The organism is Parabacteroides faecalis (assembly GCF_022809355.1).
GTDB classification, from domain to species: domain Bacteria; phylum Bacteroidota; class Bacteroidia; order Bacteroidales; family Tannerellaceae; genus Parabacteroides; species Parabacteroides faecalis.
Map to the genome: position 1 here is coordinate 1 of NZ_JAKZMM010000031.1, position 51,181 is coordinate 51,181.

37 protein-coding genes, 1 tRNA gene and 2 pseudogenes are annotated in these 51,181 nt (G+C 41.9%); 15 read left to right on the plus strand and 25 right to left on the minus strand.

Annotated features, from left to right (window positions below):
* The first annotated feature begins 233 nt into the window (after positions 1-233).
* The 5 genes from MUN53_RS12055 (at position 234) to MUN53_RS12075 (ending at position 6,279) form a co-directional block, all read left to right on the plus strand.
* On the plus strand, positions 234-1,046 hold the full coding sequence (locus tag MUN53_RS12055; RefSeq protein WP_243325654.1) for a UDP-2,3-diacylglucosamine diphosphatase: 813 nt from the start codon (positions 234-236) through the stop codon (positions 1,044-1,046).
* On the plus strand, positions 1,043-2,155 hold the full coding sequence (locus tag MUN53_RS12060; protein ID WP_243325657.1) for a glycosyltransferase family protein: 1,113 nt from the start codon (positions 1,043-1,045) through the stop codon (positions 2,153-2,155). Before MUN53_RS12055 ends, MUN53_RS12060 begins: the two co-directional genes overlap by 4 nt.
* Before the next feature lie 207 nt (positions 2,156-2,362).
* Positions 2,363-4,441, plus strand: coding sequence for an RNA degradosome polyphosphate kinase (locus MUN53_RS12065; protein WP_243325659.1), 2,079 nt, complete (start codon positions 2,363-2,365; stop codon positions 4,439-4,441).
* Between the two features lies 1 nt (position 4,442).
* Positions 4,443-5,363 carry a Ppx/GppA phosphatase family protein gene (locus MUN53_RS12070; protein WP_243325661.1) on the plus strand — a complete coding sequence of 307 codons (921 nt, stop codon included), beginning with the start codon at positions 4,443-4,445 and terminating at the stop codon, positions 5,361-5,363.
* Positions 5,364-5,394: 31 nt separating this feature from the next.
* The gene (locus MUN53_RS12075) at positions 5,395-6,279 is read left to right on the plus strand and encodes a hydroxypyruvate isomerase family protein (protein ID WP_243325663.1); all 885 of its coding nucleotides are present in this window, start codon (positions 5,395-5,397) and stop codon (positions 6,277-6,279) included.
* Positions 6,280-6,380: 101 nt separating this feature from the next.
* Here the strand turns inward: MUN53_RS12075 and MUN53_RS12080 are convergent, their stop codons facing one another.
* The 3 genes from MUN53_RS12080 to MUN53_RS12090 all read right to left on the minus strand — a co-directional run bounded on the left by MUN53_RS12080 (position 6,381) and on the right by MUN53_RS12090 (position 9,601).
* Positions 6,381-6,878: a C40 family peptidase gene (locus MUN53_RS12080; protein ID WP_022456550.1), complete on the minus strand. Its 498-nt coding sequence runs from the start codon at positions 6,876-6,878 to the stop codon at positions 6,381-6,383.
* 255 nt (positions 6,879-7,133) lie between these two features.
* Positions 7,134-7,616, minus strand: coding sequence for a porin family protein (locus tag MUN53_RS12085; protein ID WP_243325665.1), 483 nt, complete (start codon positions 7,614-7,616; stop codon positions 7,134-7,136).
* Between the two features lie 173 nt (positions 7,617-7,789).
* Positions 7,790-9,601 (minus strand): AMP-dependent synthetase/ligase, encoded by a 1,812-nt coding sequence (locus MUN53_RS12090; RefSeq protein ID WP_022456548.1) that lies wholly within the window; start codon positions 9,599-9,601, stop codon positions 7,790-7,792.
* A 552-nt stretch (positions 9,602-10,153) separates the two neighbouring features.
* Here MUN53_RS12090 and MUN53_RS12095 point away from each other — a divergent pair.
* Positions 10,154-10,480, plus strand: coding sequence for a PadR family transcriptional regulator (locus tag MUN53_RS12095; protein ID WP_022456547.1), 327 nt, complete (start codon positions 10,154-10,156; stop codon positions 10,478-10,480).
* A 6-nt stretch (positions 10,481-10,486) separates the two neighbouring features.
* Entirely contained in the window at positions 10,487-11,587 is a 1,101-nt protein-coding gene (locus MUN53_RS12100; protein WP_243325667.1) for a PspC domain-containing protein, read from the plus strand.
* 299 nt (positions 11,588-11,886) lie between these two features.
* On the opposite strand, the gene MUN53_RS12105 is transcribed toward MUN53_RS12100, so the two are convergent.
* From MUN53_RS12105 to MUN53_RS12115, 3 genes are all read right to left on the minus strand, one after another.
* Positions 11,887-12,282 carry an HIT family protein gene (locus MUN53_RS12105; RefSeq protein WP_022456545.1) on the minus strand — a complete coding sequence of 132 codons (396 nt, stop codon included), beginning with the start codon at positions 12,280-12,282 and terminating at the stop codon, positions 11,887-11,889.
* Positions 12,283-12,293: 11 nt separating this feature from the next.
* Positions 12,294-12,764, minus strand: a complete 471-nt coding sequence (gene greA / locus MUN53_RS12110; RefSeq protein WP_022456544.1) for a transcription elongation factor GreA — start codon at positions 12,762-12,764, stop codon at positions 12,294-12,296.
* 221 nt (positions 12,765-12,985) lie between these two features.
* Positions 12,986-14,137 (minus strand): TlpA disulfide reductase family protein, encoded by a 1,152-nt coding sequence (locus MUN53_RS12115; protein ID WP_243325669.1) that lies wholly within the window; start codon positions 14,135-14,137, stop codon positions 12,986-12,988.
* 199 nt (positions 14,138-14,336) lie between these two features.
* Here MUN53_RS12115 and pnp point away from each other — a divergent pair, with 199 nt between their 5' ends.
* Together pnp and MUN53_RS12125 are read left to right on the plus strand one after the other, a co-directional pair.
* Complete coding sequence (gene pnp, locus MUN53_RS12120) at positions 14,337-16,562, plus strand: polyribonucleotide nucleotidyltransferase (protein WP_022456542.1); 2,226 nt, start codon at positions 14,337-14,339, stop codon at positions 16,560-16,562.
* Between the two features lie 176 nt (positions 16,563-16,738).
* Entirely contained in the window at positions 16,739-18,949 is a 2,211-nt protein-coding gene (locus MUN53_RS12125) for a trypsin-like peptidase domain-containing protein (protein WP_243325672.1), read from the plus strand.
* A 16-nt stretch (positions 18,950-18,965) separates the two neighbouring features.
* Here MUN53_RS12125 and MUN53_RS12130 read toward each other — a convergent pair whose 3' ends face one another.
* The 6 genes from MUN53_RS12130 to MUN53_RS12155 all read right to left on the minus strand — a co-directional run bounded on the left by MUN53_RS12130 (position 18,966) and on the right by MUN53_RS12155 (position 27,856).
* Positions 18,966-19,910, minus strand: a complete 945-nt coding sequence (locus MUN53_RS12130; RefSeq protein WP_243325674.1) for a DMT family transporter — start codon at positions 19,908-19,910, stop codon at positions 18,966-18,968.
* 68 nt (positions 19,911-19,978) lie between these two features.
* On the minus strand, positions 19,979-21,670 hold the full coding sequence (locus MUN53_RS12135) for a tetratricopeptide repeat protein (RefSeq protein ID WP_022456539.1): 1,692 nt from the start codon (positions 21,668-21,670) through the stop codon (positions 19,979-19,981).
* A gap of 209 nt (positions 21,671-21,879) precedes the next feature.
* Positions 21,880-22,032, minus strand: a complete 153-nt coding sequence (locus tag MUN53_RS12140) for a hypothetical protein (RefSeq protein WP_243325676.1) — start codon at positions 22,030-22,032, stop codon at positions 21,880-21,882.
* Between the two features lie 293 nt (positions 22,033-22,325).
* Complete coding sequence (locus MUN53_RS12145) at positions 22,326-23,612, minus strand: TolC family protein (protein ID WP_243325677.1); 1,287 nt, start codon at positions 23,610-23,612, stop codon at positions 22,326-22,328.
* A gap of 7 nt (positions 23,613-23,619) precedes the next feature.
* Entirely contained in the window at positions 23,620-26,772 is a 3,153-nt protein-coding gene (locus tag MUN53_RS12150) for an efflux RND transporter permease subunit (protein ID WP_243325678.1), read from the minus strand.
* 16 nt (positions 26,773-26,788) lie between these two features.
* Positions 26,789-27,856, minus strand: coding sequence for an efflux RND transporter periplasmic adaptor subunit (locus tag MUN53_RS12155; protein WP_243325679.1), 1,068 nt, complete (start codon positions 27,854-27,856; stop codon positions 26,789-26,791).
* A 157-nt stretch (positions 27,857-28,013) separates the two neighbouring features.
* On the opposite strand from MUN53_RS12155, the gene MUN53_RS12160 reads away from it, so the two are divergent.
* Positions 28,014-28,922 (plus strand): helix-turn-helix domain-containing protein, encoded by a 909-nt coding sequence (locus tag MUN53_RS12160; protein ID WP_243325680.1) that lies wholly within the window; start codon positions 28,014-28,016, stop codon positions 28,920-28,922.
* 73 nt (positions 28,923-28,995) lie between these two features.
* A complete protein-coding gene (locus tag MUN53_RS12165) occupies positions 28,996-29,502 on the plus strand; it encodes a hypothetical protein (protein ID WP_243325681.1) in 507 nt (168 codons plus the stop codon).
* A gap of 76 nt (positions 29,503-29,578) precedes the next feature.
* Here MUN53_RS12165 and MUN53_RS12170 read toward each other — a convergent pair whose 3' ends face one another.
* Together MUN53_RS12170 and MUN53_RS12175 are read right to left on the minus strand one after the other, a co-directional pair.
* A complete protein-coding gene (locus tag MUN53_RS12170; RefSeq protein ID WP_243325682.1) occupies positions 29,579-30,457 on the minus strand; it encodes a beta-propeller domain-containing protein in 879 nt (292 codons plus the stop codon).
* A gap of 2 nt (positions 30,458-30,459) precedes the next feature.
* Positions 30,460-33,792, minus strand: a complete 3,333-nt coding sequence (locus tag MUN53_RS12175) for an SUMF1/EgtB/PvdO family nonheme iron enzyme (protein WP_243325683.1) — start codon at positions 33,790-33,792, stop codon at positions 30,460-30,462.
* Between the two features lie 121 nt (positions 33,793-33,913).
* Here MUN53_RS12175 and MUN53_RS12180 point away from each other — a divergent pair, with 121 nt between their 5' ends.
* The 4 genes and pseudogenes from MUN53_RS12180 (at position 33,914) to MUN53_RS12195 (ending at position 37,817) form a co-directional block, all read left to right on the plus strand.
* Entirely contained in the window at positions 33,914-34,810 is an 897-nt protein-coding gene (locus tag MUN53_RS12180; protein WP_243325684.1) for a helix-turn-helix domain-containing protein, read from the plus strand.
* Positions 34,811-34,875: 65 nt separating this feature from the next.
* Positions 34,876-36,001, plus strand: a protein-coding gene (gene prfB / locus MUN53_RS12185) for a peptide chain release factor 2 (protein ID WP_243325686.1) whose coding sequence is annotated in 2 segments (ribosomal slippage) — positions 34,876-34,938 and positions 34,940-36,001 — 1,125 coding nt in all. Because the reading frame shifts where the segments join, the coding sequence is not laid out codon by codon here.
* Positions 36,002-36,118: 117 nt separating this feature from the next.
* A tRNA-Ile gene (locus MUN53_RS12190) sits at positions 36,119-36,192 on the plus strand.
* A gap of 76 nt (positions 36,193-36,268) precedes the next feature.
* Positions 36,269-37,817: pseudogene (locus MUN53_RS12195) on the plus strand (family 43 glycosylhydrolase).
* 120 nt (positions 37,818-37,937) lie between these two features.
* Here MUN53_RS12195 and MUN53_RS12205 read toward each other — a convergent pair.
* The 11 genes and pseudogenes from MUN53_RS12205 to MUN53_RS12255 all read right to left on the minus strand — a co-directional run.
* Positions 37,938-38,627 (minus strand): 2-C-methyl-D-erythritol 4-phosphate cytidylyltransferase, encoded by a 690-nt coding sequence (locus tag MUN53_RS12205; protein ID WP_243325692.1) that lies wholly within the window; start codon positions 38,625-38,627, stop codon positions 37,938-37,940.
* On the minus strand, positions 38,624-38,824 hold the full coding sequence (xseB, locus tag MUN53_RS12210; protein ID WP_022454863.1) for an exodeoxyribonuclease VII small subunit: 201 nt from the start codon (positions 38,822-38,824) through the stop codon (positions 38,624-38,626). The genes MUN53_RS12205 and xseB overlap by 4 nt, the downstream gene beginning before the upstream one ends.
* Positions 38,825-38,846: 22 nt before the next feature.
* Positions 38,847-40,184, minus strand: coding sequence for an exodeoxyribonuclease VII large subunit (gene xseA, locus MUN53_RS12215; protein WP_243325693.1), 1,338 nt, complete (start codon positions 40,182-40,184; stop codon positions 38,847-38,849).
* Positions 40,165-41,535 carry a S8 family peptidase gene (locus tag MUN53_RS12220; protein WP_243325695.1) on the minus strand — a complete coding sequence of 457 codons (1,371 nt, stop codon included), beginning with the start codon at positions 41,533-41,535 and terminating at the stop codon, positions 40,165-40,167. Before MUN53_RS12220 ends, xseA begins: the two co-directional genes overlap by 20 nt.
* A 130-nt stretch (positions 41,536-41,665) precedes the next feature.
* Complete coding sequence (locus tag MUN53_RS12225) at positions 41,666-42,136, minus strand: Lrp/AsnC family transcriptional regulator (RefSeq protein ID WP_022454866.1); 471 nt, start codon at positions 42,134-42,136, stop codon at positions 41,666-41,668.
* A 199-nt stretch (positions 42,137-42,335) separates the two neighbouring features.
* Positions 42,336-43,034, minus strand: coding sequence for an FKBP-type peptidyl-prolyl cis-trans isomerase (locus MUN53_RS12230; RefSeq protein ID WP_243325697.1), 699 nt, complete (start codon positions 43,032-43,034; stop codon positions 42,336-42,338).
* A 26-nt stretch (positions 43,035-43,060) separates the two neighbouring features.
* On the minus strand, positions 43,061-43,648 hold the full coding sequence (locus MUN53_RS12235) for an FKBP-type peptidyl-prolyl cis-trans isomerase (protein ID WP_022454868.1): 588 nt from the start codon (positions 43,646-43,648) through the stop codon (positions 43,061-43,063).
* A gap of 141 nt (positions 43,649-43,789) precedes the next feature.
* A complete protein-coding gene (locus MUN53_RS12240) occupies positions 43,790-45,262 on the minus strand; it encodes a TolB family protein (RefSeq protein ID WP_243325698.1) in 1,473 nt (490 codons plus the stop codon).
* A gap of 2 nt (positions 45,263-45,264) precedes the next feature.
* Positions 45,265-47,034, minus strand: coding sequence for a DUF6057 family protein (locus MUN53_RS12245; RefSeq protein WP_243325700.1), 1,770 nt, complete (start codon positions 47,032-47,034; stop codon positions 45,265-45,267).
* A 94-nt stretch (positions 47,035-47,128) separates the two neighbouring features.
* A complete protein-coding gene (locus MUN53_RS12250) occupies positions 47,129-48,835 on the minus strand; it encodes a RagB/SusD family nutrient uptake outer membrane protein (RefSeq protein ID WP_243325702.1) in 1,707 nt (568 codons plus the stop codon).
* Positions 48,836-48,851: 16 nt separating this feature from the next.
* A pseudogene (locus MUN53_RS12255) lies at positions 48,852-51,074 on the minus strand (SusC/RagA family TonB-linked outer membrane protein); the annotation flags it as partial.
* Positions 51,075-51,181: the final 107 nt, after the last annotated feature.

The window sequence follows — 51,181 nt, forward strand, 5'->3', positions numbered from 1 at the left end:
TGGCAGGATGGAATTCTGATTTCCTCGTAGAACTACTTGATGCAGACTGGAATCCTCCTTGTAATAAAATAGATTCCAGTAAAAAATGATTGTAATGCGTCAGCCCTGAATGGCTTTTATGCTATGCGGTAATGGGAGAAGCAGGAAAAACCCGTTGTAAAGAGATTGTCACATCAAGCACATAATCCCGTAATATCCTGCCCGTACTTTTGTGTAAATCAATATAAAAACGTATGTATTTACGAAAACATTACCGCACAATCGTCCTTTCGGACATTCATTTGGGAACAACTCACTCGAAAGTAGAGGAAGTTAGCCAATTGCTTCGCTCGGTGAACTGTGATAAACTCATCCTGAACGGAGATATCATTGACGGCTGGCACATGAAGAAGAACGGAACTCGGAAATGGCAGCCGGCACATACACAATTCTTCAAGATTATCATGAAACTGATGGAGAAATGTGGAACGGAGGTGATTTACGTTCGTGGAAATCACGATGACTTTCTGGATAATCTGGCTCCCATTCGCTTTGCGAATATTCAGATCGTAAAAGATTATGTATTGAAGAGTGAAGGGAAATCGTACTTCGTTACACACGGAGATATCTTCGACCGGGTAACGACTCAGATGAAATGGCTGGCACTCTTGGGCGATATGGGTTATACGTTTTTACTTTGGTTTAATGGCTGGTACAACAAATACCGCACGTGGAGGGGAAAACCTTATTTCTCGCTTTCACAGCGGATTAAACAGAAGGTTAAGTCGGCGGTTTCGTATATATCGGATTTCGAGAAAACCTTGTCAGACTTTGCCTTGGCCCGTAAGTATGATGGAATTATCTGCGGACATATCCATCATCCGGACAATACCTATTATGGCAAGATTCATTATTTGAATTCGGGCGACTGGGTAGAAACGATGTCGGCACTGGCAGAAGACGAGAACGGCAACTGGAGCATTCTCTATTATTCAGACGTAGAAATGGAGCCTGCTCTGGCCGAAGAAAACAGAACAACCATCCAATCCATATCATCAGCCTCATGAAATATATCTTTATCGTACAGGGAGAAGGGCGCGGACATCTGACGCAATGTATGGCGCTGGAAGAGATTTTACGCAAGAATGGGCATGAAGTGGTGGAAATCCTGGTTGGAAAAAGTCAGTCCCGTCAATTGCCGGACTTCTTTATGCGAAGCATTCAAGCTCCGATTCGTCGGTTTGAGAGTCCGAATTTCTTACCAACGGCTTCCAACAAGCGGAACAATATCCTGCGGAGCGTAGGGTATAATCTGCTGAAAGTACCGACCTATCTGAAGAGTATGCGCTTTATTAAAGAACGGATTCGGGAAACGCAGGCAGAAGTCGTCGTTAACTTCTATGAACTCCTGACCGGCTTGACTTATGCACTTTATCATATCAAGGTACCACAAATTTGTATTGGACATCAATATCTATTCTTACATAAAAACTTCCATCTTCCGGAGATCAACAAGGCGGAAATTCAACTCTTAAACATTTTTTCCCAACTGACTTGCTTGGGCGCAAGCAAGAAACTGGCTCTTTCATTTACAAAAATGGAAGACGACAACGACCACCGTATTTGCATCGTGCCGCCATTACTCCGGAAGGAAGTTTTTTCTATGCAGGCTACAACCGGCAATTACATACATGGCTATATGGTTAATGCCGGATTTGCAGAGAATGTCATGGCGTGGCATCAACGTTGTCCGGAGACGGAGTTGCGTTTCTTCTGGGACCGGAAAGGAGAAAAGGAAGTAAAAGTAATCGATGAAACCTTGTCTTTTCATCCACTCGACGACAAAGCTTTCTTAAAGCAGATGAGCGGATGCAAGGCTTACGCCAGTACGGCCGGATTTGAATCAGTCTGCGAAGCCATGTATCTGGGGAAACCGATTCTGATGGTTCCGGCTCATATCGAACAAGATTGCAATGCGCAAGATGCAGCCCGTAGCGGAGCCGGCATTGTTTCCGATGATTTCGATCTGGACAGGCTGCTTCGGTTTGCCGGGCAGTATAAACCCAATCCGTCATTCCGGACCTGGGTAAACAGCGCGCCTTATGTCATTCTGCATGCCTTAGAACCCGAGCCGCATGATTTGCCTTATCTTTCCGGTCAGGTACGGATGGCATAGAATTACGGATGATAATGAACAAAAAGTAACAATAAAAATAACGTTTTATCAATATAATTCATAACTTTAGCAAGTTTTCAGTATCTATTTACCATTGATATGCTTCCTATTCGGAAGGATACAATCATAAACAGATCGAAGTCCCACTTTATAAGGCCATAGCTTTATAGGGTGAGACTAAACTTGTTTCTTTATTTAATTATTAATATGAAAGCTGTAATGAAAATAAAGGAGAACAAAAATTATTTGCCAAGAGACATCAGTTGGATGTATTTTAACCGTCGGATCTTGCAGGAAGCATGTCGAGACAATGTCCCTTTGTTGGAGCGTTTGTCTTTCTTGGGAATTTATTCGAATAACTTGGATGAATTCTTCCGGGTGCGTGTGGCTTCGCAAAGCCGGATTGCCGAATGTGAAGACAAGGCAGCCCAGAAAAACAGACGGGAAGCCTTATCCATCTTGAAAGAAATCAATAAGCTGAATGCCGAATATTCCAAAGAATATGAATATGCTACCCGAGAAGTAACCAAGAAATTGAAGGAAGAAAACATCTATCTCTTGCGCGATGATGAGGTTGATGACGAACAGCTGGCTTTTATCCGGAACTTCTATATGCAACATCTGAACGGTGCGGTTATTCCGGTATGGTTCTCTGCCATCAAACAGTTGGATGTTGAGAACGACGAGAATATATATCTGGCAGTAAGAATGTTCAGGAAGAAGGTAAAGAAACGCACGCCGGAGTATGCATTCCTGGCATTGCCTGTAAATACGTGTGGCCGTTTTATCCGACTGCCGGATGCAGGTGAGAAACGTTATCTGATGTACTTGGACGATGTAATCCGCTGTTGTTTGCCCATGATCTTCTGCGGACAGGAATTTACAGATTATGAGGCGTATTCGTTTAAGTTTACACGCGATGCCGAAATGGAAATCGACAACGACCTGCGGAACGGTATGCTGCAGAAGATTTCTAAAGGAGTCAAGAGTCGTAAACGCGGAGAGCCTTTGCGTGTCGTCTATGATTCGACCATGCCGAAAGGGTTGTTGAAACAGGTTCTTTCTACCTTATGTTTGGATAAATTGGATACAGTCTTGGCCGGAGGCCGATATCATAACCATAAAGATCTGATGAAGTTCCCTGATTGTGGGCGGAAAGATCTGAAATATCCGGTATGGACACCGATCCTGAAAGAGGAATTGTCCGGAACGGAAAGTATTTTCAAGTTGATTCGGGAGAAAGACCGTTTCATTCATGTGCCCTATCATAGCTTTGACTCGTATGTACGGGTGCTGCAGGAAGCGGCCGTGAGCAAGGAAGTGAAAAGCATCAAGACAACGCTCTATCGTCTGGCTAAAGATTCCAAGGTCGTTAAAGCCTTGATCGGGGCGGCCCGGAATGGTAAAAAGGTGACAGTTGTCATTGAACTGTTGGCCCGTTTCGATGAAGCCTCCAATATTGACTGGTCGAAGAAGATGCAAGATGCCGGTATCCATGTAATCTTTGGGGTGGAAGGATTGAAGGTGCATTCCAAAATCACGCATATAACCATGCGTTCGGGGAATGATATTGCCTGTATCAGTACGGGAAACTTTCACGAAGGAAACGCCCGGTCTTATACCGATTATATGTTGATGACGGCCTACAAACCGATTGTCAGGGATGTCAATGCGGTATTCGATTTTATCGAACGTCCGTATTCGCCGATTCGCTTCAAGGAATTGCTGGTTTCTCCGAATGAAATGAAGCAGAAGTTTGTCCGGCTTATCAACGATGAGATTCGTAATAAGGAAATGGGCAAGCCGGCTTATATCAAGATAAAGATTAATCATATCACGGATATCGTGATGGTTAAGAAACTGTATGAGGCGGCAGAGAAAGGAGTTCCGGTAGATTTACTTGTCCGTGGAAACTGTTCTCTGTTTACGGATTTACCTGAGTTGAATGGTAACTTACGTATTCATGGAATCATTGACCGTTATCTGGAACATTCACGGATTTTTATCTTTGGAGCAGGAGGAACCGAGAAGATGTTTATCGGTTCGGCCGACTGGATGCCGAGAAACTTGGATAACCGAATTGAAGTTGTCACGCCTGTGTATAATCCGGAGATCAAAGCCGACCTGAAACAGGTTGTGGAATTTGGATTGAATGATACACTTCAGGGACGAATTGTGGACGGTACAGGAGAAAATCAGTTCCCTGATGAGGAAGAACAAGGCGTGTTCCGTTCGCAAGAAGCGCTTTACAACTATTATTTATCGAAAGAAAATTCACACGAATAATATGAAAACGAAAAGTTATGGTGCGATCGATATTGGTTCCAATGCAGTTCGATTGCTGATTAAGAAAGTATCACGAAAGGAAAGTACCGGAGAAGACAAGTTCTCGAAGATATTATTGTTGCGCGTTCCGTTGCGTTTGGGTTTCGATGTGTTCGAGAAAGGCGAAATCAGTCCGGTAAAAGAAGAACGGATGCGTCGCCTGATGAAAGCCTATCGTCACTTGATGAAGATTTATGAGGTAGAATCTTTTCGGGCATGTGCTACTTCGGCCATGCGTGATGCCAAGAATGGAAAAGCGATTATCAAGAAGATACGGAAAACAACCGGTATTAATATTGAGATCATTGATGGTCAGGAGGAAGCTCAGATGATTTATAATAATCATGTGGAGTGCAGGGAAGACCAGAATGGCAATTATATGTATGTCGATGTTGGTGGTGGTAGTACGGAAATCAATCTCTTGATAGAAGGAAAGCTTGTTTATTCCAAGTCATTCAATATCGGTACGGTTCGTATTCTGACAGGTGGTGTAACCGAAGCAGCCTGGCATCAGATGCGGGATGAGATTGGTCGAGTAACGAAGAATCATGCCGAGATCAATATCATCGGTTCCGGTGGTAATATCAATAAACTGTATCGGTTGATCGAGAAGAAAGACAAGAAGCGGAAACGGATTCCGATTGCTTCTCTGCAGAATATGTACGACAAGTTGAAAGTTCTGACACCCGAAGCGCGCATGGAAACCTTTAATCTGAAGCCAGACCGGGCTGATGTTATTGTTCCTGCTTCTGAGATATTCTTATGTATCGCCGAAGTGATTCATGCGAATTATATCTATGTGCCGGAAATCGGACTTTCGGATGGTATTATAGATAATCTATATGCTGCCGACAAGGCCAAAGAAATGAAGGAAAACAAATAAATCATTGTTTAATCTATATAAAACGAATAGCATGAGAAACATTTCAAGAAGAGATGCGATCAAATCTATTTTGGCTGGTGGAGCCATGGTTTCGGCTACTCCGTTGATTTCGGCAGGAAATCTGCTTGGAAATCCTTCGGCTGCAAGCGAACCGTTGAAAGGAAATATTCATCATTCAGTAAGTAAATGGTGTTTTGGAGATATTCCACTGGATGAGTTCTGTGAGATTTGCAAACGCATCGGTATTGAGTCGGTGGAATTATTGGATCCGGTAGATTGGCCGACGGTAAAGAAACATGGATTGACTGTCGCTATGGCGCAAGGTGCCGGTTTAGGTATCGACCGTGGTTTCAATGATCCGCAGTTGCATGATGAATTGGTGGCCAGTTACGAGAAAGTCATTCCGATGGTTGCCGAAGCCGGATTGACGAATCTGATCTGTTTTGCCGGACGAAGAAATGGAGTGACGGATCTGCAAGGCTGGGAAAATTGCGAGAAAGGCTTGAAACGTCTGCTCCCTATTGCTGAGAAGTATCATGTCGTACTGACCATGGAGTTGCTGAATAGCGTAGGGCATAAAGACTATCTGTGTGATCATACGGTTTGGGGCGTTGAATTATGCCGTCGGTTAGGTTCTCCTAACTTCAAGCTCTTGTATGATATTTATCATATGCAGATTATGGAAGGTAACATTATTGAGAATATCCGTAAGTATCATACTTATTTCTCTCATATTCATACGGGCGGTTCTCCCGGACGGGCAGAGATCGATGAGACACAGGAATTATATTATCCGGCTATTATGCGAGCTTTGGTCGATGTCGGTTATAAAGGTTTTGTCGGTCAGGAATTTGTTCCTAAGCAGAAAGATAAGATTGCCTCTTTAGAGAAATGTATCCGTATTTGTGATGTATAAAACTGAAACGGACAATGGGTAAAAGAAGAAATCCCATTGTCCGTTTTCTTATTCTGTAGTAAGATAAACTTGCAGACTAATTTACAAACGTGTATCAACCTTTAAACTGCCAAAACCCGGCAAGCTCCTACATAGCGCTTTTGATAATAAGCTTCCGTAGAGGAAGAAATACAAACGCCGGAACGGCTGGCATGAATGAATGAGAATGAACCCGTCTGATGATTGACTTCCGTTACAATTCCTACATGTCCAATTTGACTGCTGTTACGGGAACCACTGAAAAATACCAAATCTCCTTTGTGTAATTCCTTGCAATCGCATATTTGTGTGCCTTGCGTAAATTGTGAACGGGAAGAATGTGTAAGCTGTATATTTTCTTTCTTGAAGACATACGACGTAAATCCGGAACAATCGAAACCAACCTTTGGATTCATTCGTCCGCTCCGATACGGAACACCAATATATTTCATGGCCCGTTGTACAATATCGTTGCCGGTTGTTATCTTGGTCGAATCGTTTGAAGTGTTGGCATAGCCTGAAAGGATTACCGGAAATGACAGTAATAACGAAATGAATAATGTATAGAGTCGTCTCTTCATCTTCTCAGAATTTGATAGTTATACATCTTTAAAACGGTATCCAAAGTTACAAGAATGCTTAGTTAATGGCAAATATCTTCATTTCTTTTGGGAAAGTCTAAAGTTTCTTTACGAACTGATATAAAAATGGGTTTGTTAGGAAACAATTCTTCTTATTTCTGAAAAGAAGTGATAAGAAAGGCTAATGGTAATCGATTCGGATATGAATAGAGGCACATCACACAGTGCCTCTATTCTTGTTGGACTTGATTCGTTTTACCGTATCTGGAACTTGTATCCGAAAGATAATCCGAAAATACCAGACATTTCATCCGGAATAACGGTTTGATAGGCATGAATACCGCCAAACCATCGGTTGTATTCCAATCCTATTTCGGCAGAAATACCGAAATCATAGTCATTACCCAGCTGTGCATAAGGCCCCAGATTAAAACGCCAGGTCACTTCTTTCACCGGAAGCCGATAGGAAGCATAAACCGGAATATGTAATAGACTGACATTGTTGCTGGATTGCTGGTGACAACTCAGGAAAGAAATTCCGGGTTGCAGATAAAAATGTTCGGTCAGTGGAATGGAAACCATTGTACCAATATTATACCCGCACATGCAGTTCTCTCCTGATTCATACGGAGCAATCAGATTTATTCCTACTCGCGGCTCTAACTCAACGGCTTTTTCTTGTGCCGAAGCAGCCGTTGCCATGCCTAAGGCAAGGACTGCCATCATCATTTTCTTCATTTCTTTCACTCTCCTTTTATGTGTTATATGATTAACTTATTTGTGTGACTATTTCAAAAACGAAAACCGGCTTCTATTATTGTTTTGAGAATTGTTTAAAAACAAAAAGTTCTCAGTAACGGCTTTCCCGTCTGAGAACTTTCTGGTCTTGTCTGTTTTTTATGCTGACTTATTTATTCGGCATACATGGCTTCGATTTGTTCTGCATAGTGTTCGGATACAACGCGTCGGCGTAACTTCAATGTGTCAGTCAGTTCACCACTTTCCATCGTAAAGGGAGCAGGAAGCAACGTGAAGCGTTTGATCTTTTCGAAAGCAGCCAATTCACTTTGATGCTCTTCGATGTGTGCCTGAATCAATTTATGAATCATTTCATGTTGCAATAATTCTGCCCGTGTTGAATAGGAGATGTGTTGTTCCTTGGCGTAGTCTTCTAGCAAAGCATAGTTCGGTACAACCAAAGCACTGACAAACTTCCGCTGGTCGCCAATCACAGCTACCTGATCTATATACGGATCACTTGTAATACTTAACTCGATGGCCTGCGGAGCGATGTATTTACCGTTCGAAGTCTTATACAAATCTTTAATACGTTCCAGGAAATACAATGTATTGCCTTCTAACCGTCCGGCATCGCCTGTTCGGAAATAGCCGTCTTCGGTAAAGGCCGCCGCATTTTCTTCCGGCCGGTTGTAATATCCTGCCATAACCGTCTTTCCTTTGACTAAGATTTCGTTGTTCGACGGATCAATACGTACTTGTAGATCCGGTTGCAGCACGCCTAACGAACCTATTTCATAATTCTCTTCCGGGAAGAAACAAACCGTAGCCGTTGTTTCACTCAATCCGTAGCCATAGCGGATAGGAATGTTGACTGACAATAAGAATTCCAATACCTTGTCGGATAAAGGAGCACCGGCAACCGGGAAGAAACGTCCGTTTTGAATCCCGACTACCCGCTTCAGCAAGGTGAAGACTGTACGGTTGTAAAACTCAAACTTCAGCTTCAGCGACAAAGGCGGCTTAATGCCTTTCCGGCGATATTCCAGATTATACAAACGTCCGGTCTCAATGGCGTCTTTAAAGATCTTTTGTGCCGAAGGAGAAGAGGTACGGATCTTCTCTTGTACACCAATATAGACTTTTTCCCAAAAACGCGGCACGCTCGACATCGTCGTAGGTGCTACTTCTGGCAGTGTCTTTTGTATCAGTTTCGGATCATGATTAATAGCTACTTTGACACCTTTCATCAGACAAACACAAGTCCATCCTTTCTCAAAGATATGCGTCAAAGGCAAGAAACACATTGAAGTGTCTTTGTCGGTCACTTGCGGGATACGCAGATCATGTGTCCGCATAGCTTCCAGATAATTGGCATGTGTCAATACTACGCCTTTTGAATTGCCTGTTGTACCAGACGTATATATAATAGTAGCCACATCTTCCGGCCGGGCTTGCGAAGTACGGATCTTTACCTGCGATTCGGCATGTGCATTGTTCCCCAGGCGGATGAAGTCATCAAAGTAAACTGAAGTCTTGTCTTCCGGATTCAAACGAACCGACGAATCAAAGACAACAAGCTTACGCAAGATGTTCGGCAATTGTTTCTGCACGATCCATGCATTATTGTATTGTAACTGTTCACCGACAAACAGTGTATGGATATTGGCGTCTTTCACGATATAGGCAACTTGTGCCGGAGAGCTGGTTGCATACATCGGAATATCTACAATCCGGTTTGCATAGGCACCGAAGCTTGTGTATAAACACTGAGGCATGTTTTGTGAATACATACCAATGTTTTCTTGCACACCAATTCCGCTATCGGCCATGGCTTCTGCTGTCAGGCGCACATTCTCTGCAAACTGGATCCATGAAATCTTTGACCATTTGCCTGTAGCGTCATCCCGATATTTCAAAGCTGTACGGTTTCCGTATTTAGCAGCCTGCCGATGAATCAACTCGGCAAAGTGATAGTAAGTCATAATTTGTTTTTTTTAATTCTGCTGCAAATGTAGTTTATTCTTTATTCACAAACCAATATTTCCTAAAAAATTACACACTATTATTGAAAATGTGCAATAATGGAGGCCTATGTCACTGGTTTTTCCTATAAAATATAGGTGGAAGACAGTCTTTTCCTGTTTTTATCTGTTGAGGTTCTGCTTGATTTTTTATCGTTTCACCTTTGTGGAACGATCTCTTCACCCCTGTGGAACGATCATTCCACCCTTGTGAAACGATCGTCCCACAAGGGTGAAATGGTATAATTCCTATAACTATCAGATATGATTCTCGGGAGATCTCCTTATCATTCATATTGGTTGACCGGCTGTTTTACTTATTTATAAATCGGGTTGACAGATTTCCCGATTATTTATTCTGTTGGAATCCGACCAGATTATTGCTTGATCGAAATCAAATGCAACTTAAATATAGTTAAATAATAGTAGTATGTATTGCATAGTACATTATAAATTGATACATTCGCAGTAGTAAATTAAAAAGAAGTTGAAAATCAACATAAACAAAAGGCAATGAATGCGGAGAACGTTAAATCACAGATGAGAAAAGGAACACTTGAGTATTGTATCCTTCTCTTGTTGAAGAAAGAGCCGGCTTATACCTCTGATATTATTCAGAAGTTGCAGGAAGCCCGCTTGATTGTAGTGGAAGGGACTTTATATCCGCTGCTGACCCGCTTGAAAAACAGCGGTCTGCTCAGCTATCAATGGATAGAATCTACGCAAGGACCACCTCGGAAGTACTACCAGCTGACGGAGTCGGGCGAGGAATTCCTTCAGGAACTGGAAGCCTCATGGCAACAGTTGAACGATACGATTAACCATATAAAAAACAATTAACAGTATATGAAAAAGACACTTACTATCAACCTGGGAGGTTCGGTGTTTCACATAGATGAAGATGCTTATCAGCTCCTCGACAAATATTTGAGTAACCTGCGTATCCATTTTAAGAAAGAAGAAGGATCCGACGAAATCATGAACGACTTCGAGTTACGTATCTCTGAACTTTTCTCGGAAAGGACTCGTTTGGGCTATCAGGTAATCAGTATCGAGCAGGTAGAAGAAGTTATCAAACGGATGGGTAAGCCGGAAGAAATCTTCGAGGAAGAAATTCAAGATGAACATAAAAGTACGATATATGATACAGCAACCCAAATGGGTGCGCAGAGTCAGACCCATACACACAAGCGTTTGATGCGTGATCCTGATAATAAGATATTAGGAGGTGTTGCGGGTGGTTTTGCAGCCTATACCGGTTGGGATGCAACGGCAATACGAATCATTCTCTTCCTGCTGATGTTTTATTACGGAATTACTATTCCGATTTATCTGGTCCTTTGGCTGATTATTCCACAGGCTCGGACCGCTACGGAAAAACTGGAAATGCGTGGTGAAAGCGTCACGATAGAAAACATCGGCAAAACCGTAACCGATGGATTTGAAAAGGTGAGTAACAACGTTTCCGACTATGTAAGCTCGGAAAAGCCCCGTAACTTTTTCCAGAAGCTTGGTGATATCTTTGTACAGGTAGTCGGCTTTATCTTGAAATTCGTTGTTATTTTGGCCGGAATCATCCTGTTGCCGGGACTTTTATTCGGCGTGTTGATCATGCTTGTAGCCGTCTTTGCTTTACTGGTCGGCGGATCGAGTGTCCTTTACCATCTTTCACCGTTTGGCATGGATTGGTATTTAGGAGCGCCCAGTTCGTTAGTCATTATGGGATGTATCGGTTGCGTCTTGTTGTTTGGAGTTCCTTTATTCTATATCGGAAGTGCGATAGCGACCTCGTTGTTCCACACCAAACCACTGCCCGATACTGGTAAATGGACGTTGGTCATTCTGTGGGTTATCTCATTTATCCTGTTAGGAATCTATTTCTATCAGACAGGAATCAACGGATGGAACTCATTGGATTGGTCGAATACCTCTTATTATATTCTATAACGGATAGAAGGGTTACGAAGAAGAATCAGACAACAAATGGCTTTAACAGCGGATTGTTGGTAACATCAAGCCTTTTGTCGTGTTCTGTTGGTGCGGCAAAAGGCAATCCTTTTCTCGAACATGACGGATTTGTTTGAGGAAATAGGGAACAACTGAAGGAATAAAAAAAGAGGCCGATCTTCTCAGAGAGGCCTCTTCCCTTTTTAAGGTCAACAAATTTTATGAGTAAAAACCACTAATGAATTTTAATTTGTAGTGCAAATATACACAATATATTTGTATTTACCTAATAAATTCGATCATTTATACACAAAACGCACTTTTTCTGCCACAGCAGCCAATTCTTCTTGTGTCATTTCTTTTTTCTTTCCGAAAAAGTTCATGTCCGACTCTTTTGTAATCGGAATTAAATGAATGTGCGCATGAGGAACTTCAAGTCCCATAACGGCCAAACCAACCCGTTTGCACTCGATAGCTGTTTCCAAAGCCCGAGCGACACGTTTGGCAAAAGCCATCATTCGTCCTAACATCGGGTCATCGATGTCGAAGATATAATCCACTTCTTTCTTGGGAATAACCAATGTATGTCCCACTGCGACTGGATTGATATCCAGAAAGGCGAAGAATTCGTCGTCTTCCGCAATTTTATGGCAAGGAATTTCACCTGCCACAATTCTACTGAATATTGTTGCCATACTCTAAAATATTAAATAGAAATATCCATGATTTCGAAGTTCATGATACCAGAAGGTACTTTGATTTCGACGATATCACCCACTTTCTTACCCAGCAGTCCTTGAGCGATTGGTGTACTGATAGCGATCTTGCCTTCTTTCAGGTTTGCTTCTGAATCAGAAACCAACATATAGGTCATGACTGCATTGTTTTTCGTATTCTTAATCTTTACTTTATTCAAGATCTGTACTTCGTCTGTTTGTACACGCGATTCGTCGATCAGGCGGGCATTGGCAATCAAACCTTTCAGTTGGGCCAGTTTGGCTTCCATAATGCCTTGAGCTTCCTTGGCTGCATCGTATTCTGCATTTTCAGACAAGTCACCTTTATCACGAGCTTCAGCAATCTGAGCTGAGATTTCCGGACGTTTCACGGTTTCCAGATAATTAATTTCGGCTAAAATCTTATTATAACCTTCTTCTGTCATATAGCTAACCGCCATAATAATTCCTCCTTAAATGTTTATTTGTTTTGTTTATATTCGATTTACTAACCACACAATAAAAAAAGAATCCCGGCCAATCACTTTTGACCGGAACTCTTATTTTATAATGTAAAGACTTCGCAAATGTAAGTGAAGTTTTTGAATTGCACCAATTAAACCGACTGCTTTATAACATATCGTTACTTGCCTTAATTGGCACGTTTTCTGTATATAAGAGCTTACAAAGCTGCTTCAAGATCTTTTTCCAACTGCTTGATATTGTCTGAACGTTTGATGATATTTCCTTTCTTGTCGAGAATGAAAATAGCCGGCAGTTGCTTGACATTATACAAAGATGCCACCTGCGAATAAACGGTTTTCGGATCGCGTACACACGTCCAAGGAAGGTTTGAAGCTGCATTCATCCAGAAGTGTTTGTCGGCATCCAGTGAAATCTGATAAATCAGCAGTCCGTTGTCTTTGTATTTTGTGTATAAACGATTCAATTCCATGTTCAGAGCAGGCGACCATTCTGCCTGATAAGCTGTAAAGTTTACAATGACCGGACGTCCTTTGGATATTTCCGACAGCTTGATTGGCGTGCTGTATAAGTCCGGCAATTCAATATCCAGGAACGTGATCTCGGTTGTCTTTACATCCGACAGATCCAGCTTCCGTTGTGCACGGATAAACTTGATGGATTGAAGAGCCAGATTATGCAATTGTTTCGAACGCGGATTCTCCGGATAAAAATGATCATAGCTTGTGGCTACGGCTCCGTAAGCCTGAGAATCTTTCTTGTCATACAAGTCGAAGAATAACAATCCGTCTACTTGCTGGAACAAGGCATAATAGGCAACCGTCGACATCGGTGCGCCAAAAATGTACTTTAGAGCCACTTCTTTGTAAGCAGAAGATGCCTCCAATACTTTACGCCGGTAAACGGAATCTTCCATGTGTTTATGTTCGTATTCCTTGCGTAACTTCTGGATAGCCTGGTTCGCATCCAGCTGAGCCAGCGTAATTGTCTTGATTGCCTTACAGTTTTCCGAGCCTTCTACTTTATACGAGGTTGCAAATGTACCGGCATCAGCCAAGATCTTGATTGTCTCGGTAGAGTCAACAGCAAAGTTGATCAACTGATTCTTCAGACGCAACCGGTAAAAGTCTGGATATTCCGGACGAGGTTGAGTGAATTCAAATGTTCCTGCTGCATTCAATTTCACAGAATCCAGCATACTTACGGATGATACACCGACATTCTCCAAATACATGATTTGTCCTTCTGCTCCTGAAACGACACCTTCAACCGTGAAATTATTATCTTTCTTACAAGAAGTAACAGACAAAAGCGCTAAGAACAAATAAATATAACGAGTTACAGCTTTCATATTCTCTAATAATTAATCTATTTCTCGTTGCAAATATACATTATTTTACACTTTTACACTATGAATTCGGAAATTATCCTTTATTTTTATAGGAAAAGTTCTATTCAGGCAATTATTTAATAGCTTTTTAATTCGGTTAGCGGCAAACTTTCATTAACTTTGCGACAATTTTATAGATGAGAAAAAATAAGATAAGATTATGCTTAATCCAATTAACAAGACAATCGAGTTGAGTGATGGAAGAACCATCACCATCGAGACGGGAAAATTGGCCAAACAAGCCGACGGTGCAGTTACCGTCCGAATGGGCAATACCGTGTTGCTGGCAACTGTTTGTGCCGCTAAAGATGCCAATCCCGGAGTTGATTTCATGCCACTGCAAGTAGAATATAAGGAGAAATTCTCCGCTTTCGGACGTTTTCCAGGAGGCTTTACTAAGCGAGAAGGAAAAGCTTCTGACTACGAAATCTTGACAGCACGTTTGGTTGACCGTGCTTTGCGTCCTTTATTCCCCGACAATTACCACGCAGAAGTTTATGTAAATATTATATTGTTCTCTGCTGATGGCGAAGATATGCCGGATGCATTGGCAGGTTTGGCCGCTTCAGCTGCATTGGCTGTTTCGGATATTCCATTTAATGGCCCGATTTCAGAAGTACGCGTTGCTCGTGTAGATGGCCAGTTCGTAATCAACCCGACATTCTCTCAGTTGGAAAAAGCAGACATCGATATTATGGTAGGTGCCACTTTGGATAACATCATGATGGTGGAAGGCGAAATGAACGAAGTTCAGGAGTCTGAAATGCTTGATGCTATCAAGGCAGCTCACGAAGCAATCAAGGTACAGTGCCAGGCTCAAATGGAATTGATGGAAGCTTGTGGCAAAACTGTAAAACGTGAATATTGTCATGAAGTAAACGATGATGATTTGCGTAAGGATGTACATGATAAATGTTATGCTAAGGCTTATGCCGTAGCTACTTCAGGTACAGACAAGCATCAGCGTGCTGAAGCTTTCGACGCAATCGTTGAAGAATATAAGTCTCAGTTTACGGAAGAAGAACTGACTGAAGAGAAAGTCGGTATGATCGACCGTTACTATCACGATGTTGAGAAGGAAGCTATGCGTCGTGCTATCTTGGATGAAGGAAAACGTTTGGATGGTCGTAAGACTACAGAGATTCGTCCGATCTGGATTGAAACAGATTGTTTGCCTGGTCCTCATGGTTCAGCTATCTTTACACGTGGTGAGACTCAGTCTTTGTCAACTGTAACATTAGGAACCAAAGATGACGAGAAGATTATCGACGACGTTTTGGTTCACGACAAAGAACGTTTCTTATTGCACTATAATTTCCCACCATTCTCTACCGGAGAAGCGAAAGCACAGCGTGGCGTTGGTCGCCGTGAGATTGGTCATGGTCACTTGGCTTGGCGTGCATTGAAACGGATGATTCCGGAAGACTATCCATATGTTGTTCGTGTTATGTCTGATATCTTGGAATCAAATGGATCTTCTTCTATGGCAACTGTATGTGCCGGAACATTGGCTTTACGTGATGCCGGTGTACCAATGAAGAAGCCGGTTTCTGGTATTGCTATGGGATTGATTTCAGAAAATCATGGAACTAATTATGCAATCTTGTCAGATATCTTGGGTGATGAAGACCACTTGGGAGATATGGACTTCAAGGTTACAGGTACAAAAGATGGTATTACTGCTACCCAGATGGATATCAAGGTAGACGGTTTGTCATACGAAATTCTGGAAAACGCTTTAGCGCAGGCTCGTGAAGGCCGTATGTATATCTTGAATAAGATTACAGAAGCTCAACCGGAAACACGTGCTGATTTGAAACCTCATGCTCCGCGTATCGAAACATTGACGGTAGCTAAAGAATTTATCGGTGCTATTATTGGCCCGGGCGGTAAGATTATTCAGGGTATTCAGGAAAAGACGGGTGCAACTATTTCTATTGAAGAAGTTGATGGCGTAGGTAAAGTTGAAATCTCTGCTAGCAATAAAGAAGTGATTGATGCAGCTATGCGTGCTATCAAGTCAATTGTTGCTGTACCGGAAATCGGTGAAGTTTACGAAGGAAAGATTTCTTCTATCATGCCGTATGGTGCTTTCGTAGAATTCATGCCGGGTAAAGATGGTTTGCTGCACATCTCAGAAATTGACTGGAGACGTTTGGAAACAGTTGAACAGGCTGGTTTGAAGGAAGGCGATACAATTACAGTGAAGCTGTTGGATATCGATCCGAAGACAGGAAAGTTCAAGTTGTCTCACAAAGCTTTGCTGCCTAAACCGGAAGGCTTTGAAGAAAGAGCTCCCAGAAGTGAACGTGCGCAACGCCAAGAAAAAGGACCTCGTAACAACAATCATGGTCCGCGTCCCGAGCGTCAACATAATCAGGGTTAAACATCCTCTATCAGAGGAATAAATAAGAAGAGACCGATGCGATAATAGGAAATCAGGCTCTTCATCCTTAAAAAGTACGCCATTCACTTGTTGGAAGGCGTACTTTTTATTTATAGGGATACGTTATATCTTTGTTTGGGTTATTCAGTTTACAATCTTACATCAATTCATCATCCATGAAGACCGTTATTGTTTTCTTTAGTATTATATCTTGCCTTTTCATAACTCCCGTATTCGCTCAAATCAGTCATGGTGGGAAACCATTACCTTATCTCTTGACGCGATCAGCAGAAGAAAACTTATTTGAATCCATGCCTTCTTTTGACTTGGAGGAACAACTTCGTTTGGATTCCATGGAATACAACGGATTGCGAAATTCCAATCGGTTTGCCTATAAGTTTATCACTGATTTTACACCTGAAAATGCTGGTGTAACTTATACTTTGGCAGACGGAACACGTGTTTGGAGACTTGGAATTCGTTCTGCCGGTGCTGTTTCTTTGAATTTGCTGTTCACGGAATACGAATTGCCTGAAGGAGCAAGTCTTTTCATCTATGATCCGGAACAAAAACAGGTGAAAGGAAGTTTTACCAGTCAGAATAATTCCGAGCGTCGGATACTGCCTGTTTCTCCTATTTACGGAGAGGAACTTATCATTGAATATCAGGAGCCGGCGAACAGCGTTTTTCATGGAAAGTTAAGAATAGGAGAAGTAAACCATGGTTACCGTTCAATACAAAGGGTTACCGAACCTACTAGCGAACCTAGCGGCTATGCTTGTATTCTTCCTCTGATTTGTTCTTTGCCGGATGGTGATCCTTATCAGGAAGTCGGACGGAGTGTGGTTGAACTCATCGTGGATGGTGTCTATTATTGTACGGGATCACTTATCAATAATACAAATCAAGACGGGAAACCTTATTTATTGACGGCTTCGCATTGCCTGAATGAAGACTTTATCTTAAAGAATCCGGATTACGAAGAAATAGCCGGCAAGATTATTGCCTTCTTCAATTATAATAGTCCGAGTTGCGAATCTCCGATGCGGGGAACGGAAGAGATGTCGATGGTCTCAACTTATTGCCGGGCTATTAACGAGAGTACGGATATGGCTTTGCTGGAATTGACAGAAATACCACCTATATATTATCGTCCTTACTATGCAGGGTGGAATGCGACAACCTCTTCTTCGGGTACTTATGCCTGTATTCAGCATCCAGGAGGAGCGACCAAACGTTTTAGTCTGGCAGAAAAGGTTCAATTGGATAGCTTCAAGGATAGCGGATACAATTTTGCTTCCAATAGTTTCTGGCATGTGCCGGAGTGGACACAAGGAAGTACAGCTGAAGGTTCGTCCGGTTCTCCTTTACTAGACGGAGACAATCGCATTCTGGGTGCGCTTACCGGGGGCAGATCTTACTGTTATTTTCCTTACAATGACTATTTTTACTCCTTATATTATTCGTGGGAAGCCAATGAAGAAAGTGAACATCAATTAAAGTCTTGGTTAGCTCCGAACCGGACAGACCGACTTTGTGACGGTATGGATCCGTATGCTGCTTCTCCTGCTTTTCGGTTAAGTCATGTAATAGAGAACGGCAAATATGATCTGATTGAAACAAGCCAGTCTGACGAGACTTATTTGTTTGGTCTCAACGGTTCCTCAAAAGAATACGCAGAGCAATATACGACTTCGGCTGCCGCACATGTGTATGGTTGCTATTTGGTGACTCCCAGTTTTTCGGGAAGAAATACATTAGACGTAGATATTTGTCTGTATACGGGTAAAGATAAACCAGAGACGTTGGTTGCTACGAAGAAATTCAATCCGATTTTGCAATATACTGATGGCAGTACGTCCGGAGAAACAAGTAAACCATTGTATCGTTCACAAGAACATTTCATCGCATTTGATACACCTGTAGAGGTCGGCAGTAGTTTCTTTGTTGGATATCGTATCAACAACGAGGTTAATTTCTGTACCTATAACATTCAAAAAGGAGAAATGACACAAAACAGTGCCTGGATAAAGCAAGGAGAAGAATGGATAGAAGCGTCACAAGCTTCAGGTATTGGATTCAATACGGCTTTGTTTATCGATCCCGTTGTTTCTTATTATACAAAAACTACCGGTAATGAATTGTTGGCTTCAGAACTGGATATACAGGTGAATGTGATGCGGAAAGATAAAAGAATTGATTTGATCTTTCCGGAAAATCCTTCAGGAGCGCATTATCGGTTGGTTGATTTCGCCGGGAAAATTATCGACTCTCAGATGATTCAGGAGGCACAATCAACCTGGAGTTATCCTTATATTTCAAGCGGAATATATTTGCTTTCCATCCAACAAGGCGATCAGATCATTACACGTAAAATCGTCTTTTAAAGATGCAGCCGGAAGATTATTCTTCCTGTGCTGCTTTCTTTTGTTTCTCGTAGGCTTCCAGATCGGCGCGGCTACGGCTTTGCGTAACGAAAAAGACACCGGTAAAGACCAGAATTACGGCAATTACCTTTAGCAGGTTGAACTGGTCCATTCCCCAAATAACCGCAACGATACTGGCTACAATAGGCTGTACATAGTTATACATGCTGGTTACGGTCGGGCGTAAGGTACGTTGTCCGATAGGAACCAACAGGTAGCTGATAAAGGTTGCACAGAAGACAACCATGAAGATACCGCCTATCAGTTTATAGTCCATAGCCATCCAGTCTGTTTTTACCAGTTCGTTGTACGAAAATGGTATCATGCAAACGGAGGCATAGGTAAACATCCATTTCATCAGTGTGATAGGAGAGTAGCGAGAGATCAGTCCTTTGTAGAAAACCAGGTAACAGGCAAAACAGAATTGGGCAAACAGGCAGAGCAAATCGCCCCAGATGTTTCCTGACTGGCTGGAATTTTGCACTTGTTGTCCGCTGAAGATAAGGAGCAATGCGCCGGTTGCTCCCATGAATACGCCAATCAGTTTCTTGCCGGTAACCGGTTCACGTAAATATAAGGCGGCAATGATCATCGTCAGAATCGGCGAACTGGTTGTTACAATCGAGGCATTGATAGGAGAGGTCATGCTTAGTCCGAAGATATATGAACCTTGGTTAAAGACAATGCCCAGCATGGATGCGAAGAATAGGGAAAGCATATCTTTATGGTTGACATGTTCCTGTTTGGTAAAGAATGAAACCAACCAAAACAGAAGTGCAGCTCCGAACATCCGGCAATCGGTTAAAACCAAAGGCGACAAGAGCGCACCCGAGAGAACAAACTTTCCAACAGGCGCCATCAGTCCCCACATCAATTCCGCTCCAAACATAGCGGCGTGTCCTTTTACTTCTTTTGTTGTCATATAAATACAAGAAAAGGTCCCTCCGAAGAAGGACCTTTTACTATTAAATGATTACTGAATAATCTCAATTATTTTACCAATGCAGCGAAATCAGAGTTTGTTGCATATTTAGCAAATTCCAAATCGATAGCAGCTTCTTTCTTCAAAGAACCATCTTTAGCGATAGCAGCCTTCAAGTTGCTTACTACACCGTTAGCATCGTTTGTACGAGCAGCAACGATAGCCTTCAAATAAGAAGTGATAGCATCAGGATTAGGAACAGCGTTCAAAGTCTGAGAAGCTTTGTTGTAATCTTTTGTCAAGATCTGAGCCAAAGCAGCGTTGTTAGACTTAACTGAACCAAATGAATTAGCAGCCTTAGCCCATTCGCCTTGTTCCAAGTACAGAACACCCAGAGCTTCGCTTAATTCAGCAACACCAGAAGCGCTACCGAACAACTGCTGAGCCTTAGCTTGGTCACCCTTAGTCAAAGCGATCAAACCTAAGTTCATGTTAGCTTCCGGATTATTCTTAACAGAGTTAGCTTTGTTGAACATTTGTTCAGCCTTAGCTAAATCACCTGCGCGGAATGCCATCATACCAACGTTGTTCCAAGTACGATAGTCGTTCGGATACAATTCAGAAGCTTTGTTATAGATAGCTGTCTTTTCAGCATCGTTGTTAGTCAATGTAGCAGCGTACAGAATTTCTTCTACGTTCAAAGCCTTCGGATCGTTCTTAGCCAAAGCCGAGATTTCGTCATCAGACTTACCGATGATTTCGATGTTAGCAACCAAACGAGAACGACGCAACTGCGGCAGGATTTCGTCAGCCAATGTGCTGAATACAGAAGAGATGTTCTTGATTTCCTGTTCGCGTTGTTCAGGATCGCTATACATAGACAATACACGCAAAACCAAATCCTTATCCTGGATGTTTGATTTAGAAACCAATTCCTGGAATCCTTCCCAGTCCTGAGCAGTATATTTAGCATCTACAGGAACGTCAACTTTCATCTTCTTCAATTCCTTAGCCAAATATTTGTCTGTATTCTTTTCACGTCTTTCAGCCAAACCTGTGTTCAGTTCAACACCACCATCAGGAGAAGCATAAGCCTGGATTTCGATAGCTACATTCTGGTTAGGAGCTTCGTCAGCGTTCTTAACCAAGTCTTTCCAGTCAGAGATTTCATCTTTCTTCAATTCTTTTGAACGAAGTTCAGCCTGCTGGATCAAGAACATGATGCTTGCATCGTGAGCTTCTTTGATGATACGCTGGAATTTGTCGGCTGCGATAGCAGCGTTAGCAGTAGCAGCATCAGCCAAAGCTGAAGTAGCCAATACGCCTTCACCGATCTTTACATCCGGCAATTTAACTGTTTTGTTTTTGATCTTTGCATCGAAAGTCAGGAACAATTCAGATTTCTTCATTTCAGGTTTGTAAGTGAAAGAAGATTTCATTGTTACGTTTGCACCTTCTTTGTAAGGGATAACCTGGTTGTTGCCTTTTACTTTTTCACCTTGGTAAGTGTAAGCAGTTCCCCAAGCTTCACCACCCTGATAACGCAATACCGGAGTGATAGTTACAACAGCTTTCTTGTTAAACCATTTAGCCGGGATAGTAGCATTGATGGTTACAGGAACTTTACCACCGATAGCTTCCAGAGGTTGAGGCTCAGCCTTAATGTACTCTTCTGCCAGCGGTTTCAACTTGTTAGAACAAGAAGAAAAAGCCAGAATTGCTGCCAATAAAAAGAATGGCAATAAAAACTTTTTGTTCATAATTACTGTAAGTTTAAAATGTTATAATGATTCTTTTTTACTTCAATTCAATAAACCTTTCATTATTAAGGTGCAAAACTAAAGTATTTTTCTTTACATTGTAACTTGTAGGTGATAAAATCGTGCGGATTAAGACTTATTAATAAATTGATAACTACATTTTTGTCTTTCTCTGCCTTTTTATCAACGGACACATCTTTACAATGAGCTCACAAAAATACCCTAATTTTTTTTAATGTAGACGATTTTTGCGGTAAAAAATGTTCTTTAGCCATAAAAATCGGATTTTCATCATCTTCTTTTTTTCTTTGTTTCGTATCCGGATGATAGGTCATTAAAACCAGATCTTCGTTTTCTTTCATATTTTTGACAGATGTGCTAAAGCTTTTCTATATATGTAGTAAAACTTTAGCACGTATATGGAAAAGCTTTTCGACAGCTGTCAAAAAATTAATTTGTAACGGGATTTGTACTTCACCGTATCCGATTCTGTATTTGGAGTATATTATTCCGCATGAAAAAACTCCAGTGCTTGCTTGGGAAAGAAACACTGGAGTCGGAAAAATGCTACCCACGAAATTCACATCCGGTGAGCGAGCGATAAAAGAGGTATCAAGTAGCTGCGTTTATTCTCAACACCTTTTCTCTGTCAACCTCACGATAAACGCCCCAACGACTTGAGATAAGCCGTTTCTTGTATCTTGTAATTGGTCTGTGCTTCGATGAGATGGCTGTAGGCTTCCTGCCAGCGTGTCTGCGCATCCAGCAAATCGACCAAAGTCTTCATTTGTTCTTGATAATTCAACCGTGTAATCCGTAAAGCTTCTTGGGCTTGGGCTAAAGCTTTCTGTGCCGTCTCAATCAGTTGATAGGCATCAATCAGGCTGCGCTTCTGCTGCTCTACTTCGATAGCCATCAATTCTTTGTTGTGTTCGAACAGTAACCGGCTATTGGTCGCCTCTACCTTGGCTTTCTTTACTTTCCTGTAATTTTCTCCGAAGTGATAGAGGGGAATACTGGCCGAGAGCATCAAAGTCCCAACACCATCCGAGTTTGTTATATCTCCTACTTTAAAACCTCCGTAGTAAGAATAGCCGGCACTAAAACCGATGGATGGTAGATAGGAGGCTCTGGAGATCTTGATGTTTTGTTCTTTCAACTGGATGTTTTTTTCCAACAGTTTTAATTCGGGACGAGAAGAAAAGTCGGAATCCAGGATGGCCGGTGTCAGTTCTTCTACCACAATCGTAGTATCAGTCGGGATAACGTCTGTATCAAACGGGACGCCGATTTTTTGACACAAGGCCAATCGGGCGAGTTCTTTCCCGGTTAATGCCCGTTTCAGCTGGTATTCTATCTGGCTTTTTTCACTTTCGATGGTCAGCAAGTCGTTGCGGGTCGCCATTTCCACGTCTACGCTTACCTGTGTCTGTTGTAAAAGCTCATCCATTTGTCGTTTATAATCTTCGAGCAACTTTACCTTTTGGCAAACGGATACATACAGCCAGTAGGCTTCGTCGGCATCGGCTACTACATCGGCTGTTTCTTTCTGCCGGTTCAACTGGCTCATTTCTGCCCCGATACGAGCCGATTGGTAACCGGCTCGTATCTTACCACCGGTATAAATCGGTTGAGAAACAGATATGCCGGCCAGATAAACACCTTTCATGCTTAAATTGACTCCTTCCTGGATGGTGTATTCCTTGGGTGAGTAGAAAGTTCCGGCCATGCCGCTCACATCCGGAAAGAAATTGGATTTAGCCAATTGTTTCTCGATCTCTGCATTCAATTGATTGTTGTCTGCCACTTGCAGTGACTTATTGGATTCGCAAGCCATTTGGCGACAAACTTCGTTGGATATTTCCAAACGTGCTTGTCCCCACGTGCGGAACGGAGATAGGAAACATCCTATACCTATAATATATATAAGAAACTTTTTCATGTTTGTATTACTCCTCTGTTTGAGGTTTTGTCACTTTAAAGAATATTGCGTAAAATACGGGTAATAACATCAGGGTAATGATCGTACCCATCGTCAGACCTGCCATGATAGATACCGCCATCGAGCCGTACATCGGATCAGAAACCAAGGGCAACATACCGACAATCGTTGTAGCCGATGCCATGATTACCGGGTTGGCACGGGCAACCGTTGCCTGGATGATGGCATGATACGGATGTAGTCCTTCTTCCGTCATCAAACGATTGATTTCATCAACCAGTACGATCGAGTTCTTGATCATCATACCCATCAAACCGGCCATTCCGATGGTTGCCATGAAGGTAAACGGCAAGCCGGTGGCAATCAAAGCCGGAGCTACACCCACGATTACGAAAGGCAGGCAAATCAGGATCAGGATCACCTTGCGCCAGTCGTTGAAAAGCAGCAGCAGAACTGTCAGGACAATGATCAGAGTCAGCGGATAATAATCAGCCAATGCCTCATTCGATTCGGCCTGCTGTTTGATTTCTCCCATCCAACGCATCGAATATCCCGGAGGTAATGGAATCGACTCGATCTTTTCCTGTATTTCCTTCTGTACTTTCACCGGAGAAGAGCCATTATCGTAATCCGGATCGCATTCCGCTTCGATAGCACGCATACAGTCATAGCGATATACCGTTCCTTCTTCCCAGGCAAGATCCAAGTCTTTCGTTACATTACTCAGCGGTGAACTTTTGAATAGCTCGTTTTCTACATCCGAAGCCTTCATCCCACCACTGAGCAAAACCTTCATGTCATTATCCGACAGATTGATATTCGGCATCATAGTCCAGACAGGAACATCATTCAGATCTTGGATCTTACTGCCATCGGCATTCCGGATTTGCAGATTAATCCGGACTATCTTATCCTTATCGTGTAAAGCTCCTACTGTCAAACCATCTGTTGCCGCCATTAACGCATTCCCTACATCACTTCGGTTAATACCGGTCCGGCGTCCGTCCATTTGCTGATAATAAGCCACCAGACTCTTGTTTCGTTCTTTCCAGTTGTTCTGAACTGAATACGGATCTACTGATTGGGCTTCCCGCATGATCTGTTCTGCTTCGGCACTTAGGCGACGTAGAACTGCCGGGTCCGGACCTTTAAACTGGACTTCAACAGTGTGCGAAGTACTGATTGAGAAGTTGTAACGACGGGTACGGATATAAGCATCCGGATATTCGGCCCGTAAGAACGCCCTCAGACTCGGGATAATCTCACTGCAAGTATTGAAATCTTCACAGTCAACCAATAGTTCTCCGTAACAATCTCCACCATTGGTCATCGGACGGACCAGGCAATAACGGGCTGGAGCACTCCCTTGACTGGCTGTAATCCGTTGTATCTGCGGATACTTCTCTTTCAGTCGGTCGGTTATCTCCAGCAAGTCGTGACGAACCTTTTCCGGATTTGTCTGCGAAGGCATCCAGTATTCCACAACAAACTGATTGTAATCGAAGTCGGGAAAATACAAGTTCTTCACATAGCGGAATGACCAGCCAGCCAAAAGCAATAAAGAAACCGATACGGCCAGTGTCACTTTCTTATGATCTACCAGAAAAGACGTCATTTTCCGTACAAAACGATGGATAGGCTTGTTCAATACTTCGTCCTGTCCCTGCGGATGCTCTTTGATACGCGGTGGCAGAAAACTCTTGGCAAACATAGGAACTTGTGTCATCGCCAGTAACCAACTGATCAGCAGACTGACACACAAGACGAGAAACAAGTCATGAGCATATTCGCTGGCAGAACCTTTCGCCAGAAAGACACATAAAAAGGTGGAGGAAGCAATCAGCGTTGCACCCAACAAAGGCCAGACTGTTTTCCGGCAGATATTGAACAGATACTTTTTGGGTGCCAGTCCGCGACGCTTATCAATCAAGATACCATCCAGGATGACAATGGCATTATCTACCAGCATTCCCATAGCGATGATAAAGGCTCCCAATGAAATTCGTTGTAAGGTCGTACCCAACATCAACAGAACCGGGAAGGAAGCTGCAATCGTCAGTATCAAGCCGGAGCCGATAATCAATCCGCTTCGGAAACCCATAGTAAAGACTAAGGCAAAGACAACGATCAGAACCGATTCGATCAGGTTGACCAAAAAGGAATCGATCGCCTTGTTTACCTTGTCGGGTTGAAAGAAAATCTTTTCCGATTCAAAACCGGCGGGAAGGGTCGTCATCAGTTCAGCCATACGAGCTTCCACCCTTTTTCCGACTTCGGTTACGTTGACACCAGGTTCGGTAGATAACAGAATCGCAATTGCCGGCTTTCCATCTACCCAAAATCCATTGTTCTGTGGTTCCAAATACCCACGTTCTACCTGAGCAATATCGCCCAGTCTGATCTGTTCGCCGGTCATTGTCTTGATCAGCAGATTCTCGATGTCTTTTTCATCTTTAAGCTGTTCGCTCACCCGAAGTTGTATCCGGTTATTCCCGGCTTCATACTTTCCGGCTTCAACGGTTTTGTGGGCAGCATCAATACCTGTCATGATTTGGGTAGCCGTCATTCCGTTGCGGGCCAGGTTTTCTTTGGGCAATGTAATATTGATACATTCATCCCGGCTACCAAATAAAGTGACTCGCTTGACACCGTTTACTCCCAGCAGATTCCGACGAAGGTATTCTGCATAGGTTGTCATTTCACGGTTGTCATAACCCTCGGCTTTTAAGGCATAGAACATACCATATACATCCGACACATCATCAATCACCATCGGTGTGCTACAACCACTGGGTAGCATGGCAGAGACATCATTGACTTTCCGACGTAACAAATCCCAGTATTGTTGTACCTGACTTTCGGGAACCGTCATTTTCATCTCTACCGTTACCAGGCCCATGCCATTCGACGATTCACTTGAGATATAATTCACCTCCGGCATGGAACGTAGGGCTTCTTCCAATACAGCGACGGCTTCCAGTTCTACTTCATGGGCCGAAGCACCCGGATACAATACCACAACATTTGCCTGCTTGATACTGATTTCCGGATCTTCCAGTTTCGGCATCTTACTGTAGGAATAAATTCCACCAAGAATAATAGCCACCATCAACGACCAGAACAGAGTCGGTCGCTTGATAAAGTATTTACTCAATTTCATGGTTTACCCTCTCTGATTAAATAATTCCTCCAACATTGGTTTCCGACGGAGTTTCTATGACTCCTACTTTTTCATGCTCCACCAAAGCTTTCACTCCAGCTTTCACAATACGCTCATCACCGTTTAGTCCTTGACGGATTTGCAAAGCTCCACCCGGAAGCATCCGGTCCACTATAACTTCCCGGCGACTGACAGTCGAATCTGCATTGAACAACCAGACAAAACTGTTACCACCTTCTGATTGGAATACCGAACTTTCCGGAACTACGAATGTATTTCGTACCGTTTCATTATTTTGGATGTGGATATTTACTTCTACATTCATGCCTGCAGTCAGTACTGATTGCGCTTCATGCGGTAAAGCAAATTTGACTTTATACAGTTGATTACCGTTGGCCTTTTGGTTAATACTGATCCATTTCAGGTTAAATCGTTTGTCAGGCCATTGGGGAGACACACAGTCAAAGCCTGAAAAATCAGCTTGCCGGATATATAAGGACGCAGGAATATCAGTTTCTACCTCAAAGTGATTTACATCCAGTAATGTGACAACCGCTGTCCCGGCTCCGATCATTTCGCCAGCCCGGAAATTTACTTGTTGGATATAACCACTCACTGGCGCTCTCAATACAGTATATTCACAATTCAGCTTGCTTTGTTCTAACTGGATACGTAGTTGTTCTAATCCGGCCAAAGCCTTTTCATAATCGTTCCCACTCATACCATTTTGCTGGTACATACGTTCCATACGGCCAACTTCCTTTTGCGTCTGTTCATATTGGATCTGGGCTGCATCCAGATTCAGTTGAAAGTCTTTGCTGTCTAATGAAGCAATTACTTGACCTTGACGTACGAAGTCTCCTTCTTTTACAGCGAGCTTTTCAATAACACCACCCACGCGGAAACCAACACTGATTTCTTCTGATTCCTTGACAAATCCGGAGAAATGTTTGGTTGTAACATCTCCATTTTTAATAGGAGTCGTTAATGCTACATGATGTAATACAGGCTTTTGTTTTATATCTTGATGGCAAGATAACAGGCAAAAGCCGATGAATACGAAAATACTTACATTCTTTTTCATAAATAATACCTCTTTATTGTGCTGCAAAAGTACACCAAACGATATATACGGCTGGAGGAAAATATGCACAATCATTGTGCATATTTTCCGGTATAATTTGCATTTTGGAGAAAATGAACTTATCTTCGTAAGGACGACTTAAATTTTCCGATTCACCATGTACCGAAAGAAGAAAATAGTTCAAATACAGATTTCACAAATTCCACATCAGTTTGCCCAAGGTGTATTGAAAGATCAATACATGCTTTTTGATAATTTGGATGAAGAAAAAACGACAAACTTGCAAAAGACGGATGATCCGATTCAAACGAATGATTTGCTTTCAATACATATCGTTCGGGGAACACTCGAAATGGAAGTCAATCATGAAACGATTATCTTGAAAGAGAGGCAAATTATCTCGATTATGCCGGGATCAATCTTCAAGTTGCTACAGAATTCTCCGGATCTGATTTATTTTGGATTCGCCATACATACCGATCGAATTACCAAAATGCTGAGAAACCTCCGTATTGAAACCAGCTTATCAGAGCGCAGTCAATGTTTCTACAAACATCAGGGAAACGTACAGACCTTGTCTGATAGTCTTAAGATTTATAAGTTGATTAAAGATGAACTGGCTCTTCCGGCTTATCAGACACAGCCGTTAGTAATCCAGCGATATTGTGAAATCCTGACTTTGAAAGATTATAAACTATATGAAGAATCAGAACGTGCTATTGCCACTTCCACTAACAACCGCCAGGAAGAATTGTTTCATTTGTTCCTCCAGTTGCTGGAAGAGAACTATTTGAGAGAAAGGAATACCGGCTTTTATGCTTCCAAACTCTGTATTAGCCCTAAATATTTGTCCTCTATCATCAAGGAGCAAAGTGGAAAGACTTGTGCAGATTGGATTGATGAATATATCTCCTTCAATGCACGCACTCTGTTAAAAGACAGTGCCTTGAGTATCAAACAAATCAGTGATCGGTTAGGATTTCCGTCCCAAAGCGTATTTGGCCGTTTCTTTAAGAAGGTGAATGGGGTTTCGCCTAAAGTATTTCGTAATCAACAAGATCTTTGATCGGGATACAATAATCAGGAATATCAGGCGTTTTATCATTGAAAACAATATTAAAACAGAGAGGAGTGATGAGATGAAACAGTGTATGTATTGGTTGGTTCTTTTGTGTTGCGTGCTATTAACCGCGACGGGTTGTCAGCATGACCCTGTCGTTTATGCGGAAAGAATTGAGATAGTGAAGGAACTTCCGGTTTATTGTTCACAGTTGGATAGCAGTAAATTGGTGTCTGCTGATGAAATCAATTGGGAGACGATAGCCTTTCAATCCGAAGATGAGGTGAAAACCTATTTTTCGGAAGCCTTCCTGCAAGCTTATCCAGATTATCTGAAAGTCGATTTTAGTAAATATACTTTGTTGGTCCGTACTTATTATGATTTTAGGGACTATGAAAAGCGAGCATTTTCGTTGGTGAAAAATATGGAAGAAAAGATCCTTTATTTTTCTATTTATACAGAAAACGTAGTTTCTGATAATCCGGAACCGGAGAAGGTTTACATAGAAAGAATAGCTTTTGTGGTGGAGAAACTGGATAAGGATTATTCGATTAAAACGACTTGTTCGGTTGGGGCCAGTGAATAATCATGAGCATGTGTTACTTTTAGATTTAAAAAACAGCAGCCACCGTGGATAGGTGACTGCCGAATTAGTTTGCGTGTTATTCAAAGAAAGAATAGACTGTCGAAATATTGACAATCTCCGGATTATGCGGTAATTCCCAAACGGTATAATTCAAACTGTCTATTTCGAGAAGAAGTGGTTGTGTTTTGTCGTTTGTGTGTCCGTTCCAATTGCTGATAAGCGTATTTCCATTCGGATAACGAATGGCTTCGGCTACGAACAAAAGCGGATCACCTTCCAGTTGTCCCGACTGGACAGTATGATCAGACTGACCTGTACGAGGGTTCAATTCTTCCAGTTTATGTCCATCTCCACACGAAACCAACCAATTCCCGTTGGTCAGGATTTGAACAGAAAAAGGTGTCCCGCCGCAAGGTATTCGTTTGAGTACTTCTCCTTGACGACTCATTTCAATAACTTCTCCACGTCCCATGAGAGGGATTAGATACGTGTTTTCTGGTGTCTTAACGATCTGCCTGAATTGACTGTGAATATCGGCGATCGAGGTATCGAATGTTAATTCATAAATAGGTTTGCCGTCCGCCGACAGCTCGATGATTCGAGACGGATGCCCGCATAGGGCTAATAGGTATTTCCCGTCGGTTAGTTGTGTGGCTGTATAAAGTTCTTCTTTTTCGTCTGCTTTGAAATCCCAGAGAACCTCTTGCTGGCGGTTGATCAATCTGGCGCCGGTTGTATAGGCATACAAGATGTTTCCTTCGGTTGTCAATTCAATATCATTGCAATCTTCGCCCGGCTGTAGCGGATGTGTCCATTCGATTTTACCGCTGGCTTTGTCAAGAATAGAAACTTGTTTCCAGCCACAGCCGGAAACAAGTAACTTTTCCTGCTTGTCATCGCAGGATGGAAATAATAACAGACAGTACAAAAGAAAATTCACTCCCCATATTTTCATGCTTAATCTTCCTCCATCACGACTCTGAATCCTACATTATATACTTTCTGATAATCGCGGTATGGCAAGCGGAAAGAAGATGTAGCCCGATATGGCCGGTCGTACCACGAACCACCTCTTACTACACGTTTCCCTTTTCCTGCCTGAGGATCATTTCTTCCGTCGTTCTCTTGATACGGATAAGGTTGATAAACAGATCGGGTCCATTCCCAAACATTACCGTGCATGTCGAAAAGATCCCACGGACTGCGAATGTATCTTCCTACAGATTCAGAGATGAAACCACCATCATTATAAGTCGTATCGCGTGGAATCCAGTCATCATATTTATTCGGATTCTGGATAATCTCTGCACTTTCATAGAATTTATAAGCTGTACATGCCGCAAATTCTTTCAGTTTGATATCACCTAAGTTGGCGTATGATGAGAAATCACTCTTCAAATCACCAAACCAGAATGCTGTATTGCTACCGGAACGGCACGCCCATTCCCATTGTGCTTCGGTTGGTAACGTGAACTTCATACCTGTTTTTTCGGATAACCATTGACAGTATTCCATGGCTTCTTTCCAAGAGATACGAACTGCCGGCTGATTGTCTCCATTCATGGAATATCCACGTCGTCCGAACTGGTAACCATGCCGGTGTTCGTCGCGGCTGTCATGTTGAGGATTGAATGCCCGATACTGTTCATTTGTAATCTCAAAACGACCAATCCAGAATGGCTTGTCAATCTTTGTAATTGTCTGAGGCATTTCATCCGGATGCCGTTGGCTACCCATGATGAACGAACCAGCCGGAACTTTCACCAATTCTAATTTGATACCATTTCCCAAGTCGATTGTCTTTTGGAAGTTCCCTAATCCGATTTGAGCCCATTGTGCGTTACCCCAACTGCTGTAAGCTGTTTTTATCGGATCATATAGCGGCCATTTCTCCAGGGCTGTGTCACCTACTTCTACCTGTAATGGCGCAGGTCGAACAGGCTCGATATTCTGTGGGATTTCCGGCAGCCATTCTGTTTTGATCTCCGGAGCACCGAACATTTCCCGGTATAATGCCCGCAATTTATGACTTTCTTCGGTATTCGGATAGTTCGGAATATCAGAACGGCGGCCATGGAACGGCGCGTTGAAGTCGATCCAACAAGATAACTTTTCGATGGTTTCCTGATCCAGTTTTACATTATAATGTCCTTTCTGCAAGATTTGCATCAGTTCTGTCTGGTCGGCATGAACGTCCATCGGTACTAACATGTGCATGTCGCTTTCAATTCCCGGACGACGAACATACCGATGCAGGTTTGCATACGATAACGTGAAATGACCTCCGTAATCTTCTCCAGCACGTCCACTGATACGTGAAGTCCAGTCTGTAATCCATTTATCACCTTTTAAATAAGGTTTGTCAGGACGGTTTTCTTGGTTATGGCAACAAATACAATACTTATCTAATACTGGTTGTACTTCGTGCCGGTAACTGAAGCCACGTTCTTCACCATACCATTTCCGTATTTGTTGAGGCTCCTTCTTTGAAGCAATTGTCATTTTAGGAATAGGAATGGTGTTTTTATCTTCGTGGCAACCGATACAAGAAACGGTCTCACCCGGCATTCCAGTCAACCAGCTACGCATCAGCTGTAAAGCTTTTCCTTCTTCATCCAGCGGCTGAATGAATATTGCCGTATTGGCCGGTATTGTAAACATGGCAGAACCGTCTTCTTCAACATCGACTTCTCCTAAAATCCGTTTTACATCCCAAGGACCGTCCATACCAATCGTTCCCAATAAACCGCCTTGCCGTAACGGACTGAAATCATACGACCCGATACGCAGTTTTTTCACGGTACCTTTGGGAATTCCTTTCAATCCATCACCATGATAAATGTCCTGAAGGAAAACGGTTGCAGTCTTTTTACTCAAATCAATCCGATTCGGAATAACCATCGGTTGCTTACGGGCTTCCAACAGAACGGGTTCCAGATAGGCGGTTTCTTCCTGTTCGGCAATAAGAGTACGGTTATCAAACCGGTCCACAAGATACAGGCCCCATAAACTGGTCGGACTTTCTTTCATGGATACTAAAAAGTAATTCTCGTTTAATGGAAATGGCTGTAGGAATTGAGGCCATATGCCATCGGGCAGACGGTCGCGAACCAAAGGTTCCACTTTCTTGCCTGCATAAGGAATTTCTGCAATTACTCCATCTGCTTCCTGCCGGCCTTTACGTGTATCGATGACTAATAGCCGTCCGCTTCTGGATACACTATGATGTCCGGTTGCAACACCTACGATACAAGATGGATGATTGGGAATAGGACGAGCATTGAAGAATGACGTCGGGAAATAAGAGTTCGAACCATAAAAGGAGGTTTGTGTTGTTCCGTCCGGATTCATTGTAAACATAATACGGGAGTTGGAATGAGGTATATCCGCATATTCCCAGCGTTGATATAATACGGTTCCGTTCTCCATCATTACGGGTCCCCAGTTACTATCCTGATCATATGTCAATTGCCGGGTTTGTCCGGTTGTAGGATTGTATGTGAACAAACCGCACATCTTATTTTCTCCGTTAGTACAAGGCAAACCTAAAAAGGTTCCGGTAGAACAGAATATGTAATTTCCTTCCGGAGTATAACATCCGTCGAAAGAATCGAAATGTTTGTAAGATTCGGGTGTTAATTGCCGAGTTTTACCAGTTTGCGTATCCAATTCAAACAAATGCCAACGGTCGGAAGTACCTATGGACGAATACATCAATTTAGTTCCGTCAAACGAAGGCTCCGGATCGGTAACGATCATTCCATCTGCCGGTTTGTATAAAACCGTTGATTTGATTTTACCATCTTGTACGGAAATACTGACAAACTCATTGTTCCAGCCCGTTTTCGGATTCCATATCTCTGAATTGTTCTGGAAGTTGGAAGGAGCGATTCCTAATTCCCCACTCATGGCTGTACGTGCTTTTTCTCCTAAGTGTCGTTGGATAACAACCATTTTCTTCCCGGCCAAAAGAGGATTGGCAAGCAGATTCTTGTCCAGTTTCTTTAATAACTGGATAGCTTGTTTCTCTGCTTTTTTATCTTGTTTGTTCAGTCCCTCGATAAGGGTCTGCCGATTTGCTTCCAATTCCTGTATGGTCTTTTCCCAGTCTGCGTCTGCTTGATAAGTCTTAGGAAATTGCTTTTGCAAATCCAAGATTGCTGATTTATAACTTTGTGGTGAATAATAGGTTAACCGATGAACCAAATCCTGCCATGCGTCTTGAGCCAGGATAGAAGGAATATATCCCAGCCCCAAGCACAAAGACATGCTTAGAAGAATACGTTTCATTATATATAGATTTAGTAAGTTAATGTTGTTTTGGACAAATGTAGGGAATATATCGGGCTTATTTTAGGGTATTAAAAGAGGAAAATTATACAAAATCAGCGATTTTCGATATTTTATTCTTATGTTTGCAAAAAACGGAGAAATGCAACAGACGGATTTATTGAATAGAAAGTCTTTATCTATACTATATACGGATTATGTTTCTGTGGGGACTTGGTGGAATTTTCAGGATGTAATCAGTCCTTTCAATCGTCTCTATCTCGTAACTGACGGCTATGCGGCTGTTCATATCCGTGGGCAACGAATGGAACTTTCGGCCGGCGATTTGTTCTTGATTCCTAAATTTACCTTTCATAGTTATACCTGTGAACAGCGTATGACACATTATTATATATGCTTTACAGATGAGATAGTTGGAGGGAGAAGCTTGTTTCAATCTTCGGCTTTGCAATTAAAACAACGGGCTACCGAATTGGACTATTTGTTGATGCAGCGTTTCTTTCAGTTGAATCCGGATAGAAAATTACCTTCTGTTGATCCTAAAGTTTATGATAATCAAAAGAATCTGTTCAAATGCAAGGAAGATTTTCCTGAGACTAATCCTGTCAAGGAGTTGGAAAGTAATGGGATACTCCTGCAACTGTTTTCCCGATTTATAACCGCTGAAAGTCTTTCTGGAGTTGAACGCACTCACTCTTGTGAGAAGATGGATACTGTTATTCAATATATTCATCAGCATTTAGGGGAACGGATCTTTGTAACGGATTTGGCAACTCTGGCATGTCTGACACCGGATCATTTCTCAAAAGTATTTAAGCGGGTGATGGGGTTACCGCCTTGTGAGTATATTCTTGAAAAGCGAATCCAGCGTGCACAGACACTTTTGCTGACATCTGATTTGTCTATTTCCGCGATAGCCGATAAAGTGGGTATTCCGGACTTATCCCAATTTTCCCGTCTTTTCACACGATTACTGCACTGTTCTCCGCGCGAATACCGCAAGCGCTTGTTGTTATGATGCTGAATTATCCAAGGAAAATTCGTATCTTTGCGCCTCTAAACACTTAAACAATTCTATTATTTATGATTACATCAGACCAACTACATGACGTGTTGGAGCGCGAGCAAGCGCTGAGGGGGTATCTTTGACATTGATGGTAAGTCCATTCAATTAGAAGAAGAAGAATTACGTACACAGGATCCTGCTTTCTGGGAAGATGCCAAACGGGCTGAAGCTCAGATGAAGAAAGTGAAAGACTTGAAGAAATGGATCGAATTGTATAACGATGTGAAGGCGGCTGCCGATGAGGTTCAGTTGGCTTATGAATATGTGAAAGAAGGAATCGTCTCTGAAGAAGAGCTGGATGCCAATTATGCCAAGGCAATCGAGCTGATTGAAAACCTGGAATTCCGCAATATGCTTCGGGATGAAGCCGACCAGATGAGTTGTGTATTGAAGATCAATTCAGGTGCCGGTGGAACAGAAAGTCAGGACTGGGCATCCATGTTGTATCGTATGTACACTCGTTGGGCAGAGGCAAATGGATATAAGATTTCTATTGCCAACTACCAGGACGGAGATGAAGCTGGTATCAAAACGGCGACAATCAATATCGAAGGTGATTATGCGTATGGGTATTTGAAGAGTGAGAACGGAGTCCATCGTTTGGTTCGTGTTTCACCATATAATGCGCAAGGAAAACGAATGACTTCATTTGCTTCGGTGTTCGTAACTCCATTGGTTGACGATTCTATTGAGGTGAAGATTGATCAGGCTGCTATTTCTTGGGATACTTTCCGTTCGGGTGGTGCCGGAGGTCAGAATGTGAATAAGGTAGAGTCTGGAGTTCGTTTGCGTTATCAATTTAAAGATCCTTATACCGGTGAGGAAGAAGAAATCTTGATTGAGAATACGGAAACCCGAGATCAGCCGAAAAACCGAGAGAATGCCATGCGTCAGTTACGTTCTATCTTGTATGATAAGGAACTAAAACACCGGATGGCTGAACAGGAAAAGGTCGAAGCTGGAAAGAAGAAGATCGAATGGGGATCACAAATCCGCAGTTATGTGTTTGATGACCGTCGGGTGAAAGATCATCGGACTAATTACCAAACTTCCGACGTAACAGGTGTGATGGATGGAAAGATCGACGGTTTCATCAAAGCTTATCTGATGGAATTTGCCGGATCTGAATCTGCTGAAAAATAGAAATAAACAGAGTTATCAACAATCTGTTAATAAAAAATCTGGGTGCAATATTTGCGTATGTCAAGAATAAGTCGTAATATTGCACCCGATTTCAGAACACATGTTCTTTGAAAGACTGGTCCTATAGCTCAGTTGGTTAGAGCACCTGACTCATAATCAGGGAGTCCTTGGTTCAAGCCCAAGTGGGACCACTTTTATTTATTGAATCACTTGCGAGTTTTTCGTAAGTGATTTTTTTGTTTATATATATTCTCAAATCTATTAGGCATGAAAAGACTGTTTTTATCTTTCTGCATTGGGCTGGCTTGTTGCTCTTTGTCTGCCCAGTCTTTTGTTACTTATTCTAATCCGGTGATACCGGGAGATGTTGCCGATCCTACGATTATTCGGGCTGGCGATGTATATTATGCTGCCGGGACATCTTCTGAATGGGCTCCCTTTTATCCTTTATTCCAATCGTATGATTTGGTGAACTGGCGACAGATCGGACATTTGTTTGAAGAGCAGCCTGCTTGGACGAAATCTTCTTTCTGGGCACCAGAGTTATTCTATTATCGGGGAACATATTATGTGTATTATACGGCTCGTCGGAAATCGGATGGGATTTCCTATATCGGTGTAGCCACTTCTGATACACCGTCCGGACCTTATACAGATCATGGAGTTGTTGTTGAATATGGAACAGAAGCCATTGATGCCTTTATCCTGGAAGATGAAGGGCAACTCTATATTTCTTGGAAGGCTTATGGATTGGACGATCGTCCGATCGAATTGCTGGGTTGCAAATTGTCGGCTGATGGATTAAGATTGGAAGGTGAGCCTTTTTCGTTGTTGAAAGATGAGGAAAGGCGGGGGATGGAAGGACAACACTGGCTGAAACTGGGAGATTATTATTATCTGATCTATTCGGTGAATGGTTGCTGTGGGCCGAAAAGTGATTATGCGGTATCTGTAGCCCGTTCCAAATCATTACAGGGGCCGTATGAGAAGTACGAAGGAAATCCGATTTTACACGGTGGGGATGAGATTCAGTCATGCGGACATGGAACGGTAACTACAACGCCCGACGGACGGATGTATTATCTTTGTCATGCTTATTTCCCGGGGGAAGATTTTTTCATGGGACGTCAGCCGATTCTGCAGGAGCTGGTATTGGGGGATGATGCCTGGTTGCATTTCAAGGAAGGTGAAACAGCTTCCACGGAGCATCGGTTACCGTTGGCAGGGCATGTGCAGCAACCGCTTCCTGATTTCTATGATGATTTTACTTCAGACCGCTTACGTGTGGAATGGACTTGGAATTATCCGTTTGCCACACCTCATATTCAGTTGTTTGGCGGCCGCCTGTCTTTAAGTGGAGAACCGAAAGCAGATGCTGGGGCAGGTACTGCTTTGTGTTTGCGTCCGGTAGCAGCCGATTATACATTTGAAACGGTTCTCCTGAATCAGAATGAAGCTCGCAAAGGTATAACTTATGTATGGTGATGATAGGAATCTGCTCTCAATTACATGTCGGAATAATCAACTGGAACTATCTTTACGGAAAGATGGAAAAGAAACTCCGTTGTCCGCTCCGGTTATTCTTCCCATACCGGAAAGAGGCGAAACGCCAGTTTATCTGCGTTTACAAGTAAAAGCGGGTTGTCAGTATGCTTTCTTTTACAGTCTGAATGGTAAGGATTGGACACAGATCAAGCAGCAAGTCCAAAATGCTGATCTGGTGCAATGGGATCGGGTTGCCCGTCCCGGATTATATTATGAAGGGAAAACCGGAGAAGCTTTATTCGAATATGCTTTGATGCGTAATCAGCAGTAGAAAAGATTTACAGAAGGAATGAAAAACGATTCTCGTGAGTTTCCTGTCGGATTCTCAGGAGGATCGTTTTCGTTTCTCGTTGGATTTGAAATGACTTGCAACATCTTTCGTGTTAGCATTTTATTCTTGGAATAAGGCACGGGCGATAGTCAGATCGAATGGGGTCGTGATCTTTATGTTTTCCCGGTTCGATAAAACCATGGCAACTTGGAAGCCGGCTGCTTCAACTACCGAGGCATCATCGGTAAAAGTATCCGTATAAGGCTGTTGATACGCATTTAGCAACGTGTCAGATGTAAATACCTGAGGTGTATGAACGGCATAATACAGCGAACGATCTACCGGACAACTACTCCCGTCGGCCTGTTTCATCCGGAGTGAATCAATCATCGGCAGGGCAGGAACGACAGCACCCGTTTCTTCGGCTTTAGAGAAACAGGCAGAGATTACTTCCGGAGATACAAATGGACGGACACCGTCGTGTACAGCGATCAAGACTTTTTCGCCGGAAGCTTCTATTTCTTCTCGAATCGCATTCAGTCCGTTCTGTACAGAATGAAAACGGGTTTCTCCTCCATTGACAATCCGATGAGGAGCCTTGCATCCGATTTCCTTACAGAGCATCTTCCAATATGCTTGGTGATCAATAGGTAGAACAAGAATGATATTTATCTGATTGTCCCACATCCAAAACTTCTCAACGGTATGCATAAGCACTGGTTTTCCTGCCATTGGAATGAACTGCTTGGGTAAATCTCCACCCATACGCAAGCCTTTTCCGCCAGCAACGATGATGACATATCTTTTCATGATTCCAGTTCCTCCAATACTTTCTTTACTTCTTCATCTACTTTATACAGTTTGTCTTTGCAGAGCTTAATCAGACGGGTGGCTTCTTTTACATTGTCCAGTAAACAATCCACGTCTAAATCTCCCCGTTCGATATCTGCTACGATACGACGTAACTTGTCGATGGCTTCGTTGTATGATTCTGCTTTCTTTGCCATATGCCTGTAAATGTTATATAGTTTATTTCTTTTTCTTTATTTGTCGAATATCTGCTACGACTTCTCCATCCATAAAACGGGTAGTCAGCGGTTCGTTTTCCTGAATATCCTTGACTGTCTTGACGATCTTTCCATTTTGCAATGTCAAGCTATATCCCCGTTGTAGAATATACTCCGGAGAAGCCATACGGATGAATTGCTCTTTCAGCTCCAGAAAACGTATTTCATGCGTAAAGCGACTGTCTGTTGCTACCCGTATGCGTTGTTTCATTTGTACCAAGCTCGATCCTTCCCGATTGACGGATTGCTGGATGATACCGGGTAATTGGGCTGTCAGGATATGTAGGGCTGATAAATTCTTTTCGAGTCGGTTCTTAACCAACATGGGAAAACGGGAGCCGATCTGTTGTAAGGTGTAAGATTCTTCTTTTAGCCAACCTCTGACTTCATGTGTGAATCGTTCTTCCAAATCGTTTAATGTAGCGGCTTGCTGATCTAGACAATGAATCAGAAAAGCGGCTACAGCAGTTGGCGTTTTGAGTCGTGTATGTGCTACTAAGTCTACGATTGTATCATCCCGTTCGTGACCTATTCCGGTAATAATCGGTAGCGGAAACTGGGCACAATGAGCTGCCAGTAGATACGAATCAAAACTGTTCAGATCAGAAGCCGCACCACCGCCACGGATGATGACCACAACATCAAAATATTCCCGGCAGGCATCAATGCGTTCGAGAGCAGCAATAACCGATTCTTCCGTTTTTTCTCCTTGCATCAAAGCGGGAAATAGTTTCGGATAAAAGGGATACCCCGCCTGATTATGCAATAGTTGATTCAGAAAATCCTCATATCCGGCAGCTGTAGGAGATGTAATAACGGCAATCCGTGTAGGAAAATCTGGAAAGGGCAATTCTTTATTGAGAGTAAAAATACCATCTGCCTGTAACTGACGGATAATCTCTTGTCGTTTGCGGGCCATATCTCCGATCGTATAAGTCGGATCAATGTCAACCACATTCAGACTGAATCCATATAATTCGTGGAACTCAATGGTCACTTTTACCAATACCTTCAGCCCAGAAGTGAATGTCTGTCCGGTTTCCATCTCAAAATAAGGCTTCAGCATTCGGAATACCTTAGCCCAGATGGAACCGCGGGCTTTAGCTACCAACTGATTGGTTTTCGGATTCTTCTCTATAAATTCCAGATAACAATGTCCTGAGGCTGCATTGACACGGACATCACTTGTCTCGGCCCGAACCCAATACGTTTCCGGGAAAGTAGCTTCCAGTGTATCTCGAACAGCTCCTGTCAGTTCGGATAAGGTAAAGATCGTTTTATCATCTCCGTTTGCTTCCATTTTTCAACCCTGCTTTATAGGATTTGTATATATTGGGGATGCCATATCCCAATTGATTATCCGGTTGTTTGGCTTGTGACGCATACTGCTTGATCAGTGCCCGGATTTCAGCAGCATTCAGATGAGGAAGCGCTTGCCATAAACAAGCCCCCAGGCCGGCCAGAATAGGGGTAGCAAACGAAGTTCCGTTGGCTTGCCGGATGAAACCCCCAGGTTCAATAACAGAACAATTCGTTCCCATTGCTGCGACATCAGGTTTTATTCGGCCATCAGCCGTAGGACCTATAGAACTGAATCCGCTTCTTTCCCGTTTTTCTGTTACGGCTCCGACGGTCAGAATATCCGGTGTATCAGCCGGAACGGTAATCTTTTCCCATAGGGTATTACCTTCATTGCCGGCACTCGAAAAGACCAGCAATCCTTTTTCTGCAGCAATCTGTGCCGCTTGAGAAATAAATGCTGTCTTACCCGTTAAATCATCGTGTGTATAATCAGTAGCCGGTTCATCAAAGTCAAAATAACCTAATGAGGAGGTAATGATATAGGCTCCGACACTGTCGGCATATTCTACGGCAGCAGCCCAGTAATCTTGTTCGATGGGTGATTCTCCGTGAGAATCTTCGCTCTTGATTAACCAATAAGTTGCTTCAGGAGCTGTGCCGATCATAATACCCGGTAAATTGGCTGCCAGGCAAGATAATACTTTTGTTCCGTGTTCATCGCTGGCATAGACCGTTTCCCCCGGATATACCATGTTGCGGGTTCCGGCAATATGGGTAGAGGCGAACGCTTCGATTCGGTTGACATCCGTGAATCCTGCATCAATTACGGCGATACGCATTCCTTCACCTTTGAATCCTTGTTTGTGCAGTTTGTCTCCTTTCATCATGCGGATTTGTTTCTGCGCATAACCGTATGGATTGCGAAGAGGTTCAGCGTCTGTGGATAAAGTTTCTGTACTTGTCGGATCTTGCCAGGGAATGTGTTTACCTTTCCACACCCAGCACACAGAATCGACAAATGCTATCTGCTTTAAATTCTCCACCAGACTGCTATCCGGATATTCTACAACTACGGTTGATAACCAGCGGCTTTCTGTAATAAGCGTACAACCACTATTGGTTAATTGCTGTTTGTAGGCAGCAGAGATGGGCCGGTCTGATTCAGAAATGGGAATGTGTTGTTGATTTCGCCGTGCGAGTGCCGCTTCTGAAAGAAAAGCTTCCGGCTGGTGGATATGATAGATTTGATTTCCTTTGTCTTTGAGGTAAACACGAAACCGATAATAGGTATTTTCACTCCACGAAAGGGTAGAGGCGAAGAGATATAAAAGTAGCAACCAATATTTCATACGTTTCTAAAGATCCTTATAAAGAGATGCACACAAAAGCTCAAAGAAAAGACATGGTACAAGTTTCCTTTGAGCTTTTGTGTGCTGAATTTCATCTTGTGGAGGCCGGAAAAATGCATCCACTTAAATTTTATTCATCCATCTTTTTACAGATAGGTATTTCTCGTTTGATGTTCTGACGCAAAGAAATCAATGTTTCTGTTGCTGTTACGCCAGGAATTTCCTGAATTTTAGAGTTTAATAATTCCATCAAATGTTCATTGTCGCGGGCGTACAATTTAACCAACATCGTGTACGGACCTGTTGTAAAGTGGCATTCTACTACTTCCGGAATCTTTTCCAATTCAGGCACAACATCTTTATACATAGAGCCTCTTTCCAGTTTTACACCGATGTAAGTACATGTGTTATATCCCAGAATTTTGGGATTAATGTGGTAACCTGATCCGACGATAACATTCATATCGATCAGACGTTGTACACGTTGATGAATGGCTGCACGTGATACTCCGCATTCTTCTGCCACATCCTTGAACGGAATACGGGCGTTCTTTGAAATAATATTCAGGATCTGATGATCTAGTTTATCTATTTTTTCCATATACTGAAATGATTAATATATTCAAGAATGTTTTTACCGTATCAAAAATATGTATTTTATTTTGAAAAATGAGCATTTTGAAAGAAAAAAGTCGTGAAATAATAAAAAAGCAGGGAAAAACTGCTTTACAACATGCTTTTCCCTGCTTTTTTATGAAAAGACGCGTATCGTTGTATAATAACGATGCTATGTCAATGATTTATTTTACGATATCTAATAATTCTACTTCGAATTTCAAGACGCTGTTCGGTTTGATTTCCGGACCTGCTGCACGTTCTCCGTATGCCAATTCTGACGGAATCCAGAAAATATATTTAGAACCTACCGGCATCAACTGCAATCCTTCTGTCCAACCTTTGATTACTTGGTTAACACCAAATTCTGCAGGTTCGCCACGATCAACAGAGCTATCGAACTTAGTTCCATCCAATAATGTTCCAGTATAGTGTACTTTTACACGATCCTTTTCTGTCGGTTTAGCACCTGTTCCTTCCGTGATGACTTGGTATTGCAAACCGCTTTCAGTTGTGATAACACCACTTTTTGTCTTGTTTTCAGCCAAGAATTTTTCACCTTCTTCTTTGTTCTTCTTAGCTTCTTTTGCAGATGCCTGAACAAAATAAGTCTGCATATATTCACGAGCCTTTTCTGGAGTCATCTTGGTTGAATCACCTTTGATAGCTTCTACAAAACCAGCGATTAAAGCATCTACGTTAGCTTCACCGCCCGGTAAAGTTTTCAGATTTTCTTTGTAACCAGCACCTGTGCTCACACCAATTGCATAGCTGACGCTATCTACATCATTGCTCAAGCTGACATTCTGCTTTGAATCGCAAGAAGTAGCAGCAAGACCCAATACGACTGCAGATGCTGCAGCCAAAACATTTACTTTTTTCATTGTATATTTATGTTATAAATTTATTATTACTTGACGATATCTAGCAGTTCAACGTCGAAGATCAACGTACTGTTCGGTTCAATCATTTCACCGGCTCCATGTTCTCCGTAAGCCAGATTAGAAGGAATGAACAAACGCCATTTTGATCCTACCGGCATTAACTGCAAGGCTTCTACCCAACCAGGAATAACTTGGTTAACACCGAATACAGCAGGCTGTCCGCGTTGTACAGAACTGTCGAATACAGTACCGTTAATCAAAGTTCCATGATAGTGGCATTTTACTTTGTCGGTTGCAGACGGTTTCGCTCCATTACCTTGTTTCAGTACCTGATACTGAAGTCCGCTTGGTAATTCTACTACACCCGCTCTTCCTTTGTTGATATGTAAGAATTCTTCTCCTGCCTTTTTGTTGATTTCCATCTTCTCTTTCTGCAGTTTGATGAAATATTCGTTGATGACTTCCTTGGCTTCATCGTATGTAATGGCCGGTTGTTTTTCTTCCATAACATCTGTCAGACCCTTAATGAAGTCTTCAACTTGCAGATCTTTGATCCCTGAGTTCTGGAAATTATTTCCAATGCTTAATCCAAGTGCGTAGCTAACTTTATCCATGTTTTTATTTTACAAACTATTTATGCGGCGCAAATGTAGTGTTTTAATCAGATAAATACCTCATATATTCAATGAAAAATTCTAAAGGGAAAAGGATTCGGATGGATCTCATCTCCGATTTTTGCTACTTCTCTTGTAGAATTAATCTTGTGTATAGACCAACTTGATTACTTGGGCTTCTGTTTCTTTGGAAGCATGAACCAGTTCTTTCTGAGACATGCGGATAGGTGTTTGGGAAAATTCGGGTATGTTGAATGAAAACAACGAATTACCGTAGTAGTCTGGAGATTGCTGTGGAAGCAGAAAAGGTTTGCTTACCTTCCCTGCTGCATCAATGTGTGCGATAAACGGGCGTGTGAACAATCCATCCAGACGGCGGCTGGAAAAAACAATCCAATGTCCGTTACTGCTCCACGAATGATAACTTTCTACATCCGAGCTGTTAATTGTTGTAAGACTGTCTGTTTCGAATGTGTCCAGATGTAACAGACGAAGGTCTGCATCTTTATGCCAGATGGAAAAATTACCATAGTCGGAAATAGTGTATAAAAGATATTTCCCGTCTGGAGAAACTCGGGGAAATTTAATACTTCGTCCTTCTTTCCGGGCATTATACAAAGTGTCAATCTGATTTCCGATTTCTCCGGTTTCAGGCTGAAAAGATACTTTCAGTAAATTATATTTGACATTCCTGTATTGATCAGGCATAGTAACCGAATCCGCAGAACAGTATATCAGTGATTTTCCGTCTGGGGTAAAGGTTGGGAATGTCTCGAAATGTTTGGACGAAGCAAGCCAAGGAACACTGTATGCTCTTTCTTTTTCCAGATCATAGATGACAATGTCTGAGCTTTCATCATAGACTTCAATCCGATTGGGATCGGCATAATGGAAATCTTGGTGTGTTTCATTGGTCGAAAAAGCAACGTATTTTCCGCTGGGATGCCAATAAGGATAGACAAAGGCTGATGCCTGTCCGTCTTTTTCTAAGGTGATCTTCTTTATCTGATCATTTTCTACCAGATACGTACCATTATAATATGCCCGTTGATGAAATAACCATTTCTCTCCGTTCTGTTGGCAGAATGAGTGACAATTCATACAGCTGTTGTTTGTGTATTGGTTGGTAAGAACAGGTTTTTCAACAAAGTTTTCAACACATCGTTGATAAATCCCCATCTCATTCCACATCCGATATCCTGGAAATATCCGGCGATAAGTCAGGTAAGAATCAATGGAATCAGCAGATATATAAATAGGGAAATCTTTTCTTTTCCAGCCATTTGTCTCTTCTTTAAAGAATATGCTTGCTTGGATTTCTTTCCCTTTTGCATCATGCAACAAGTCTTTCCAGTCGGATACCGGAATGTTGAAAACTCCTTTGTCTGCTTTTACTTTTAACTCTTTGTTCGGACTTTTCAACAGGGTTATACCTTCCATATCAGCAGCTGGAAGCCGGAAGTTGAGAGGTGCTATATTGACGGGTATTGTAACCGATTCGTAGTTGGGAAATAATTGGACATCTCCGGCTTGAACCTGCTCCGGTACTTTAATATCGCAAGCTGTTTGTGTAAAATAGATGAGTAATATGCTGAGTAAAGAATAAGCTTTCATGATTATTTCTGACTTTTGAATTGTTTGAAATAATAGTAGAACCAATAGGTGTGTCCGAATTTTTGGTAGATAGCCTGAATATTCTGACTTTGAGAATGGCTGTTCATCAGTTGTTTCAGTCGCTGGTATGATTTCCGGATATCCGGTTGGACCTGAATCTTCCCAGTTAAGGTACTGTCTGCCTCTTCCAGAATTAACCAGGCTTCCTGATAATGTCTGGGCCATGGTTGATTATTCGGATAGGCTGTGTCTGTTAAATATTGACGGAATTTATCCAGCTGTTTGTCTAGTAGGTAATAGCAACCTTTATATTCCCAACCAATACGGTTAGATATATCATACGAAGCCCATAGAGAATCTGTAGACATTAGGGAAAGTAATAAGTCTTGTTGCTGTTGCGGTATTCTTTTATGTTTTAGTTCCGGCTCTTCTTGCATTTTCTCCGGATCTCGTAAATAAACTGCATATTGTTGCGCCCATTCTTTATAAAATGGCATTTGGGATAAGAGGTCTATATACTTTTTAGCTACCTCTTTTTCTCCTCTTAATAGGCTGATTTGTACTAGCCGTTGCATCATGCGGGCACTTCCTTTTCGTTTGGATTGGGTAAATCCGTCCATGGCATAACTCTCTGCTAAAGATAGGTCTCCAATCATAAAATGAATGTCGCAGAGTAATTTGTCCATATAAAGGCTTTGATTCCAAGGGGCAACTAAACTTTTGGCGCCTTTCTGATCGAAAGCAAACATATTTTCGGCTAATACTCCCTTTTGCGCTAACGACATGTTTAAATAGTTGAGGCTGATATAATCTTGTATGGGTTTCCCTTTATATCGGTTGATGATGGTATCCCATTGTTTTTCCCGAGCTAAATAAGCAAGTTCGTCTGTCATTCGGTTTTGCATGTCCAATGAATCTGGCATACAATACCTTCCAAATAGCAATGTGGGTATGCAGCAACAACAGTTGAGAATTATTTTTACGCTTGCTTTCTGTACGGGGATAAAAGAGAGCAGAAAAGCCACAAGTAAGACCCCTATAAGGAGAAGCGAGTATTGCAGCCACACATAGTAGATGAAATAATGGGGAAGCAATTGTATCTCCAAATATGATTCAGGTTTGAAGCCTTCCAACAAAGATACAGGAATGTTGAATGATTCATAGAATAATAAGAAAACCACTGCAGGCATCAGGCTCCACAAACCTTGTAGCTTTTGTTTGTAAGTCGGGTATAGTACAGCTACTGTCAGCATATAGATGACAGCATAACAGATGGCTAATAATCCCGTAAATAGGAAGACTAGTATGGTGGATAGAATACCGTATAGGGCAATTGTCTTTGGTCGGTTGATACGTGTTAAGGGCAGAAGAGACAGATGGAAGATAAATAAAGCTATTGTTCCATCAACCAAGTAATTACTGCGGATACTCATTTTGATGAGTAGAAGTAAAGGAAAAACGGCGAGTATCAAATGATAACCGGCCGGTTTGATTTTCTGCAGTAAATGGTAGAAACTGAGTCCGCATCCAATGATAAGAATCATTTGGATGGTAATGGCCAATAAGGGCATTCGATAATATTGGATAACAAACTGTCCGGCAATAGCACAGAATCCTCCGGGTTTAAATAGTTCGTCCTTGATTTGCCACCATTGGGGAATGAACAGTTGGCTTTCTTCTTGCTGTTGAAAAAGAAAAACACCAAAGGCGAGGAAAAAGTAATATACCAAAGTTGCTGTTATAACCCAGAATAATGTTTGTTTCCAATTCATCTTGTCAAATTATTTCAGTTTAATATCCTCTTATAAGAAAAGAAGAGGGTTGTAATAGCCCTCTTCTTCTCAATTATCCAGATTATATATAATATTAATAACCAGGATTTTGTTCCAATAAGTTATTAGCACCAATAATACTGTAGTGTAATGGGAAACGATTCAAGTCAGGATTGTTGGTGGCTTTGTGATCCCACCAATCTTCTGTTACATATGCGTTCCAACGGACTAGATCCGTACGACGGCGTCCTTCTCCCAAGAATTCAAGTTTCCATTCTTTTAACATACGATACTTATCTAGATTAGATGCAGTTACAGGATCTGGATCATTTCCTCCTTCAAAATAACGTTTACGTACGGTATTAATTAGGTCGGCAGCCCCTTGTTTGTCTCCATTACGCATCTTACATTCTGCTAGCATGTAATATACTTCAGCCAATCGAATAATAGGAATATCCGGATTAAACATTTCTTTATATTCATCTTGATTTGGGCGTGGGCTGAATTTAATTAAGCGCACGCCAGAATTTTCTTCTGCTGTTCCAACTGTAGATGGAAGATCGGCTTCTGTTGCGTAATCTGTTCCTAACTTAGCAAAATAAGAAATCTGGTCTCTAACAAGAAGAGGCTTACCAATATATTCACGAGCTCCTGTACATATCCATTCTGGATGATCTGGATTAACCATTTCTCCGACGACAAACATACCTCTGTATTTTCCACCACTTTCATAGACATATTGTTGTTTACGAACGTCCTTGTCGTTGAATCCTTCGTAATTGTTACTTAAATTGAATTGATATAAATTACCTTGTGGATCACGACTTGGTAATAAACAACATCCATTATCTGAACCTGAATCTTTTAAACCGCCTAAGAAATCTTTGAAGTTATAAGGAACAGTAAAGCCCCAATATCCTCCATCTGTCTCTAATTTTGCATTTTCACTAGGTACAGTCCAAATAATTTCAGGACAAGTTTCATTTCTAAATCCAAATATCGAAGTCCAATCTGTTGCTAAAGCATATTTACCATATTTACCATCAAGTATGTCTTGACAAATTTCTGCAGCTTCGTTATACATCGGTTTTCCTATGTAAGACTCCGCATTGAAATATAGTCGAGCTCTCAACACAGCTCCTACTGCTTGATGAATGACGTTAGTTTCCATGGCTCCAAGTTCAGTTTTTACAGGAAGCTCAGGAGTTGATAATTGGAGCAGAGAATCAATAAAATTGAAGGTCTCTTCTGCTGTTGAACGAGGTAAAACATCACTCTTCGTTGTTTTATATAGAGGTACACCACCGAAGAAGTCTAATCCATCCAAGTAGAAAGAAGCAACAAGTGTGTTTAATTGATTCATCATGGATTCTCTTGTCCCTGCCTCAAAACCAAGTGCATCGAAATCTACTCCTTCTAAATCTTCTGCAGCATCCCATGCTAACGCAACACCCATAGAGAAATTTGTCCATCCTGTTTCTATAGAAGTCATATCTTCTGTATATTCATGATGATGGAATTTCTGATAAATAGCACCATTGTACCAGTCACTACCACGAGTCGGTACACAAATCTCATCTGTACCTAATTCTTGTAATTCCCAACGTGCTCTATCTTGAGCGACCCACCATCTCCAATGGGTGAAAGGTCTGTTAAAGCGTTCCCAAACAGCATCTTGTGATGTGTAGAAGGTCTCAGGAACGACTTGTGAATAAAATGAAGGATCTACGTCGCAGGATGTAGCAACTATAAGAGTCGTTGCTCCAGCCAATATCCAATTCTTGATTTTATTTGTTTTCATGTTGAATTTAAGCTTTTTAGAATGTTACTTGAATACCTAATGTATAAGTACGTACTTGTGGGTAAAGTTCCCAGAACTTTTCTGTACCTCTATCCCAACCGGCAATGTTAACTTCCGGATTAACACCGCTGTAACCAGTTATAGTCCCTACATTACCAACAGTTCCATAAATACGTAACCGTTCTGCCCATTTTGTGTACTGTTTTAATGGTAATGTATAACCTAACGTAATGGCATCAATTTTTAAGAAGGTTCCATCTTCTAGATAATAGTCACAGATTTGTTTTTCACCACGGATATCATTGTATTTTCCATAGGCTTCTTTCAGGACATTCAATTCATTGATACCTTGGATACCAAAATACATGTTGATAGTATTATATACGTCGAAGTTGATCCAGCTACGCATATTGATACCTAAATCAAAGTTCTTATAAGTGAATGTGTTGTTCCAACCAATAATGACAGATGGTACATAATTACCCATATAACGTTTGTCTGCTTCGGTCTTTTTAGCTGCTGGAATAACTTCACCATCTTTATTATATAACAAGAAATCTCCGTTTTCATCAATACCTGCATATTTCCATAAGTAGAATGAGCCAATGGTTGAACCTTCTTCCATTCGAGCTGCATCTCCCGGACTTCCTGGAGCGGGGAAGCCGTTACCGTTGTAATATGTATTGTTACCCCATAATGTTAATATTTTACCGGTATTGTGACTAAAGTTCATATTTGATGTCCAAGTAAAGTCTTTAGTCTGAATAATATCACCTCCAATTTCAAACTCCCAACCTTTACTTTCCATGGCACCAATGTTCTGCCATTGACTACCTTGCGTATATGGTGGTTGAGGAACCTTTACGCTGTAAATCATGTTATCAATTTTACGGCGATAGTAATCAAATTTACCATATAAACGATTGTTAAAGAATGAATAGTCTACACCAATGTTCCACTCTTTCTTTTCTTCCCAACCTAAAGCCTCGTTGATATTTTGAGTTTTACCATACGAATAGGCCCATGTTCCATCAGGTAACATCCAATATTGGTCTGAACCTAATGTATTTGCCATATAAGATGAACTAAAATCATTATTACCTGTCACACCGTAACCAAAACGTAACTTCAAATCATTGATCCAAGTATAATCTTTCATGAAGTCTTCATTGGAAATACGCCATCCACCAGAAATTGACCAGAAATTAGCCCAACGATTATCTGCTGCAAACTTAGATGATCCTTCATGACGGATAGATGCGGTTACCATATATTTGTCTTGATAAGAATAATTGGCACGAGCAAATAATGAGAATAAGCGTTCTGTGATATTTTTACCAGAACCCATGCCTGCTTTTCCATCACTTAAATATGAGCCCTTTCCTAAATCCCAAAATTTGATACCTTCTACATCAAAATTATAGTTCTCAGCATAGAAGTTTTCACCGTTGGTTTCAAAATAAGAATACCCGGCTACCGCATTCAAACTATGTCCGCCATTGAATTCTTTGACATACGTAGCATATCCTTCCGATGTCAAATTTTCTGTCTTGCTGAATTCTAGTTTAGCCCAACCGTTGCGTTTGTTGTTTACTTCATCTAAATGATAGCGTGAACGGAATCCATGATATTCCCACTGACGATTCTCATATCCTAATGTTTGGGTATATGATAAACCAGGAACATATTTTACATTTAATTTCATGGAAACTTCCGGCTTGAACCACTTGTCTAGTCCTTCATATGTGGTCAACATTGAATTGGCTACAACATTATAATCCAATGTTTCTCCGGTCCATACATTATAACCACTTTCGCTGTCTGGATCATATGGAGAACGAGTCGGATTATTTCGTAAAGCCTGTTGGAAGTTAGGATAATTGTTATTTCTCCATGCTTGGCGATAATCTACATTTGGGCGTATTTCTAACCAACCATCAAATAGTTTGAAATTTGCATTCAATCTACCTCCATAGTCTTGTCGTGAATCCTGGATGGCTATACCTTCATTGTTTTCATAGAAAAATGATGTGTAGATTTGAGCGTTTTCCGTTCCTGCTTCTAAAGCTAGGTGATGTTTTTGTGAGAAATTGTCGTGATTAATTAATTCATCCCACCAGTCAACATTGTCTCCGTAATCTATACCTACTTGGTGTTCACGGTATTCATCAGCTGTCAGCATATCAGGTTTACCGTAATCCTGCTTCTTTGTTAATTCGGTACTATAGGTCAGTTTTACCTAAAATCCGCAACTATCATCCAATACACGATTAAGGGTAGATTTATGAGTCGTTAGTAGCAGCTTTCAGTAAAAAGCAACAGCACAACATCAATATGTAGCCACCA

Excerpts from the sequence above, each read along its gene's own strand:
- MUN53_RS12055 (WP_243325654.1), top strand. The coding sequence starts at position 234 with ATGTATTTACGAAAACATTACCGCACAATCGTCCTTTCGGACATTCAT.
- MUN53_RS12060 (WP_243325657.1), top strand. The coding sequence starts at position 1,043 with ATGAAATATATCTTTATCGTACAGGGAGAAGGGCGCGGACATCTGACG.
- MUN53_RS12065 (WP_243325659.1), top strand. The coding sequence starts at position 2,363 with ATGAAAGCTGTAATGAAAATAAAGGAGAACAAAAATTATTTGCCAAGA.
- MUN53_RS12070 (WP_243325661.1), top strand. The coding sequence starts at position 4,443 with ATGAAAACGAAAAGTTATGGTGCGATCGATATTGGTTCCAATGCAGTT.
- MUN53_RS12075 (WP_243325663.1), top strand. The coding sequence starts at position 5,395 with ATGAGAAACATTTCAAGAAGAGATGCGATCAAATCTATTTTGGCTGGT.
- MUN53_RS12080 (WP_022456550.1), bottom strand. The coding sequence starts at position 6,878 with ATGAAGAGACGACTCTATACATTATTCATTTCGTTATTACTGTCATTT.
- MUN53_RS12085 (WP_243325665.1), bottom strand. The coding sequence starts at position 7,616 with ATGAAGAAAATGATGATGGCAGTCCTTGCCTTAGGCATGGCAACGGCT.
- MUN53_RS12090 (WP_022456548.1), bottom strand. The coding sequence starts at position 9,601 with ATGACTTACTATCACTTTGCCGAGTTGATTCATCGGCAGGCTGCTAAA.
- MUN53_RS12095 (WP_022456547.1), top strand. The coding sequence starts at position 10,154 with ATGAATGCGGAGAACGTTAAATCACAGATGAGAAAAGGAACACTTGAG.
- MUN53_RS12100 (WP_243325667.1), top strand. The coding sequence starts at position 10,487 with ATGAAAAAGACACTTACTATCAACCTGGGAGGTTCGGTGTTTCACATA.
- MUN53_RS12105 (WP_022456545.1), bottom strand. The coding sequence starts at position 12,282 with ATGGCAACAATATTCAGTAGAATTGTGGCAGGTGAAATTCCTTGCCAT.
- greA (WP_022456544.1), bottom strand. The coding sequence starts at position 12,764 with ATGGCGGTTAGCTATATGACAGAAGAAGGTTATAATAAGATTTTAGCC.
- MUN53_RS12115 (WP_243325669.1), bottom strand. The coding sequence starts at position 14,137 with ATGAAAGCTGTAACTCGTTATATTTATTTGTTCTTAGCGCTTTTGTCT.
- pnp (WP_022456542.1), top strand. The coding sequence starts at position 14,337 with ATGCTTAATCCAATTAACAAGACAATCGAGTTGAGTGATGGAAGAACC.
- MUN53_RS12125 (WP_243325672.1), top strand. The coding sequence starts at position 16,739 with ATGAAGACCGTTATTGTTTTCTTTAGTATTATATCTTGCCTTTTCATA.
- MUN53_RS12130 (WP_243325674.1), bottom strand. The coding sequence starts at position 19,910 with ATGACAACAAAAGAAGTAAAAGGACACGCCGCTATGTTTGGAGCGGAA.
- MUN53_RS12135 (WP_022456539.1), bottom strand. The coding sequence starts at position 21,670 with ATGAACAAAAAGTTTTTATTGCCATTCTTTTTATTGGCAGCAATTCTG.
- MUN53_RS12140 (WP_243325676.1), bottom strand. The coding sequence starts at position 22,032 with ATGAAAGAAAACGAAGATCTGGTTTTAATGACCTATCATCCGGATACG.
- MUN53_RS12145 (WP_243325677.1), bottom strand. The coding sequence starts at position 23,612 with ATGAAAAAGTTTCTTATATATATTATAGGTATAGGATGTTTCCTATCT.
- MUN53_RS12150 (WP_243325678.1), bottom strand. The coding sequence starts at position 26,772 with ATGAAATTGAGTAAATACTTTATCAAGCGACCGACTCTGTTCTGGTCG.
- MUN53_RS12155 (WP_243325679.1), bottom strand. The coding sequence starts at position 27,856 with ATGAAAAAGAATGTAAGTATTTTCGTATTCATCGGCTTTTGCCTGTTA.
- MUN53_RS12160 (WP_243325680.1), top strand. The coding sequence starts at position 28,014 with ATGTACCGAAAGAAGAAAATAGTTCAAATACAGATTTCACAAATTCCA.
- MUN53_RS12165 (WP_243325681.1), top strand. The coding sequence starts at position 28,996 with ATGAAACAGTGTATGTATTGGTTGGTTCTTTTGTGTTGCGTGCTATTA.
- MUN53_RS12170 (WP_243325682.1), bottom strand. The coding sequence starts at position 30,457 with ATGAAAATATGGGGAGTGAATTTTCTTTTGTACTGTCTGTTATTATTT.
- MUN53_RS12175 (WP_243325683.1), bottom strand. The coding sequence starts at position 33,792 with ATGAAACGTATTCTTCTAAGCATGTCTTTGTGCTTGGGGCTGGGATAT.
- MUN53_RS12180 (WP_243325684.1), top strand. The coding sequence starts at position 33,914 with ATGTTTGCAAAAAACGGAGAAATGCAACAGACGGATTTATTGAATAGA.
- MUN53_RS12205 (WP_243325692.1), bottom strand. The coding sequence starts at position 38,627 with ATGAAAAGATATGTCATCATCGTTGCTGGCGGAAAAGGCTTGCGTATG.
- xseB (WP_022454863.1), bottom strand. The coding sequence starts at position 38,824 with ATGGCAAAGAAAGCAGAATCATACAACGAAGCCATCGACAAGTTACGT.
- xseA (WP_243325693.1), bottom strand. The coding sequence starts at position 40,184 with ATGGAAGCAAACGGAGATGATAAAACGATCTTTACCTTATCCGAACTG.
- MUN53_RS12220 (WP_243325695.1), bottom strand. The coding sequence starts at position 41,535 with ATGAAATATTGGTTGCTACTTTTATATCTCTTCGCCTCTACCCTTTCG.
- MUN53_RS12225 (WP_022454866.1), bottom strand. The coding sequence starts at position 42,136 with ATGGAAAAAATAGATAAACTAGATCATCAGATCCTGAATATTATTTCA.
- MUN53_RS12230 (WP_243325697.1), bottom strand. The coding sequence starts at position 43,034 with ATGAAAAAAGTAAATGTTTTGGCTGCAGCATCTGCAGTCGTATTGGGT.
- MUN53_RS12235 (WP_022454868.1), bottom strand. The coding sequence starts at position 43,648 with ATGGATAAAGTTAGCTACGCACTTGGATTAAGCATTGGAAATAATTTC.
- MUN53_RS12240 (WP_243325698.1), bottom strand. The coding sequence starts at position 45,262 with ATGAAAGCTTATTCTTTACTCAGCATATTACTCATCTATTTTACACAA.
- MUN53_RS12245 (WP_243325700.1), bottom strand. The coding sequence starts at position 47,034 with ATGAATTGGAAACAAACATTATTCTGGGTTATAACAGCAACTTTGGTA.
- MUN53_RS12250 (WP_243325702.1), bottom strand. The coding sequence starts at position 48,835 with ATGAAAACAAATAAAATCAAGAATTGGATATTGGCTGGAGCAACGACT.